This window comes from Conexibacter sp. CPCC 206217 (genome assembly GCF_030646165.1).
GTDB lineage: Bacteria > Actinomycetota > Thermoleophilia > Solirubrobacterales > Solirubrobacteraceae > Conexibacter.
This window is the reverse complement of sequence record NZ_JAUTDO010000014.1, coordinates 1-54,220: the sequence shown is the minus strand read 5'-3', so window position 1 is coordinate 54,220 and position 54,220 is coordinate 1. Positions and strand designations below refer to the sequence as shown.

The window sequence follows — 54,220 nt, the reverse complement described above, 5'->3', positions numbered from 1 at the left end:
CTACCTCGAGCCCCATGGCCGCGCGGAGACGACCGCGCAGGCCGCCGGGCTCGAGGTCGTGCCGCGGCGGCGCGTCGAGCACCGCGGCGCGCTGCTGGAGGAGATGGACCTGTCGGCGATCATCGCGCGCGCCCCGGAGCTGTGCCTGATCGACGAGCTCGCGCACACCAACGCGCCGGGGCTGGAGCACGACAAGCGCTACAGAGACGTCGCCGACGTGCTCCACGCCGGAATCGACGTCTATTCGACCGTCAACGTGCAGCACCTCGAGTCGCTCAACGACCAGGTCGCGGAGCTGACGACGACGCGCGTGCGCGAGACGGTGCCCGACGAGGTGCTCGGCGACGCCGACGAACTGGTCCTGATCGACCTGACGCCGGAGGCGCTGATCGAACGGCTGCGGGCCGGCAAGGTCTATCCGGCGGCGCGCGTCGAGTCGGCGCTGAACAACTTCTTCACGCTGGAGAACCTGTCGGCGCTGCGCGAGGTCGCGCTGCGACAGGTCGCCGAGGAGGTCGAGGCCCGGCGCGTCCTCGGGCCGTCGTCGGCGCCTGCGCGGCGGGTCGACGGGGAGCGCGTCTTCCTCGACGCGGCGCCGGCCGCGATCGGCGAGCGACTGCTGGCGCTGGTCGAGCCGACGCCGTCGTCGCAGCGCGTCGTGCGGCGCGCGTGGCGCTCGGCGCAGCGGCTCGGAACCGACCTCGACCTGCTGTGGCTGCAGCCGCCGCGCGAGCTGAGCGACGGCGAGACGGCGCAGCTCGAGGCGCTGCGCCGTCTCGCGGTCGTGCTCGGCGCGCACCTGCTGATCGAGCAGGGCGACGACCTCGTCGCGACCGTCCGGCGCGTCGCGCGCGAGCGCGGCACGACCTACGTGCTGATCGGTGAGCCGAGCCATCGCAACGCGCTGCAGCGCCTGCTGCGCCCGTCGCTGCCGAGCCGGCTGCTGGCCGCGCTGCCGGGCATCGACGTGCGGATCGTCGCGGATCGGACGAGGCGGGAGGGATGACCGACGTGCTCGTCACCGTCGTCCCGCTGATGCTCGCGGCGGCTGCCGCGTGGGCGATCCGCGGCCACCGCATCCAGCGCGCCGTGCCGGATCTGGGCGGCAGGCGGGTGCTGTTCCCATTCCTCGGCAAGGAGCTGTCGATGCCGGCGCTGGAGGCGGCGCTGCGGCTGGCGAGAGCCGAGCACGCGACGCTCGTGCCGGTCTACCTCGCCGAGGTCCCGCTGCACCTCGCGCTCGACTGCCCGCTGCCGCGCCAGAGCGCCGTCGCGCTGGCGCTGCTGGACGCGGTCGAGCAGCGCGCGCGGCACTACGGGGTGGCGGTCGACACGCGCATCGAGAAGGGGCGCGACTCGCGTCACGCGCTGCGCGAGATGCTCGCGCACGAGCGCTACGACCGGATCGTGCTCGCCGCCGAGACGGCCAGCGGCGGCGACGGCTTCACGCCCGAGGAGACCGCCTGGCTGCTCGCCAACGCGCCCGGGGAGATCGTCGTGCTGCGCCCCGACCGCGCGCACACGCAGACGTTCCGCGAGCGGTTGGCGCGCGGGGGCGGTCGACGGGCGCCGAGCCGGTCAGCGCGCCACCCCTCTGCGGCACCCACCGCAACGCACGCCGCATAGCCGTGTTGATGGCTTGCAACGGAGCGCCCAGATCCACGCGGGTCGGGCGCCTAAGCTGCCTGACGGCCGCCGCCCGACCGTACCGTTGTCATGACCGCCGCCCCCCGACATCTGCTCCTGCTGCTCGTCGCCGCGCTCACGCTGCTGGGCGCCGTCTTCGCGACCGCCGGCGCGAGCGCGCAGGCAAGAGCGAAGAAGCCGCCGAAGCTGAGACTCGTCTTCACGCGCTGCTCCTCGACGCCGTACCCGTGCGCCGAGTCGCACTCGATCGTCGTGCGCGGCGGCAAGATGCTCGTCGGCGCCGGCGGGATGACGACGCGCGCGAGAGTCGAGTTCCCGGTCCGCAGCGCCGCCGGCAAGGCCGGCAAGCGCCGCGTCGGTGGTCGTCTGCGCACGAAGACGCGGCTGCTCGTGAGCGTGCCGAGAGACGCTGTCAGCGGCCTGATCCGCGTCGTCGTGCCCGGACCGCGCTACTCCAACGCGAAGCGCATCACGGTCCGCAAGCCGCCGGCCAAGGTCACCAGACCGGCGCCGACGTCGCCGCCGGCGATCGCGCCGCGCCCCGGCAGAAGCGTCTTCGACGGCAGCGGGATGTGGATCTGGTACCTCAGAAGAGCCGCCGGCGGCAACCCCGAGGCGATCGCCGCGAGAGCGGCCGCGGCGGGCGTGCGGACGATCTTCGTCAAGAGCGCCGACGGCGACGATCCGTGGGCGCAGTTCTCCTCCAGCGCCGTCGCGGCGTTGAAGGCGACGGGGCTGAACGTCTGCGGCTGGCAGTTCGTCTACGGCAGAGACCCGCTCGGCGAGGCGCGCGCGGGCGCGGCCGCGAAGGAGGCCGGCGCCGACTGCTTCGTGATCGACGCCGAGACCGCCTACGAGGGCAAGTACGCGCAGGCGCAGCGCTACACGAGAGCGCTGCGCGCCGCCGTCGGCGACGACTTCCCGATCGCGCTGACGAGCTTCCCCTACGTCCACTACCACCCGGGCTTCCCCTACTCCGTCTTCATGGCGCCGGGCGGTGCGACGTTCAACCTGCCGCAGGTCTACTGGAAGACGATAGGCACGTCGGTCGACACCAGCCTGCAGATCACCTACCAGTACAACACCGTCTACCAGCAGCCGATCTACCCGCTCGGGCAGACCTACGACGGCACCGCCGCCGCCGACGTGCGGCGCTTCCGGCAGCTGTCGGCCGGCTACGGCGCGACCGGCGTCAGCTGGTGGGTGTGGGATTTCGCCTCGACGTCGGACTGGGGCGCGGTCGGCGCGGACATAGACCCGGTCGAGGTGCTCGACGCGCCGCGCTATCCGACGCTGCGTGCGAACGGCTCGAAGACCGGTTCGAAGGGCGACCTCGTCGTGTGGGCGCAGCAGCACCTCGCCGGCGCCGGCGCCTCGATCAGAGTCGACGGCGACTACGGCCCCGGCACCGCGTCCGCCGTGCGCGCCTACCAGACGTCGAAGGGGCTGCCTGCGACGGGCGTGCTCGACGAGGCGACGTGGCCGACGCTGTTGCGCGAGACGCCGACGACGCCGAACTGGGCGGGCGCGGCGGCGAAGGCGGCGCGCGCGGGGCGGAGCGGGGCGCGGGCGGCGTCGGCGTCGGCGTCGGCCGGTGGCCTGCCGGCCGTGAACGGTCCGGCGTCCGCCGGGCTCAGAGCGCTGCGCGACGAGATCCCGGGCGGACCGCGGCGCTAGGAGCGCGGGGCCGGGCTGCGCGGAGCGCGGCCCGTCGCGGTCGCACCGAGCGCCGGGCCGCGCCCCGACGCGCGGCCCGTGCACCGTGAGGCGACCTATCTGGTCGCTTCCTCCAGCTGCTTCTTCGCATCCTCGAGCTGCTGCTTCGCGTCGTCGGGGAGGTCCGAGTCCTGCAGGTTGTCGATCGCGTCGCCGGCGGCGTCGGTCGCGTCTCTCTGGATCTCGTTCGCGCCGTCCTGGAGCTGTCTCTGCATCTCCTCGGCGGTGATCCTGCCGTCTCTGACCTGCTGCGCGAGGTCTCTCGCCTTCTGCTGCAGCGCTCTGCCCTTCTCCTGCAGCGCCTGGCCCTGCTGTCTCAGCGTGTTGACCGTGTCCTCGGCCGAGTCGCCGCCGCAACCTGCAAATGCGATTGCGCCGACCGCGCTGACCGCGAGCAGTGTCGACTTGAAACGCATGGAGTGCCTCCTCCGATTCGGTGTCCGTGCGTGCATCGGCGCACATCAAAGTGGATCTGGACCCCCGCGTCAGTCGTCCGAGGGTCTCGCTTCGGTCTCAGGACCGACGATCCCCCGCATCATCGCCCACGCGACCAGCTCGCGTGTGGTGCTCGCGTCAACGCGCTCGCGCCCCTGCCGCAGCAACCGCCGCACCTGGTGGATCGACACCCCCAGCCGCTCCGCGATCTCCGCATGCCGCAGCCCCGCCGCCGTCAGCGCGACCGCTTCGAGTTGGCGCGGAGTCAGCGGCGACCCGTCGGTCGCGGCCGGTCTCGGCGGCGCGTCCGCGAGGAAGAGGACAGGTTCGATGTCGTCAGACGACATCGAACCTGCGGTGTTCGGTGGGACCGGCTCGTCTCGTGTCGTCGCTCGTCCGGCGCGGGCGACGAGGGCGGCCAGCAGGGGTGGGATCGCGAGCAGACCCGCGGCGGTCAGGACCAGCAGCCGGCGGTCGCTGATCGCGTCGGGATCGGCGAGCAGCGGCATGAGCAGGCCGGCGGTCGCGAGCGCGCTCGCGGCGAGCGCGCGACGCGGGCTGGCGGTCATGCCGAGCGCGGCGAGGAGCAGCAGGATCGGCAGGAACAGCAGGCGGTTGTCGGGACCGAGCGCGGCGAGTGAGAGCCCCGCGATTGCGCCGAGCGCCGGCACGACGATCGGGCGGCGCTGCAGCGTCACGAACGCGACCGCGGGATCGCGCGCGGCGACCGCGAGCGCGATCAGCAGCAGCGCGCAGCAGCCGGCGCCGAACACCGCCGCCGCGCCGCTTGCCCGCAGCAGCACGAGCGTCAGCGCGTAGACGGTCGCCGCCGCGACGCCGAGCAGCCCGGCCTCGAACGCGGCGAAGCGCACGCTGTCGGCGGCGGCCAGGCGCGGCTCGGGGACGGCGCCGCCGACCCGCCGCGGATCCGGTGCGGCGGCATCGGCCGGGCGCGGATCCGCCGCTGTGTCGCCCGCGGCCTCCACGGCATCGCTCGGACCGCGGCCGAACCCGGCCGGCAGCGCGCGCGAGTGGTTGGTGCGCCTCAGGTCGGGCGCCATCCGCTCGCCACCAGTTCGTCGAGCGTGCGCGCCTGCGTCGTGCGTTTCGCGCGCTTGATCTGCGTGCGGACCGTCGCCAGCGACGTCCCGCGCACGTGTGCGATCTGCTTCGGCGTCAACCCGTCGGCGAGCAGGCCGACGACGGCCTCTTCGGCCGGGCTGAGCCGTGGCGAGCGGGTAGGCGCGGGGGCCGGCGCCGTGCGCGCCGCGGCCGCCGGTGTCGGGTGGGCGGTCGCCGCCGCTGATGCCGGTCCCATTGCCGCAGGCGCCGCTGCCGTCGCCGCGCCCATCGCCGCCTGCACCCGCCGCAGTGCCGCCACGCCGACGAGGCCGAGCAGGGCGATTGCGAGCGGGGCGAGCGTCGCGGTCGTCGCTTCGTCCGGCTCGCCGCCGCCGGGCAGCAGGCCGGTCAGCGAGGTGCCGGTCACGACGAAGACCGCGAGCTTGCCGAGTGCGAGCGCGGCGCCGGTCGCGACCGTCACGCGCCAGCCGGCGAGCGCCGCCGCGACGAGCACGATCCACATCGGCTGCGTCGCGAGGTTGCCGGGATAGCCGCCGTCGAACAGCGCCGGCACGAGCGCGACGACGCCGAGCGGCACCAGCAGCCATGCGCGCGCGGCGACGGGCGCGGCCCAGCGGGAGGCGGTCGCCAGCGCCGCCGTCCAGGCGGCGACGAAGCCGATCCCGCAGACGACGCTGACCGGATCCGGCCGCGACAGCAGCGCCGTCATCAGCGCGACGAGCGAGTCGGCGAGACCGATGAGGCAGGCGACGCGCAACGGCAGCAGCTCGCGCGCGCCCATGCCCGTCCGGTGCGCCGCGTCCGCCCGCCCGCCCGCACCCGCCGGCCGCTGACCGCGCCGGTCCTGCTCGCCCTCGTGGTCCTGTCCGTGATCCACGCCTTCGTCGCTCCTTCGCAGCGTCGATCCATCATTAGCAGGCCGCATCGCCACGCGGGCCCGGCGGCGGGCGACCGCGTACCCACTTCTGACCTCTGGTGGGACCCCTTCAGACGCGCGACCCTTCAACCTCGTGAGCGCGCAGCAGGAGACCCGGCGTGTGCCTTCAGCGGCCGCGCGGATGCCGTACGCCGACCGCCGCCCAGGCGGTCGCGGCGGCCTGCGAGCTGGTCGCGACGCCGAGCTTGGCGTGCACGTGCTGGAGGTGCTTCTCGACCGTGCGCGGCGAGATCCCCATCAGCGTGGCGGCCTCCGGGCCGGAGCGGCCGAGCGCGATCCAGCGCAGCGCCTCGGCCTCGCGCGCCGTCAGCCCGAGCCCCTGCAGCGCGGTCGCGCTCATGCCGCCGGTACCCGGTTCCAGCAGCAGGATCGTGGTGCCGTCGCCGTCGGGCCCGGGCAGCACGCGGACGGTCAGCGCCGTCTCGCCGGCGCCCAGCAGCAGCGGCTCCGTCGGCGGCGTCCCGCCGCTGCGCGCACCGCGCCGGGCGAGCGCGTCGATCAGCGGCTGCGGCAGGCGCGAGAACTGCTCGTCGAGGTCGAGGCGGTCGGCCAGCAGCAGCCGCGCGGCGTCGGTCGCGAAGTTCACGCGACCGTGGGAATCGACCACCAGCACTGGGTTCGTGAGCGCGTCGAGGCCCCGCTCCAGGGCCGCCAGCGTCGCCGCCCGCGCGGTCGACAGCTCGATCGTGCGGTACGCCTGGATCAGGTGCGGACGGGCCTGCGAGAGCAGCGTGCACTCGTCGTCGCTGAAGTCCTCCGGCCCGCGGCTGAGCGCGATCCCGACGACGACCGGCGGGCGCGACGGGAGCGTGAACGCGACCTGCGTCGCGACCCCGATCGGCTGGTAGATCTCGCGGTAGAGCGCGGTCCGCTGGAACGTCTCGTGGTCGACGAAGTCCGATATCCGGCGCGGCCGGCCGTCGCGTGTGCGACGCACGTATTCGAGCACCGGATGCTGGTGCGCCAGTCGCGCCCAGCGCACCGGCAGGTCGGCCGGCAGCACGGGCTCGGAGATCCCGATCATCCGCTCCGGGTCGTCGTCGACCTCGTTGTAGGCGGCGTAGTCGTTCGGCACCGCCTCGCGCAGCAGCGGCAGGATCCCGTGGCGGAACTCGTCCAGGTCGGCGAACCCGTAGGCGTCGCCGACGAGGGTCACCAGCCGCTGCTCCATCGCTTCCGTGCGCGCGCTCATCGCCGCCTGAGAGTACCCGCAGCGCCTACGCAGTTTCCACGTAGATCCCGCCCGCAAGGAGGCGTGTAGTGCCCGTGTCCACCCGTCCACCGGCGCCGCCGCACCTTCCCGCTCGCGAAGGCGGGCGGCTGCTGATGCGACGCGCACTCGTGCTCGCGGCCGCGTTCGCCGCGCTTGCGCTCGGTCTGGCTGGCCCGGCGACAGGCGGCGCCGGCGCCGTCACCTTCGGCAGCAGACTCGACCAGACAGCGAACCTCCCGTTCGGCTGCGAGGCGCGCCCGTATCCGGGCTTCGGCGGCGGGATACAGCTGCTGGCGACGAACGTCACGTCGTGCATGTGGTTCGCGGCGCCGCTGACGACGGCCTCGACCTACGTGCCGGGCGGCGACGGCAGAGTGACCGCCGCGCGCGTGCGCTCGGGCGCCAATCCCGCGCCGCTGCGGATCTCGATCATCAGCTCCGGCAGCGGGCTCTGCTGCACGCATCGCAGCAGCGGGCCGATCTTCACGCCGGCGCCGAACGCGGTCACGACCGTGCCGCTGGACCTGCCGGCCAGCACGGGCCTCGATCCCAACCGCCGCGGCGGCCAGTACAACGACATCGTCGTCGTCAGCGCCGTCGGGCCGGGTTCGCTGCCGGTGCACGACTTCGGCACGCACGGCACGTTCGACCTCAGCGCGCCGGCCGCGTCGTTCCTGCACCCGGAGCTGACGAACGGCAACTCCAACACCGACGTCGGCTGGATGGACGGCTACGAGGTGCTGCTGCAGGTCGACTGGGAGGCGACGCCGCCGCCGGCGCCGGTGCTGCCGCAGACCCCGCCGGTGCCGCCGGCAGTGCAGCCGCCTCCTGTTCAGCCGCAGCCGCAGCAGCCGGCAGCGCCGGTGCTGTCGAGACTGGGGCTGAGAGGGCGAACGCTGACGCTGAGCACGAGCGCGCCTGTCACGGTGACGGCGCGGCTGGAGCGCTGCACGACGCAGCGACGCAGACCGCGGCGCACCGTCTGCACCGGCGCCGGGCGCCTCAGAGCGGTCGCGCGCAGAGCGGGCGCGGTGAGATTCGCGCTGCCGGGGAGATTGAGCGGCGGCAGTTACCGGGTAACGGTGACAGCGCCGGGCGCGAACACGCTCGTCAAGAGACTCACGGTGCCGGCGGCGCGGACGAGAGCACGGCGGTAGGTGGCCTCACCGTGAGGGCGGGAGGACAGGGCGGTGCGGAAGTGGACTCCGCACCGCCCCTGGTCCGCCCTTGCAGCAGCTGCTGGTTGCCCGCCTGCTCCAGCTGCTTGTTCGCCATGTCGCGCGCGCGATCTACGCCGTGCCGCGCGCGAGCATGCCGCGCAGCGACAGCTTCGGCCCGATCCGCAGCGCCGCGCGCGAGTAGACCGTCGTCGCCAGCCGCAGCAGCAGCACCGTGCTGAGGAGGTTGATCGCGATCGAGACGAGCAGCTGCCACAGCGGCACGTCGCTCACCAGCCAGCGCGCCGGCATCGCCATCGGCGCGCTCGGCGGAAGGAACGACAATGTCGTCATCAGCCCGCCGTCGGGGTCCTGCAGCGCGACGAACGAGAGGATGTAGGAGCCGACCACGACCATGTTGAGCGCGCCGGTGCTCGACTGCAGGTCCTCCTGGCGCGAGACGAGCGCGCCGGCGACCGCGTAGACGCAGGCGTAGAGCGCGTAGCCGAGCAGGAACCAGAGCGCGACGATCGCGACCCAGCCGACCGTCACGTGCGGCAGGTCGACGGCGTTGAGCAGGCTCGCGCCGAGCAGCCCGACGGCGATCACGAGCAGGAACTGCGCGACCCCGAGCACGCCGAGGCCGACGATCTTGCCGGCCAGCAGCTCGCGCGGCCTGATCGCGCTCAACACGACCTCGATCACGCGCGAGGCCTTCTCTTCGACGATCCCTCCCGCGACCCACAGGCCGTAGGTGAAGATCGCCATGTACAGCAGCAGCACCGCGACGAACGCGATCGTCTGGCGCGCGCCGCGATCCGCGTTGCCGGGTTCGAGCACCCGCACCCGCAGCGGCGGCGGGTCGAGCGCGCTGTTGAGCTGCGCGGGCGGGACGCCGGCTCTGTCGAGCGCGTCGCGCAGCGCCAGCTGACGGCGCGTCGCCTGCACGGCCGCGGCGAGCGTGTCGTCGGGATCGTCCTTGACGAAGATCTGGCTGCCGTCGACGACCGCGGCGTCGACGTCGCCGTCGTCGACCGCGCGTCTGGCGGCGGCCGCGTCGTCGTAGGACGGCGTCTCGATCGTCGCGTCGAGCGCGGGGCCGGCGTCCTGCAGCGCCTGCGCGTACGGCTGCGAGGCCGCGCCGACGAGCGCGACCTTCTTCGTGTCCTCGCCGCCGCCGGTGAAGGCGGCGATCGCGAGCACGATCAGGATCGCGACGATCTGGACGGCGGTGCCGATCTGGAACGCGCGGCTGCGCGCGCGCTCGGTCAGCTCGCGGCGGGCGACGAGCCAGCGGGGGTTGACGCTGCTGCGCCCGCCGTTGCCGACGCTCATGCGGCCGGCCTCGCCGGGCACGGGCCGATGCCGCGGTCGCTCATCGCTGCGACCTCGTCGGTCGCTCGCTCATGCCCGCGCCGCCGCTGGAGCCGGCGCGTCACGCGCGCGTGCGTTGGTCTCACCGGCCGCCGGTGCGTCGGTCACGACCTCGCGGAACAGCTCGCTGAGCGTCGGCAGCACGAAGCTGAAGTGCGCCACCGGCCCGGTGGCGCGGGCGCGGTCGAGCACGTGCTGTGCGTCGGCGTCGTCGGCCAGCGCGACCAGCACGCCGCGCTCGCCGTCGCCGGCGCGCGGAACGACCTCGACACCGGGCAGGCCGGCGAGCCAACCGGCGTTCCCCGCGCGCCCGTCGTCGCCTTCCAGTTCGACGCGGACCATCCGGCGGCGGTGCTCGCGGCGCAGCTCCTCGACCCCGCCGGCCGCGACGATGCGGCCGTCCTTGACGATCGCGACGGTGTCGCAGAGGCGCTCGACCAGCTCGAGCTGGTGGGAGGAGAAGAGCACCGGCGCGCCGCGCTCGACCTCCTCGCGCAGGACCCCGGCGAGCACGTCGACGCCGATCGGGTCGAGGCCGGAGAACGGCTCGTCGAGCACCAGCAGGTCGGGGCCGTGGACGAGCGCGGCGGCGAGCTGGACGCGCTGCTGGTTGCCGAGCGAGAGCGACTCCAGCTCGTCGCGGGCGCGGTCCGCGAGGCCGAGCCGGTCGAGCAGGTCGTCGGTCGCGCGGCGCGCCTGCGTGCCGTCGAGCCCGTGCAGGCGGGCGAGGTAGACGAGCTGGTCGGCGATCCGCATCTTCGGGTAGAGGCCGCGCTCCTCCGGCATGTAGCCGAAGCGGCGGCGGTCGTCGGCGTCGAGCGGCCGGCCGTTCCAGCTGACCGTCCCGCTGTCGGCCCCGAGCACCCCGAGGACGATTCGCATCGTGCTCGTCTTGCCGGCGCCGTTGGGCCCGACGAAGCCGGTCATGCGGCCCGGCTCGACGTCGAGCGAGAGGCCGTCGAGCGCGACCACGGAGCCATAGCGGAGGTGGAGATCGCGGCACTGCAGCACGGCGGCGGAACCTACTGACATCGAGGCTGATGCTGCCCCTTGCAACGGCGCGTAAACGCTCCATGAGCGCGCGCGGACCGTCGCGCGGGGTAGGCTCGCACCATGCTCGTTCGCGACGCCGGCGACGCCTGGCAGATCGTCCTGCAGCCCGACCACGGCGATCTCGCCGGGCAGCTCGTCGCCGCGTGGGGCGGGGAGGGGTTCACGCGGCCGGCCCGCCACGCGTCGGCGGTGCTCGCGGCGACGCGCCACGACGACGGCTGGAGCGTCTGGGACCGGCGCCCGCGGATCGATCCCGACAGCGGTGCGCCGCAGAACTTCCTCGGCGTCGCGGTTGCGCCGCACCTCGCCTTCTACCGCGCCGGCGTCGAGGTCGTCTGCGACGAGGACCCGTACGCGGGGCTGCTCGTCTCGATGCACATGAGCGGCCTCTACCGCCGCCGCTACGGCGTCGTCCCCGCGGGCGAGATGAGACTCGATCCGGACCTGCGCGCGATGGCCGACGTCTTCTGCGACCAGGAGGAGGAGCGCCAGGCCGCGCTCGCGGCGCAACTCGACGTCTCCGAGGAGGAGCGCTGGCACGACTATGCGCTGCTGCAGGTCGCCGACCTCGTCTCGCTCTTCTGCGGCCTCGGCGACCTCGAGAGCGGCACGGCGCGCGGTGCCGCGGAGGACGTCCCGATCGAGGGCGGCGGCAGATTGCGCGTCACGATCGACCCGCTCGGTCCCTGGCGTCTGCGCTTCTCGCCGTACCCGTTCGCCGACAGATCGCTGGCGCTGACGATGGTGCGCCGCCTGGTCCCCAAGCGCACATGGGCGACCGACGCCGAGTTCCGCGAGGACTTCGCGGCGGCGACGCCGCAGACGGTCCGGATCTTCGTGCAGCCGTAGGGGCGGTCGCGGCGGCGGGGCCGCACGTCGCCGGCGGCGGCGAGCACCGAAGGTCTACTGCGGCTCTACAGCAGTAACCCTTCGGTCCTCACCTCTTTGCCCGCCGCTTCCCGCCGGCTTCTGCCGCTTGGGCTCAGGCCGGGTTCGCGTACGCGCGCCGCACGGTCACGGCGGTGCCGTAGGCGGCGACCTCGCTCATCACGTTGCCGATGTCGTTGCAGTCGAAGCGCATCGCGATGACGGCGTTGGCGCCATGCTCGCCGGCGGCTTCCTTCAGCCGCTCGACGGCGTGGTTGCGCGACTCGGTCAGCAGCTTCGTGTAGCCCTTCACCTCGCCGCCGGCGATCGTGCGGAAGGACGCGCCGATGTTGCCGAACGCGTTGCGCGCCCGCACGACGAGGCCGAACACCTCGCCGTACACCTCCACGATCTCGTAGCCGGGCAGGTCGTTCATCGTGGTGATGATGATGTCGTCGTCGCTCATGACGGCGAACGTTGCCAGCGGCCCCGGACGGGCCGCTGGCAGACATCGCTACGCCGTCGCGTGCGCCGCGGCGAGCAGCTCGGAGGCGACGCGGTCGGTCGCGTCTCCCGTGCCGCCGAGCAGCCGTCGCGACAGCTGCGCGCGGCGGAAGAACAGCGGCGCGTCGTGCTCCCAGGTGGCGCCGATCCCGCCGTGGACGGAGATCAGCTCGCGCGCGGCGTAGTCGAGCGCCGCACCCGCGGCCGAGCGTGCGGCGCTGGCCGCAACCGCGAATTCGGCCGGCGCGTCCTGCCGCGCCCAGCCGGCGTAGTAGAGCAGCGAGCGCACGTTCTCCTGCCGCCGCAGCACCTCTGTCAGCGCGTGCTTGACCGCCTGGTAGGAGCCGATCGCGCGGCCGAACGTGTAACGCTCCTTCGCGTACTCGAGCGATCGCGTCAGCGACTCCTCGACCGTGCCGAGCGACTCGGCCGCGATCAGCGCATGCGTCAGGTACCAGGCCGCCGCCAGCTCGTCGGCGCCGACCTGCAGGCGCCGAGCGCGCGCACCGTCGAGCGTGACGTGGCCGAGCGCGCGCGTCGCGTCGTACGCCGTCGTCGGCTCGACGCTGACGCCCCGGGCCGGAGTGCCGTCGGCGTCACCGCCGACCAGCAGCGCGACCGGCGTGTCGCCGTCGAGCGCGACCACGACGAGCACGTCGGCACCCGGCGCGTCCGGCACCCAGGCGACCTCGCCGCTGACGGTCGCGTCATAGCGACCGCCCTCCGCGTCGTCGCCGCTCGCGAGCGGGCCGACGGTCGGCGCGGCCGCGCGGCGCTTGCCGCCGCGCGGCTCGGCCGTCCACGCCGGATCGCGGTCGTCGCCGGGACGCAGCGGCACGAACGCCGCCCGCTGCTCACCGGCGGCGAGCGCCGCGAGCAGCTTCGGATGCTGCCCGTCCACGTTCAGCAGCGCCGTCGCGGGCAGGTGCCCGAGCAGCGCGACGGACGCCAGCACGCGCCCGGCCTCGGCCATCACGAGCATCGCGTCGAGCGCGCCCAACTCCGCGCCGCCATGCTGCTCGTCGATCAGCAGGCCCGTCCAGCCCGCCTGCGACGCCGTCGGCCACAGGTCCGGCAGCGCCTCGCCCTCCAGGGCCGCGCGCGCGGCCTCGACCGTTCTGACACGGCCGAGCGCGTCACGCGCGGCCTCGCGCAGGAAGACCTGCTCGTCCGACAGCTCGAAGTTCATGCCTTCACCTCCTGGCGCTCCTTGGCGCGCAGCTCCGAGAACGGGACGCCCTTGTCCAGCCGTGGTTCGGGTGGCAGCCCGAGCACGCGCTCGCCGATCGTGTTGCGCAGGATCTCCTCGGTGCCGCCGGCCGACTTGAGGCCCGGCAGGAACGAGATCAGGTCCGCCCACTCGCCTTCGGCGAGCGCGTCGGGCCCGAGCACGTCGGCGATCAGGTCGCCGGCCGCGATCGCGGCGTTGACCGCCGTGACCTTGCCGAGCCCGGCCTCCGGGCCGGGGATCTGGCCGCGGCTGAGCGCCGTCAAGAGGCGGTAGCCGTTGAAGCGCAGCGCGAGCAGTTCGCTCGCCAGCTCGCCGAACTCCCGCCGCACCTCGGAGTCCGCCGAGGCAGCCTCGTCGGAGGCGAGCGCCGCGGCGAAGCGGTCGGCGCGGTAGCCGAGGCCCTCGCTGCCGGCGCCGATCGTCAGGCGTTCGAACATCAGCGTCGTCAGCGCGACGCCCCAGCCGCCGTTGACGGCGCCGACCTCGCTGCCGGGCTCCAGCCGCACGTCGTCGAAGAAGACCTCGTTGAACTCGGGCTCGCCGGAGATCTGGCGCAGCGGCACGATCGTGACGCCGGCGGCGTCCATCGGCACGATGAACATCGTCAGGCCCTTGTGCTTGGCGACGTCGGCGTCGGTGCGCGCGAGGATCAGGCCGAAGGCGGAGAACTGCGCGTTCGTCGTCCAGACCTTCTGGCCCGTGATCCGCCAGCCACCGTCGTCGTCGCGCTTGGCGCGGCACTGCACGCCGGCGAGGTCCGAGCCGGCCGCGGGCTCGGAGAAGAGCTGGCACCAGACCTCGTCGCCGTGCAGCATCGGGCCGAGGTAGCGCTGCTTCTGCGCGTCGTTGCCGTGCGCGATGATCGTCGGGCCGAGCATCCCGACGCCGATCACGTCGAGGATCCCGGGCACGCCCTTGCGCGAGATCTCCTGGTTGACGATCACCTGCTCCAGCGGTCCGCGGCCGCCGCCGCCGTGCTCCGCCGGCCAGGTGACGCCGACGTAGCGCGCCTCCGCCAGCCGCCGTTGCCACGCGCGATGCGCGGCAACCGCCTCCGCATCGTCGCCGGTCCCCCGCTCATGCGGCGCGTGCGAGGCGTTCTGGTCGAGCCACGCCCGCACCTCGCTGCGGTATGCGGCCTGCTCTGGCGTGTCGTTGAGATCCACGTCGCTCCTTCCTGGCTGGCTGGCCAAATCTCCTGGCCGAGCACGATACCGGCCGCGAGACTCCAACCCGGCAGTGCCCGATCGCCTCCTCCCGCCCGGGGTGTTCATCTGTCGCCGCTATTTATCGTGGAAAGTGTGTCAATTGTGCGTAGGGGTGTTCGCTAATGCAGCAAAGCCTGCGTCAAGCAAGCGCGCGGCCTGTTTGCCGGGATCCGGGGAGTCGAGCAGGACGACGATCAGTCTCTTGTCGCCGCGGTGGGCGGCGCCGACGAAGCAGCGGCCGGCGGCGTCGGTGAAGCCGGTCTTGACGCCGTCGACGCCGGGGTAGCCGGCCAGCAGCAGCGGGTTGTGGTTGGCGAGCCAGACTCTGCCGCCTCTGATCGGCAGCGGCATCGCCGTCAGCCGCGTGCGCACCACGCGCGCGAGGCGCGGCTTGCTCAGCAGTTCGTGCGCCAGCAGCGCGAGGTCCGGCGCGCACGACCAGTTGCCGCGGTCGACGATGCCGGAGGGGGAGGCGAAGCGGGTGCAGCTGAGGCCGAGTTCACGCGCACGCGCGTTCATCAACCGCACGAATCTCGGCACGCTGCCGGCGATGTGTTGCGCGAGCGCGATCGCGGCGTCGTTGCCGGACGGCAGCAGCAGCCCGTACAGCAGCGTCTCGGCCTGCACGCGACGGCCTCTCGGCAGCATGCCGACGCCGGAGCCGGCGTAGGCGAGCGCCTCGGGCGTGATCGGGACCGGATCGCGCGGGCTCGTGCGCTCCGCGACAAGCAGCGCGGTCATCATCTTCGTGACGCTGGCGATCGGCAGTCGCAGCTCCGGCTCGTCGCGCCACAGCACGCGACCCGTGGCCGCGTCGACGAGCAGGCCGCTGCGCGGCGGCTTGCGCAGTCTCGTCGTGACGACCGTGTCGGGCGAGGGGATCCGCGCCCAGTCGTGCGGCTGCGGCGTCGGCGGAGCGTCTGCGAGCGGGCCGCTGCCGGTGGCGGCGGCTGCGGGCGCCGGTCCCATCGGGCCGCCGCGACCGCCCGCGGCGGTGTCGAGCCGGTCGCTGCGCAGCGCGACGAAGCCGCCCGCGACGACGAGCGCGACCGCGCACGCGAGCGCGGTCCAACCCAGGCGCAAGGAGCGCCCGCGGCGCCGTCTGCCGCGATGGACGGACACGCGAGAGAGGATGGCAGGCCGACCCCGCTGGCGCAGCGCCCGGGCGTCACCGCGAATTGAGGCGCCGGCGAGCAGCCCGACGAGGAGACCGACCGCCGGGCGTCACGCCGAGCTGAGCCCTCTGTCGAGCAGCGCCACGAGCCGCGCGAAGCTCTCGTCGACCTCCTCCGCCATCCCGAAGCCACCGCTCGTCTCGATCGCGACGAAGCCGTGCAACGCGCTGCGCACGCCGCGGATCGCGTGGATCGCGTCCGATCCCTCCAGGCCGTAGCCGGACAGCAGCGCGGCGAAGACCCCGACCGCCGCGCTGCCGGCCGCGACGGCATCGGGGTCGTCGGGATCCGGCGGTTGCTGCAAGGCCAGATATGTGCCGGGATGCGCCAGCGCGTAGGCGCGGTAGGCGTCCGCGGCCGCTCGCAGCGCGTCGCCGCGCGCCTTGCCGACGGCCGCGCCGCCGACGACCTCGGCCAGTTCGGCGGCGCCGCGCGCGCCGAGCCGGCGGCGCAGGTCGTCGAGCCCACCGACGTGGCTGTAGAGCGACGGCGTGCGCACGCCGAGCGCGGCGGCGAGCCGTGCGAGCGTGAGTGCGTCGAGGCCGTCGGCGTCGGCGAGCGCGGCGGCTGCGTCGACGACGGCGGCGGGGGTGAGACCGGCGCGGGCCATCAGCGCGCCGCCTTCGCCAGCGCCTCGTCGATCGCGCGCGCCGGCGCCGGCACCGCGCGGCCGTGGCCGGGCGCCAGCAGCGTCGGCTCCAGCGCGCGCAGCTCGCGCGCGCTCTGCAACGCCCGCTCCCCGTCCCAGGTCCCGAACGCGACGAGCGGGAAGCGCCAGTTGCCGGCGCCAGCGACGGTCGTGCCGCCGATCGTGCTGAAGGCGTCGCCGCAGATCAGCGCGCGGTCGCGGGTGTCCAGCAGCGCGACGTGCCCGGGCGTGTGGCCGGGACTGGCGACGACCTCGAGGCTGCCGACGCGGTCGCCCGGCGCCAGCAGCACGTCGGGCTGCGTGGCGACCTTCGACCAGGTGCCTCTGAGCTTGCGCGTGCTCTCGCCGGGATCGAACGTTCTGTCGCCGGCGAGGATGCGTGCGTCGCGAGCGGGGATCAGCACCTCGACCGCGTCGCCGAGTCGGGCGCGCAGCGCGTCGAGCGAGCCGGTGTGGTCGCCGTGGCCGTGCGTCAGCACGATCCGGCGGATCGGCGCGCCCAGTTCGGCGGCCGCGCCCACCAGGCCGCCGGCGCTGCCCGCCGCCATCGTGTCGACGAGCGTGAAGCCGTCGTCCTCGCGCACGAGGTAGGCGTTCATCAGGCCGAAGCGGGTCAGCTGGGCGATCTGCTCGGTCACTCTCGTGGTGCGCATGGGGAACCTCCAAGTCATCTCCGAATGTTCTTAGGAGATTACCTAATGCTCTTAGGTTGTCAACTCGACGCCGCGAAAGCGGCGCGCCGGCGCGCTATCTGCGCGGCGGCTGACCCATCGCCCCGATCACGCCGATCGCCAATATCGCGACGACCGGGACGGACACGACCCCGAGCGCCGTGACCCCGTTCACGACGAGGTCACGCAGCGTCAGGAACGCGAGCACGGCGATGAACGCCAGCGACGCGCCCAGAATCGCGTTTCTCGTGTTCACGAGAGCGCGCCGCGAGCATGGGCGGGAATCGGCTTCGGTCGCTGCACGAGCAACTTGATCGCAAGCAGGCCGACGCCGAAGCCGCCGAGTTGGGCGAGGAACGCGGCCCCGCCGTCACCGGCGACGTCGCCGAGCGACGTCGCCGCCAGCAGCGCCTGCAGCGCGAACCACACGGCCAGCAGGACCAGCGCCGGCAGTTCGACGAGCCCGGCCAGCAGCGGCAGCGGGACGACGCTGAGGACGCGGGCGCGCGCGTACAGGACGGCGTAGCCGCCGAGCACTGCCGCGACCGCGCCCATCGCCCCGACCGTCGCCGCCGGCGCGACCGCGTCGCCGTCCAGCAGCGCCTGCAGGCCGAACGCGACGCCGCCGCCGAGCAGGCACAGCAGCGCAAAGCGCGGACGCGACATCGAGTCCTCGACGCTGGGGCCGAACCACCACATGAACAGCACGTCGACGAGCAGCACGAGGAAGCCGCCGTCGTGCAGCACGAACCAGGCCGCGACGTTCGCCGCGATCAACGCGATCGTGACGATCGGCAGACGATCGGTCGGGAGGTTGTCCTTGAGCGGGAGCACGTGCGTCGCGGTGCGGCGGTGCGGGCTCCACGACCGCGCGTCGCGTCGCCGCGTGCGCGCCGGAAACCCGCGGAGCCGCAGGCTACTACGCGGCGAGCGGCCCGACGCCGGGCTGCTGCTGCGGGACGTGCTGGTCGGCGTGGTACGAGGAGCGCACGAGCGGGCCGGCGGCGATGTGGTCGAAGCCGAGCTTGTAGGCCGCGTCCTCCAGCGCCTTGAACTCGTCCGGGTGCCAGTAGCGCACGACCGGCAGGTGGCGCTCGGTCGGGCGCAGATACTGGCCGACCGTGAGGACCTGCACGTGGTGCTCGCGCAGGATCTCGAACGTCTCGACCATCTCCTCGAACGTCTCGCCCAGGCCGACCATCAGGCCCGACTTCGTCGTCACCTCGTCGCCGCCCATCAGCTTCGCGTTTCTCAGCACCCGCGCCGAGCGCAGGAACTTCGAGCCGCGACGGGCGACGGGGTAGAGGCGCGGGACGACCTCGCAGTTGTGGTTGAAGACGTCCGGGCGCTCGGCGATCACCTTCGCCAGCGGCATCTCCTGGCCGCGGAAGTCGGGCGTCAGCACCTCGACCTTGCAGTCCGGCGCCTGCATCCGGATCGAGCGGATCGTGCCGACGAAGGCGGAGGCGCCGTAGTCCGGCAGGTCGTCGCGGTCGACCGACGTGATGACCGCGTGGCGCAGCCCCATCTTCGCGACCGAGCGGGCGACGCGGGCCGGCTCGAGCGGGTCGTTCCAGGTCGGCTTGCCGGTCTGCACGTTGCAGAAGCCGCAGCGGCGCGTGCAGGTCTCGCCGAGGATCATGAACGTCGCGGTGCCACGCTCCCAGCACTCGCCGACGTTCGGGCAGGCCGCCTCGACACACACGGTGTTGAGGTTCTCCGCCTTGATCATTCTCGTCAGCTCGCGGTGCTTGGGGCCACCCGGGGCCGGCACCTTGAACCACGACGGCTTGCGCTCGCGGAACGGGCGCACGTCGGGGCCGAGCACCTTCAGCACGTCCATCCCGCCGGGATTCGAGCGGGAGCGGGTCTGATGCTTGCGTTCGTCAGTCGCGCTCACGATCCGCTAAGGCTAGTACACCGCTGCGCGAACGACGTTCCGGGCTCCAGCGCGGCGTTTTCCGGCGCTTCACGACCCGCTTGCGGGTGCCGAGGGAGGGTCAGCCCGCCGCCGGCTCCGGCTCGGGCAGCTCGACCCCGAGCGCGCCGCGGTCGACCTCGACCGCGCGCACGCCGAAGCGCTCCGAGAAGCGTCTGACGACGTGCGCGGAGAAGCGCTCGACCGTCGCGGAGGGCTCGCGCGTGAGCGCCAGCGGCTCGCTCGCGGGCGGGTGCGTGCGGGCCGTCTCGCCGCGCTCGTCGGCGATCGAGGTCATCGTCACGCCGGGCAGGCCACAGGCCGTGACCCACTCCCACGGCCGCATGTCGTTGTCGACGTTGGCGGCGAAGCCGTGCGTCGAGACGTGCTGCGCGACGTGCACGCCGACCGACGCCAGCTTGCGCTCGCCGTCGACCCACACGCCCATGTAGGCGGGGCCGTCGTCCTCGCGCGCGTGCGCGGCGATCCCCTCGTCGGCGAGCGCGTCGACGAGCGTCTGCTCCAGCAGGTGCACGTGCGCTCTCACCTCCTTGACCCGCACGATCGGGTAGCCGACCAGCTGGCCGGGGCCGTGGTAGGTCAGCAGGCCGCCGCGCGGCACCGTCACGATCTCGACGCCCTGCTCGGCGTACCACTCCGGGGCGAACGACAGCTCGCCGTCTCTGGAGCGGCGCCCGCGCGTGTAGACCGGCGGGTGCTCCAGCAGCAGCAGCACGTCGGGCAGCTCGCCGTCCTGGCGCTTGACGCGCAGCGCCTCCTGCAGCTGGAGCGCTTCCTCGTACGCGACGACTCCGAGTCTGACGACCCAGAGCGTCTCCTTCACCGGCTTGTGTCCCATTCAGCTTCGCTCCCAGCGTTCCAGCCGCCGTCGCACCGCGCCGAGGAACTGCGCGGCGAGCACGCCGTCGAGCGCGCGGTGATCCCAGGAGAGTCCGAGGATCGTCTGCGGGCGGATCGCGATCATGTCGTTGCCGTCATCGTCGCTGACAACGATAGGCCGCTTGACGATCGCCTCGAGATCGAGGATCGCGACCTGCGGCTGGTTGATCACCGGCGTCGCCATGATCGAGCCGTGCTGACCGGGGTTGGTGATCGTGAACGTGCCGCCGTGGACCTCGTCCGGCGCGAGCCTGCCGGAGCGCGCGCGCTTGGCCAGATCCATGATCCGCGTCGCGAGCCCCTCGGCCGACAGCTCCTGCGCGTCGCGGATCACGGGGACGATCAGGCCGCCCTCCCTGCCGAGGCTGACGGCGATGCCGAGATGGATGCGGCGGTGCTGCTCGTAGCGCTCGCCGTCGAGCGTCGCGTTCAGCGCGGGGAACTCGTGCAGCGCCTCGATCGTCGCGCGCGCGACGATCGGCAGCGCGGTGATCCCGCTGAGGTCGCCGACGCGCGCCTGCTTGCGCGCGTGCTCGACGCGCCCCATGTCGACCTCCATCCAGGTCGTGCAGGTCGCCGCGGTCTCCAGCGACCGCTTCATGTGCTCGCCGATCTGGCGGCGCATGCGCGAGAGCGTGCCGGAGCCGTTCGCCTCCGGCGCCGGATCCGGCCTGTACGGGCTCTCGATGTGCAGCGGCGGATCCGCGGCGGGCGCCGCCTGCGCGACGAACGCGAGCACGTCCTGCTTGCGGACGCGGCCGTCGCGGCCGGTGCCGGCGACCTGCGTCAGGTCGACGTGGTGCTCCGCAGCGATTCGCGTGACGACGGGCGAGTAGTGGCGGCTGTGCCCGTTGCCGTTGCCGTTCGTCGCCTGGGCCGGCGCAATCGCGGGCGCGGGAGCGGCGGCCGTCGCAGCACCTTCGCCCGCCGCGATCCGCGCCAGCACCGTCCCGACTTCGACCGTCTCGCCGACGGCGACGACGATCTCGCGCAGCACGCCGCTGGCGGGCGCCGGCAGCTCGGTGTCGATCTTGTCGGTCGTGATCTCGCAGATCGTCTGCTCGGCGGCGATCTCCTCGCCGATCGCGACCTTCCACTCGACGACCGTCCCCTCGACGACTGAGACGCCCATCTGCGGCATCTCGACGTCGACCAGGCCAGCGGCGGCGGTGGCGGGCTTAGTACGCGAGGAGGTCACGACACGCCTCCTTGACGCGCTCCACGCCCGGCAGGACGGCCTGCTCCAGCGGCGGGCTGAAGGGGATCGGGACGTCCGGCGTCGCGATCCGCACGACCGGCCCGTCGAGGTCCTCGAAGCCGCGCTCGGCGATCAGCGCCGCGACCTGGGCGCCGGCGGCGCAGGTCGAGTTCGCCTCGTCCAGCACGACGACCTTCGAGCACTTCTTCACGGACGCGAGGATCGCCTCCTCGTCGAGCGGCACGAGCGAGCGCAGGTCCAGCACCTCGACCGCGGCGCCGTCGAGCTGCTCCGGCGCGGTCGCCTCCAGCGCCGTGTGCACCATCGCGCCGTAGGCGATCACGACCAGCTCGTCGCCGGCGCGCGCGACGCGGGCGCTGAAGTCGGTCTCGTACGCGCCCGCCGGCACCTCGCCCTTGACGCGCCGGTAGAGGTTCTTGTGTTCCAGGTAGACGACCGGGTTGGGGTCGCGGATCGACGCGATCAGCATTCCCTTCGCGTCCTCGGGATTGGAAGGGGCGACGACCTTTATGCCTGGAGAGTGCATGAACCACGCCTCCGGGTTCTGCGAGTGGAACGGGCCGCCGGAGAAACCGCCGCCGCTGGGCAGCCGCACCGTGATCGGGACGGCGAGGCCCTGCCGGTAGTGCATCTTGCCCGCGACGTTGACGAGCTGGTCGAAGCCGCATGCGACGAAGTCGGAGAACTGCATCTCGCAGACCGGGCGCATGCCGACGACCGCGGCGCCGACCGCGGTCCCGACGATGCCGGACTCGGCCAGCGGCGTGTCCATCACGCGTCCCTCGCCGAACTCCGCGAGGAAGCCGTCTGTGACCTTGAACGCGCCGCCGAACTCGCCGACGTCCTCGCCCATCACGAAGACGCGCTCGTCCGCGCGCATCTCGTCGCGCAGCCCGTCTGAGATCGCCTGCAGGTACGTCAACTCGGGCATCAGGACTCCCGCGCGAAGCCGCTCCAGGGCGCCCGGCCGTCGCCGAGCGGGACCGCCTCGCCGACGGCGAAGACGCCGTCGGTCGCGGTCGCCGGGTCGGGCATCGGCGCGGTCAGCGCGCGCTCGGTCGCGGCGTCGACCTCGGCCTGCACGGCGTCGCTCAGCGCGGCGACGTCGAACGGCGGCGCCAGCGCCGTCAGCCGTCTTTGCTGCAGCTCGATCGGGTCGCGCTCGCGCCAGCGCTCGAGCAGCTGCGGCGGCACGTATCTCATGTCGTCGTGCGCGGCGTGGCCGTGCATCCGCATCGTGACCGCCTCGATCAGCGTCGGGCCGCCGCCGTCGATCGCGCGGGCGCGCGCCGCGCGCGTGACCTCGAACATCGCCTCGGCGTCGTTGCCGTCGACCCTCACGCCCGGCATCCCGTACGCCCGCGCGCGCTCGATCGGCTCGACGGCGAACTGGCGCGCGAGCGGCGTCGAGTAGGCGTACTGGTTGTTCTCCAGCACGAAGATCACCGGCAGCCGCTGCACGGCCGCCCAGTTGAGCGCCTCGTGGAAGTCGCCGCGCGAGGTCGAGCCGTCGCCGAAGAAGGTCAGCGCCGCGCGCGCCTCGCCGCGCAGCTTGAACGCCATCGCCATGCCGGTCGCGACGAGCATCATGTCGGGCAGCATCGAGACCATCCCGACGACGCCGCGGTCCCTGTCGCCGAAGTGGACGTTGCCGTCGCGCCCGCCCGTGACGCCGGTCGCGCGGCCCATGTACTGGGCGAGGATCCGCTCGGGCTCGGTGCCGCGCACGATGTGGGCGGCGAGGTCGCGATGCAGCGCGCAGATGCGATCGGCCGCCGCCATCGCGAACGTCGCGCCGGCCGAGACGGCCTCCTGGCCGTAGCCGTCGTAGAAGGAGCCGGGGACCTTGCCCTGGCGGTAGAGGCTCATCGCGCGCTGCTCGATGCCGCGCATCATGAGCATCGTGCGGAGCAGTTCGACCCGGTCGTCGCGGGTCAGGTGCGCCGGTACGTCAGGTACGTCGTCCGCCGTCGCTGCCGCCGGTTGCGCAGTCTGCGTCGCCATCCTGCCTCACCCTTTCGATTCGTGAACCGGAGCGGGATCTCCGTCCGGCTCCCTGCGTGCTCTTCCGGGGTCTCCGATCGGGCACGACCACAGGGGACACATCACCTTGGAGGCTACTCCTCCGCCGACCCCCCGACCGGGTGGGTGAGGTCGCGTTCGTCGGAAGGTCACGCATCCGACCTGCGCCATCGCTGTCGCAACGGCTGGGGGCGATCCGCTCGCGCGGGGCCTAGGATCCATCAACGATGAGAAACCTCCTCGCCGGGATCCACGACTTCAAGCGCGAGGGCTTCCGCAGCCAGCGGTCGCTGATGGAGCGCCTCGCGCACGACGGGCAGAGACCGCAGATCGCGCTCGTCAGCTGCTCCGACTCGCGCGTGCTGCCGGAGATGTTCACGCAGGCGGCGCCAGGAGACATCTTCCTCGTGCGCAATGCCGGCAACATCGTGCCGGCGAGCGGCGGCGACGCGCCCGGCGAGGCCGCCTCGCTCGAATTCGCCGTCGAGGTGCTGGGCGTGCGCGACGTCGTCGTCTGCGGCCACACCCACTGCGGTGCCGTCGACGCGATCCTCAGACCGGAGACGATCGAGGGCCTGCCGACGCTGGAGCGGTGGCTGCTCAGCTCCCAGGAGACGGGCAAGATCGTGCGCGAGCGCTACGCGCACCTGCACGGCGACGCGCTGATGCGCGTGGCGGTCGGCGAGCACGTGCTCGTGCAGTTGGAGCACCTGCGCACGCTCCCGTTCATCGCAAGACGCCTGAAGGAGCCCGACTTCGCGATCCACGGCTGGGTCTACGACATCAAGACCGGCGAAGTGCAGGTCTACGACGTGGATCAGGGCATGTTCAGACCACTCGCCGAGACGGTCTCCTAAGCAGGTCGCGCCACTGCGGCGCTGCAGCCGCTCACACGCGCGCCGGGGCGTAGGCTGGGTCGGTGGATTCGACGGAGCGCGTGTGGTCGTCTCGGCTGCGCTGGCGCCTGCGCGGGGCGGCGCTGGCGCCGCTGCTGGCGGTGCTCGTCGTCGTCGACGGGCTGCTGCTGGCGCGGCTGCCGATCTCCGGCGAGGGGCCGGATCTCGTCGGCGGGCTGCTGCTGGCCGCCTTCCTCAATCTGCTCGCCGTCGCCGCGCTGGCGCCGCTGGGCGGGGTCGTGCTGCGCACGGCGCGGCCGGACCTGCCGGGCTTCGTCGCCCGCGACCGCGTCGGGATCGTGCTCGTGCTGCTGCTGACCGCGGGCCTGTTCACCGCCGGCCTGCTGCATCGCGGCGAGCTGCGGCGCAACGCGGCGGCGCAGACGGAGGCGCTGGCGCGCGGTCGCGCCTGGATCGGCGCGCAGCAGGACGCACCGGCCGAGTTTCGCCGTCACGTCGACCTCGCCGACGTCGTCGCGATCGTCGACGGCAGCCTCTACCGCGTCTGCGTCCCGCGCGTGAGCGATCCCGACAGAGCGTTCTGCGCCGTCGTCGACGTCGTCGCGACCTACCCGGCCGGGATCAGATTCGGCGGCGCCGAGTCCAACGCCCACTTCGCGGCGGGCACCCGCTAGCCCCGTCCGATTTCCACCACCGAAGAATTGCTGCTGCTGAGGGGTGGCGATCTGTCGGTCCGCCGGGCGAGCGGCGTGGCGCGGCGCGCGGGTCAGGCGGGCGGCAGCGGCTCCGGCGGCGGCGCGCCGCCGGGCGGCTCGTCCTGCGGCGCCAGCTGCAGCTGCCACCAGCCGACGTCGCGCCAGGCGCCGGCCTTCCAGCCGATCGCTCTGTAGACGCCGACCTGCTCGAAGCCGAACGACTCGTGCAGCCCGACGCTGCCGGGGTTGGGCAGCGTTATGCCGGCGCACGCGACGCGCAGGCCCTGCGCGCGCAGCGCGTCCAGCAGCGCCGCGTACAGCTCGCGGCCGACGCCCTTGCGGTGGTACGCCGCATCGACGTAGACCGACACGTTCGCGGCCCAGCGGTAGGCGACGCGCGTCATGTGCTGAGCCGCGTAGGCGTAGCCGGCGACGCGACCGTCGCGCTCGCAGATCAGGAACGGGTGCACACGGCTCAGCTGCGCGATCCGCTCGCCCATCTGCCCGGCGTCGGGCGCTATCTCCTCGAACGAGGCGGCGCCGTCGCTGACGGACGGCGCGTAGATCGCGGCGCAGGCGGCGCCGTCGCGGGCGGGGTCGGCGGGGCGGATCATCGCCAGCACTTTGCCATACGACCCGTTCCTCCGACGCGCGAGCGGCTGACGCGCGCCCGCTCGCGCAGATCGTCCCGCACCGCTGGCGATGATGGCGCCCGCGCGGTCGCGCGCTGTTCCGCCCGTCCATGGACAGGATTAGGGTCCGAGGACGACCATCCGCGGCAGGAGGATCAGCATGAGCGAACGGGACAGCTACGAGCACGGTGTGCCGTGCTGGGTCGACCATGCGTCCGAGAGTCCAGCGAGCGCCGCGGTCTTCTACAGCGAACTGCTCGGCTGGACGACCGAGGAGACGATGCCCCCGGAGGCGACCGCCAGCTACCTGATCGCCCGCCTGCGCGAGCGCGACGTCGCCGCGATCAGCTCACAGGGCCTGGAGGGCGCGCCGCCGGCCTGGAACACCTACGTCGCGGTCGACGACGCCGACGCGGCCGCCGAGCGCGCGAGCGCCGCCGGCGGCAACGTGCTGGCGCCGCCGTTCGACGTCTTCGACGCGGGGCGGATGGCCGTCGTGCAGGATCCCGGCGGCGCGGTCTTCTCGGTCTGGCAGGCGAACAGACACCGCGGCGCCGGGATCGTGAACGAGCCGGGCGCGCTCGCCTGGAACGAGCTGACGACCCGCGCCGTCGACACGTCGCTGCCGTTCTACGCGGCCGTCTTCGGCTGGCGCAGCGCTGCGCTGGAGATGCCCGCCGGGCGCTACTTCACATGGCATCTCGCGGGCGACGGCGAGCCCGATCCGCAGAGCGCGATCGGCGGCCTGATGCCGATGGACGGCGACCTCTGGCCGAGCGACCTGCCGGCGCACTGGATGACCTACTTCGCGGTCTCCGACCTCGACGCGAGCACGCAGCTGGCGACGACGCTCGGCGGGCTCGTCGCGGTCGCGCCGTTCGACACGCCCGCCGGCCGGATCGCGGTTCTCAACGATCCTGTCGGAGCGGCGGTCTCGCTGATCCAACTGCCGGCGCCGGCCCAGCCGTAGCGGTCTGCGCGTCCGTCGGGGCGGTGTCGGTCTCACCGCCGAGGACCGCCCCGACGGCCGCGCAGAGCACGAGCACGAAGCCGGTCCCGACCAGCCACGAGACGAGCGCGATCGCGATCCCGATCGAGCCGTAGCGGTCGGCCGAGGAGGCGATCGCCTCGGGCATGTAGACGATCGAGCCGACCGACAGCGCGGTCATCCCGACCGACGTCAGCAGCGCGGTCGGGATCAGTCTGTGCCACTCGATGCGTCTGGCCAGCAGCACCCACGGCGTGAACAGCCACAGCGCGGCGCCCGTCGAGAGGATTATCACCAGCGACGCGACCGGCCCGGTCTCGTCCAGCAGCCACTGGCGCACCGACCCGACCAAGGTCGCCCAGACGACGACTCCGGCCAGCCACCTGAGGCCCGCGACGGTGCCGAGCCAGCCGCGCGCGTCCAGCCGCCAGGCCAGCTCGTAGAGCCGTTGCAGCGCGCGCGTGAACGACAACGCCGACCCGAACAGCAGCAGGACGCCGAAGACCGAGATCGCGCCGCGCGAGGTCTCCGGCTCGGCGAACACCTGGTTGACGAGGTCGGCGGTCGAGCCGGACAGCTTGAAGCGCTCGATCAGCGTCTCGCCGATGCCGTCGGCACCGGGCATGTAGGCGTTGACGATCACCAGCAGGGGCACCAGCGCGGTGAACGCGAGCGAGCCGAGCGCGACGGCGCGGTCGACGAACTGGATCCGGATCACGCGATCGGCGCAGGCGCGCAGCAGCTCGACCGCGCGCGCCGGCACGGTGCGGCCCGCGATCGGTCTGCTGAGCCAGGCGAACGGGTCCCTGGGACTCGTGCTCATGCCCAGTCTGAGGGAACGTCCGCGCCGCCCTCCTGCGCGACGCGGGCACCGAAGCGCACGAACGCGGGGTGCGGCGAGATGCGGCCGGCGACGAGGCTCTCGCCGAGCCCGAAGCCGGTCGCCTGCTCGATCAGCGCCGGCGGCACGAACGAGAAGACGCTGGCCGCATGGGCCGCGTCCGCAGCCGAGTTCAGTCGCATCAGCACGAGGTTGTCACATTGCGAGACGACGTTCGGGTGGACCTTCTGGGGCCGCTGGGTGGAGACCAGCAGGTAGATCCCGAACTTGCGCCCCTCCGCCGCGATTCGCACGGCGGCGTCGGTCGCCAGCGCGGTCAGCGGGTTCTCCGGCGCGGCTGGGCAGACGTTGTGCGCCTCGTCGATCACGACGAGCACCGGTCTGCGCTGCTGGCGGCGCGCCCACAGCCCTTCCAGCAGCGCGCCGCTGACGAGCGCCTGCTCGGCCGGCTCCGGCAGCGAGCCGAGGTCGACGACGAGGCAGCGCCAGTCGTCGCGGTCGAGCGCGTCCAGCAGCGAGCCGGGCCGCTCGCGCGCCCACACGGCGAAGCGGTCGACGCCGAGGTTGCGGGCGCGGGTCGCCAGCCGTCTGCCTTCGCCCGCGAGCGCGCGCCCGAGCGCCTCGACGTCGCCGGGGCGCTCGCGCAGCAATTGCGCGAGGTCGGAGTACTCCTCGCGGTCGTCGATCGGGTCCAGTCGCAGCAGCGCCGCGTGGGCGGCCGGGCTCAGCTCGGGGAAGCGCAGGCGCAGCGGCTCGTCGAGCGGGTGGGTGGGGACCGTCGCCGCATGCACCGCGATCCGCGCCGCCGCGCTCGCCCACGTCTGCGCGACGCCCGGGTCCGCGCGCGGATGTGCCTCGCGCAGCCGCACGAAGTCGGAGTTGGGGTCGAGCACGATCACGCGCAGCTCGGTGTTGATCAGCAGCTGCTCCAGCACGACGCCGAGCGAGTACGTCTTGCCGGAGCCGGACTGGCCGCAGAAGAACGTGTGGCGGTCGAAGCCGCGCGCGTCGATCGCGTACGGGACCCCGTCGGCGCGTGCCAGCTCGCCGATCGGCAGCGGCGCGCGGGCGCCGCGCGCGGCCAGCCAGGCGGCGACCCTGCGCGGGTCGGCCGGGCTTGCGAGGTAGTCGTGGAAGGCGGTCGGATCGTCGTCGACGAGCCGCCCCTCGCCACGCGCGCAGCGCACGATCAGCCGCGTCGAGATGCTCGGGACGTCGTCCTGTGCGCTCGGCAGCGCGAGGTTCGCGGCCTCCTCGCGCACCAGCTCCAGCGACTCCAGCTGCCCGAGCCGCTCGTGCCCGGCGTCGTCGCGCAGCGTCACGTAGCCGCCCGGCCGCAGCTGCAGGTCGTGCAGCGACGCCTGCAGCGAGAATCTGCGCCCGTCGAGCGAGCTGGCGAGCGGCAGCAGCGCCCGCTCGACCTGCTCGCGCAGCGCGCGGTACGCGGACATCCGCTGCGGCAGCGCATCCATCGCGCTCACGCGGCGTCCTCCTGCTCCCGCACGATCTGCTCCCGCAGCAGCCACACGCCCGCCAGCAGCAGCACGCCGAACACGACGATCGGCAGCGGGCGCCGCAGGACCGTCAGCGGGCCCCAGGCGAGCAGCACGAGGTAGATCAGCGCGGCGCCGCCGAGCGCACCGCTCAAGGGGACCGCCAGCGCGGGAGCTGTCTTCGCTCGCAGCCAGCTGGCGCGCGGGCCGGGGCCGGCGAGCCAGGCGCCGAACCCGCCGACGGCGCCGACGACGATCGTAACCACCGCCAGCTCCGCCAGCAGCGAGGTCACGATCCGCCAGATCGCCTGCGCCGTCGGGACGTACGGTCCGTCGGCGGCGACCGCGTCGACCAGCACGTGGCCGCCGATCCGCCGCGCGACGAGCACGATCAGGCCGGCTGTGAAGAGCGCCACGGCGGTGCCGAGCACGGCGCGCCGCCGCGCTCTCGGCGCCCACCAGATCGCCGCCGCGTACAGCAGCAGCGCCAGCACGCCCGGCAGCCACGCGAGCGTGCCGAGCACGTCGCCGAGCTTGCGCAGCGTGTCGAGCTGCTTCGGTCTCACCAGCACGATCCGCCCCGCCGGCTGCGGCAGCCGCTCCAGCCGGTCGCCGCTGAAACCGGCCTGCTGCGCGACCTGGACCGCGAGCGGGCGCAGGTCCAGCACGACGCCGGTGCCGTTGACGACGGTGCCGTCGCCGTCGACCAGTCTCACGAACTGCCGGTGCGTGATGCGGTTGGCGTCGACCCACAGCTGCTGCACCTTCGGCGTGTCGAGCAGCCGCTGGGTCGCCCGCTGCGCGGCCTCGCGCACGAGCGCCCCGGCCTGCGGCGCCAGCGGCTGCAGCCGCGGCGGCAGCACCTCCTGCAGCAGGTCGGTCGCGCGCGAGCCGTCGGCGACCTGCGCCGCGATCGCGTCGGCGACCGGATTGCGGATCGAGTCCTCGCGCAGCAGCGCGGCGCTGGTGCTGGTCCAGTCGTCGGTGTTCAGCAGCTGACGGTCGGCCCATGCGCCCAGCAGCGCGAGCACGGTCAGGACGCCTGCGAGCCCGATCAGGATGCGGCTGCGAAGCGGCATGGGCGCAACGCTATCTGGAGTGGTGGGCGTCGTGGTGGGCACGGTTGAACCCCGGTAGGTTCGCGGTGGATAATTTGCGCATCGCCAATTTCACGAACGGAGAGTGCCATGTTTGTGCCCCGGCGGCGACCGCTGATGCGGGCCGCGATGATGGGCGGTGCCGGCTACATGGCCGGCAAGCGCGCCGCGAGATCGAGCTACCGCGAGTCCGACCAGGAGCAGCGGTTGGAGCAGCTGGAGCAGCAGCAGGCCGCTCCTGCGGCGCCGGCGCCCGTCGCCGCGCCCGCGCCCGCAGCGGCGCCCGCGGGCGGGGACCTCGTCACGAAGCTGAACGAGTTGAAGGGGCTGCTCGACGCCGGCGCGCTCACTCAGGCCGAGTTCGACGCGGCCAAGGCGAAAGTGCTCCAGGGCGCCTGAGAGGATCACGAGAGATGACTTTGGGACCGATGCAGCTCGTCGTCTTCGGCTTCGACGGCGGCGAGCCGAGAGGCGAGCTGCTGGCGGAGCTGCAGCGGCTCGCCGAGCAGGACATCGTGCGGCTCGTCGACGTGCTGGCCGTGCGCAAGGCGCATGACGGCACCGTGCAGCTGCTGGAGGTGCAGGCTGCGGCCGACGGCGACGCGGAGCTGGGCAAGCTGCTGAGCGCGCTGACCGGCCTGCAGGCCGAGGCGGACGCCGGCCTGCCCAGCCACGCGGAGCAGATCGAGGCCGACGACGAGGACATCTGGTTCGTCGCCGACGCGATCCCGCCCGGAACGGCGGCCGCGATCGCGCTGCTGGAGCACCGCTGGGCGATCCCGCTGCGGGAGAAGCTGCAGGGCCTCGGCGGTCAGATGCTGGCCGAGTCGTGGGTCCACCCGCTCGACCTCGAGGCGATCGGGCTGAACGCCTGAACAAGTCGGAGGGGGGAGCGGAGCGATCGCGCGCGACGGTGGTGTGCGGGTCGCGGTCGTGCGCCTGGTCCGGCGAATTCCGGGCGCGCGACCGTTGCCCCGCTCAATCTGATCTCGCCTCGCCGACCGCCGGCAGCACCTCGCGCACGATCGTCAGCAGCCCGCGCGTCATCAGCACGCGGACCTGCTCGCGCGTCGCGCGTCTGCCAGACAGCCAGTCGGCGACCGCGACCTGCGCGAAGCCGGTGTAGGCACGCAGCACGAAGCGCACGTGCGGCGGCACGTCGGTCGCGCCGAAGTGGTTGACGAGCATGCGGTCGACGATTCTGTCGCGCATGTCGTCGACGACCGCGGCGACGGCGGGGTCGCGGTCGATCGAGGTCAGCGACGCGATCGCGTAGGCGATCTCCTGGTTGGCCTCCATGAAGTCGAGCCAGGCGACGACGTTGCGCGCGACGACCTCCTCGATCGGCAGTCTCAGGTCGGTCCGCGGGACGATGCTGCCGAGCTCGCCGAACTGCTGCAGGACGGCGAGGAACAGTTCGCGCTTGCCGCCGAAGTAGTGCGTCACGAGCGCGCGCGAGACGCCCGCCTCCTCTGCGATCGCCGTGATCGAGACGGACGCGAACGGGCGCGTCGTGAAGAGACGTCTGGCGGCGGCGACGATCTCGCCGCGACGGGCGTCGGGATCGAGGCGGCTCCAGCGGGGAGGGTCCGTTCTCACCAGTCCCACCCTACCCCGTGCATGCGCGCCAGTTCCCCGCACGGAAAGCTCCACACTTGTGGAGTTCGAGAGTCGGCTTATTGACCTGGCGACAACGAGTCCGTAGCGTCCGCCGGGCAGGAGCGCGAACGGCGCTTCCCCCTCCCGAAAGGACCACAGATGGCGACGCTGACAGTGTGGAAGATCAACGACCCCGCCGGTGCCGAGCAGTCGATCGAGAAGCTCGAGCAGCTGCAGAAGCAGGGCCTGATCAAGATCCATGACGCCGCGATCGTCAGCTGGGAGGAGGGCAAGAAGAAGCCGAAGACCCGCCAGCTGAACAACCTCGCCGGCGCGGGCGCGATGGGCGGCGCCTTCTGGGGCCTGCTGTTCGGCCTGATCTTCTTCATCCCGCTGCTCGGCCTCGCCGTCGGCGCCGCCGCGGGCGCGATCGCCGGCTCGCTGACGGACGTCGGCATCGACGACAGATTCATCGCGCAGGCGCGCGACAGAATCACGCCGGGCACGTCGGCGCTGTTCCTGCTGACGTCGGACGCCGTGCTCGACAAGGTCGAGGCCGAGTTCGACCTCTCCAACGCCGAGCTGCTCTACACGAATCTCTCCAACGAGGACGAGGCCAGACTCCGCGAGACCTTCGCCGAAGAGGCGTAAGCCGCTTCACGGAATCGCACCATGGATGACGAGCTGGTCGGCCTGGCGCTCGTCGTCGTGCTGGCCGTCGGCGCGCAGCTGCTGGCTGCGCGCCTCGTCATCCCCGCGATCGTCCCGCTGCTGGTCGTCGGCGTGCTCGCCGGCGACGTACTGAACCTCGTCGACCCCGAGGCGCTGCTGGGGCCGGCCTTCACCGACGCGATCTCGATCGCCGTCGGGATCATCCTCTTCGAGGGCGCGCTCGGGCTGCGGCGCGAGGAGCTGGCCGGCCCGGTCCGCTCCGTCGTCGCGCGGCTCGTCTCGATCGGCGCGCTGGTCACCTGGGTCGGCGCCGCGCTGCTCGTCGACGTGCTGCTCGACGTGCCGCACGCGATCGCCATCCTGATCGGTGCGATCGTGATCGTCTCCGGCCCGACCGTCGTGCTGCCGATGCTCGACTTCATCCGGCCGATCGGCTCGGTCCGCTCGGTCCTCAAGTGGGAGGGGATCGTCGTCGACCCGGTCGGCGCGATCTTCGCCGTCGTCGCGTTCGACGCGCTCGACTTCTCCGGCGGCGGCATCTCGCTGCGCGTGGGCGACTTCGCGTTGACGCTGGTCGTCGGGCTCGGCTGCGGCGCGGCCGGAGCGCTGCTGCTGATGCCGCTGCTGCAGGCGCGCTGGCTGGCCGACCGCCAGAAGGTCGCCGCGACGTTGATGGCGGTCGTCGCCGCGTTCGCCGCCGCCGACGTGCTGCGCGAGGACGCCGGCCTCGTCGCGGCAATCGCGATGGGCGTCGCGCTGGCGAACCAGAAGCGCGTCGAGATCGAGCGGATCGTCGAGTTCAAGGAGACGCTCGGCGCGATCCTGCTCGGGCTGCTGTTCATCATGCTGTCGGCGACCGTCGACCTGACCGACGTGATCGACCTCGGCTGGCCGGCGCTCGTCGTCGTCACCGGGCTGGTGATCGTCGTGCGGCCGCTCGGCGTGCTGCTGTCGACGGCCGGCACCGGGCTGCCGTGGCGCGAGCGCGCGTTCGTCGCGACGCTCGCCCCGCGCGGGATCGTCGCCGCCTCGACGGCGTCGGTCTTCGGGCTGGAGCTGGCGCAGCAGGGCGCGCCGGGCGCCGACAAGGTCGTGCCGATCGTCTTCACCGTGATCGCCGGCACGGTCGGCGTCTACGCCGTGCTGGCGCCGCTCGTCGCGCGCTCGCTCGGGCTGACGCACGGCGAGCCGGCCGGGGTGCTCGTCGTCGGCGCGGCGCCGTGGGCGCGCGCGCTCGCGCGGGCGCTGGGCGAGGCGGGCGCCGACGTGCGCATGTGGAGCCCGGACGCCGGCGAGGCCGCCGCCGCGCGCGCCGAGGGCCTCGTCGTCTGCGGCGACCCGCTGCTGGGCGACGGCGCCGTCGACGACGACCCGCTCGACGAGGCGATCGGGCTCGTGCTCGTGACGACGCCCGACGACGCGCTCAACGAACTGCTGACCGCGCGCTTGGCCGGCGAGCTGGGCGCCGCGCGCGTGTTCGCGCTGCCCGCCGCCGACGGCCGCCCGGAGATAGTCGCCCGCAACCGCACGCTCGAACCCGCGCTGTTCGGCGACGGCGCCAGCGCGCAGGAGCTGGCGCAGCGGTTCGAGGCGGGCGCGCGGGTGCGCGTGGTCGAGACGGACACGCCTCCCGCGGGCGCGGCGCGCGTGGAGATCGCCGCGGCGGACGCCGCCGTCCTCCCACTCCTCGTCGTGCGCGAGAGCAGACGCAACGGCGCGCTCGCCGTGCACCCGTTCGCCGCCGGCGACCTGCCGGCGCGCCATCCCGGCGACGTCGTGCTGGCGCTTGCGTGAACCGCTCAGTCGACTCTGCGGCGGCGCAGGTTGCCGACGAGCATCGCGATCACCGTGACGAGGTAGATCTGCCCGACCAGCATCGCGATGACCGCGAGCGCGCGGCCGAAGGAGGTCGCCGGCGTGAGGTCGCCGTAGCCGGTCGTCGTCATCGTCGTGAAGGCGAAGTAGACGTGCTGGCTCTGCGAGCCGTCGGTTCCCTGCGCGAAGAACGCGTTGCCGCCGATGTGCCCGCCGACCGTCACCAGCTCGGAGATCAGCAGCCCGAACAGCAGGTAGACCGCGAGCGCACCCGAGACCGCTCTGATCGTCACGCCCTGCGTGCGCAGCATCCGCGCCAGCCCGATCACCAGTTCCGACAGCGTGCCGCCGATCAGCACGACGCCGAGCGCCGACCCGATCCACGGTGACACGGCGTCGAACACGACCGCGATCGCGACCGCGAGCGCGACGACCCCTGCCGTCGCGGCGGTCGAGCCGCGCAGCACCGCATCGCCGCGCGCGGTCATCACGATCACGAGCAGCATCGACGTCGTCAGCAGCAATCCGATCGCGCGGCTCAAAGGTCGATCGGGCGTGACGATGAAGAAGACGACGGAGATCAGCGCGAGCACCAATACGACGCCGTAACGATATGCAGCTTCCGGGTGTGGTCTGATGCGCATGACGGCGCACAGCATCGCGGTCCGGGCGGCGGCATGTCGAATCCAGCGACGACAAGAGGAGCACCATGGGGAAGCTGAGGATCACCGAGGAGAATCGCCGCTGGTGGATCCTGATCACGATGACGGGCTCTCTGTCGATGATCCTGATCGACCAGACCGTCGTCTCCGTCGCGCTGCCGACGATGCAGCGCGACCTCGGGCTGTCGACGACCGGCGTGCAATGGGTCGTCAACGCCTACCTGCTCGCGATCGCGGTCTTCGTCGCACTCGGCGGACGGGCCGGCGACATCCTCGGCAACGTCAGAGTCTTCCGCGTCGGCGCGTTGACGTTCGTGCTCGCCTCCGCCGCCTGCGGCTTCGCGCAGTCGGAGACGTGGATCATCGTCGCGCGCGCGATCCAGGGGATCGGCGCCGCGATGATGACGCCCGCCAGCGGCGCGATCGTGATCAACTCGTTCGGTCCCAGAGAGCGCGGCCGCGCGATGGGCGTCTACGCCGGCGTCTCGATGATCTTCCTCGCGCTCGGGCCGCTGATCGGCGGCCTGCTGGTGCAGGGCGTGACGTGGCGGGCGGTCTTCTTCGTCAACCTCCCGGTGGGGCTCGTGATGCTCGTGCTGGCGCAGACGACACTGCGTCCGGACAGACCGCAGGGCGGCAGCGTCGACTGGGTCGCCGCGCCGCTGATCGTCTTCGGGATCGGCTCGCTCGTGCTCGCGCTGATGCAGTCGCGCACGTGGGGGTGGGGCTCGCCGCAGACCGTCGGCCTGCTGATCGCGGCGGCGTTGCTGATCCCGGCGACGATTCTCTGGGAGCTGCGCCAGACGGCGCCGCTGGTGCAGCTGCGGCTGTTCGCCAATCACAACTTCACGGCGGACAACACGGTTCTCGCGGCGGTCCAGTTCGGCCTCACCGGCGTTTCCGTCTTCGGCGCGATCTGGGTCCAGGACGTGCTCGGCTTCGGCCCGATAGAGGCCGGCCTGTCGCTGCTGCCGCTGACGCTCCCGCTGTTGGTGATCGCGCCCCGCTCCGGCGCGCTCTACGACAGAATCGGCCCGCGCCTGCCGGTCGCGACCGGCGCCGGGCTGGTCGCGATCGCGCTGATCTGGAACGCGGCCGCGATGAGCAAGCTGTCGTATCCCTGGATCGTCCCCGGCTACCTGCTGATGGGGATCGGCCTCGCGCTCGTGATGGGTCCGGCCAACACCGACGCGATGAACGCCGCGCCGGCCGCGCTGCGCGGTCAGGCCTCCGGCGTGATCCAGACGATGCGCCAGGTCGGCGCGACGCTCGGGATCGCGCTGATGGGCACGGTCGTCGCCAACGTCCAGCTGTCGCAGGTCCAGGACGTGATCGCGCAGCAGAGAGTCCCCGCCGCGGACGTCTCGCAGCTGGAGGCGGCGCTCAACTCCAGCGGCGGCGCGGCCGGCAGCGGCGGCCCGTCCGCCGCCGACATCCCGCCCGCGCTCGCGCACGACCTGCGCGAGGCGGCCACGACCGCGACCTCGAGCGCCTACTACGTCGCCGCCGGCGTGCTGCTGCTCGCGACCGTGCTGGCCGCCCTGATGCTGCGCCGCCAGAGAGCGGCCGACGCTGACGGAGACGACGCGAGCGCGTACGCGGCGGTGGGGTGAGGGTCCTGAACGCAAAGAGGACCGAAGGATCGCTGCTGCTCTACCGCAGCGATCCTTCGGTCCTCGGTCGCCGCGGCGCTAGAACGCCAGGGAGAAGGGCGTTTCGAGCAGCTCGCGAACGCGGGCGAGGAACTGGGCCGCCTCGGCGCCGTTGAGGATGCGGTGGTCGGCGGCGATCGTGATGCTCATGCGCTTGCCGGGGACGACCTGGCCGCCTCTGACGACGGGGACGTCGCGCAGCGCGCCGACCGACAGGATGCCGGCCTGGCCCGGGACGATCACGGCCGTGAACTCGGTCGTGCCGAACATGCCGAGGTTGGAGACCGTGAAGGTCGCGCCCGACAGCTCCGGCGGCGTGATCTTGCCGGCCCGCACGCGCGTGGCGAGGGCGCGCGCGTCACGCGAGATCTCGCCGAGCGCCTTCTTGTCGGCGTCGAACACCGTCGGGACGATCAGCGCGTCGTCGGTCGCGACCGCGACGCCGACGTTGACGCGGCTGTACAGCTCCCACTTGCCGTCTCTGTAGCCGCCGTTGGCCTTCGGGAACTCGCGCAGCGCGAGCGCCGCGGCCTTCACGACCATGTCGTTGAACGACGGTGCGCGCAGGTTCTCCGTCGCGGCGGCCTTCATCTGCTCGCGCAGCGAGACGGCGGCCTCCATGTCGACCTCGGTCGTCACGGTGTAGTCCGGGATCGTCGCCTTCGACTCGGCCATGCGGCGCGCGATCACGGTCTGCGTGCGCGTCAGCTCGACGATCGTGACCTCGCCCTTGCCGCTGCCGGAGTCGCCGGAGACGACCGGGCCCGGGATCTCCTTCGCGGGCTTGGCGGGGGCGGCGGGCGCAGCCTCTGCGGCCGGCGCCGGCTCGGCCGCGGCCGCGGCGGCCGCCGGAGCGGACTTCGCCGTGCCGGCGGCGTCTTCGACGTCGGACTTGACGATCCGGCCGCCGGGGCCGGTGCCGGACACGGCAGCGAGGTCGACGCCCAGTTCCTGCGCCAGTCGGCGCGCGACGGGCGAGGCCTTCACGCGGCCGTTGCCGTCGCCGTTGCTGGCGCCGGAGTCGTCGCTGGGAGCGGGCGCGGCGACGGTCTCGGTCGCCGTCTCGGCAGGCGCGGCGGGCGCATCCGTCGCAGCGGCGGCCGCGGCAGCGGCGGCCTTCGGCGCCTCTCTCTTGGCCGGCGCCGGCTCGCTGCCGTCGCCGATGCGCGCGATCGGATCGCCGATCGGCAGCGTCGCGCCTTCCTCGGCGATGATCTCCAACGTGCCCGCGGCGTCCGCCTCGTAGGTCATGTTGGCCTTGTCGGTCTCGATCTCGACGATCTCCTCGCCACGCTGCACCTCGTCGCCGGAGGCCTTCAACCACTTGATGATCGTGCCCTCCTCCATCGAGTCCGACAAGCGGGGCATCACGACATCCGGCACGGCGGGTTCCTTTCGATACGACCTACGCTTCTCCTGTGCCGATCTGATATCGGCCGTGCTCGCCACGATAGCGGAGCAGACGCTCTCGGCCATGCCCGCCGTCGCGGCGATCTCCTCAGCTCGGGGGGTGGGAGCTACCGCCCCCCGCGTTCCTGCGCAGCGCGCCAGGCGGCGATGAAGTCGTCCGCTTCCAGCCGTCCCATGTCCTCGCGCAGCGCCCGTGCCAGACGCGACGCGGCGCGTGGCTCCAGCTCCCAGAACAGGACCGCCTCGCCGCTGTCGATCTCGACGACCTCGATCCGGTCGGTGCGGTCCGGCGCGGCGAGGAAGGCCGGCCCGCGGCCTTCCCGCGCGACGATCAGCTCGTAGGCGCGATTGGCCTTCATGCGTCCGCCGATCTGAGCGCCTCCGCGATCGCCGCCGCCCGTGCGATCTCGGTCTCGAGCACGTCCGCGAGCACGCCGACGCCGGCGTCGCCGTGGAAGACCTGGCCCTCCCACGTCAGCGCCGGCACGCGCTTGACCCCCGCAGCGACGGCCGCGACCGTCGCGAGGTCGAGCGCGGAGCCGAGCGCCGGGCGCTCCAGCGCCTTGGCGACCGCGTTGGGGTGCAGTTCGCAGGCGGCGCCGGCGATCAGCAGCGTCTCGTCGTCGGCCAGTTCGCGGCCGCCCGCGTACGCCTGCCTGAAGGCCGCCAGCGAGAAGGCGACGACGCGGCCGAGCTGCTTCGCGTAGGTCGCGACGATCAGCGCGCGGCGCGTCTCGCCGGGCCAGTGCGCCGGCCAGCGCAGCGGCTGCAGGCCGCGTCTGGCGGCGAGCGCCTCCAGCGCGACGCGGCGACCGGGCCGCTCGGAGACCCTGCCCTCGGGCAGTCCGTCGGCGGAGATCGGGATCCACTCCGGCACGATCGGCAGCGACGCGATCACGCGCTCCGCGGCGATATAGGACTCGGGGTCGCCGAGGTCGTAGAAGAACTGCGGCCGCGCCCCCTCTGCAGGGGACACGGCCGCGGGATGGTGCGTGACCGGAAGTGAAGGCTCCGGCACCAAGATGCTGCTCCTACCCGTGGATCAGCCAGCCGTCGGCGTCGCGCGCGGCTTCCATGACGCCCTCGGAGAGCGTCGGGTGACCGTGGACGATGCGCGCGACCTCGGGGTAGCCGCCCTCGAGCGACTTCGCGTTGACGAGCTCCTGGATCAGCTCGGTCGCCTTCGCGCCGATGATGTGGCCGCCGAGCAGCTCGCCGTATCTCTTGTCGCCGATGATCTTCATGACGCCCGCGCGGTCACCGTAGACGGTGCCGGCGCCGACTGCGCCGTACGGCACTCTGCCGACGACGACGTCGTAGCCCGCCTCGCGCGCCTGCGCCTCGGTCAGGCCGAAGCTCGCGACGTTCGGGGTGCAGAACGTCGCGCGCGGGATGTCGATGTACTCGATCGGGTGCGTTCTGATGCCGGCGATGTCCTCGGCGGCGATGATGCCCTCGTCGGACGCCTTGTGCGCGAGCGCGGGGCCCGGCACGATGTCGCCGATCGCCCAGACGCCTCTGACCGACGTGCGCAGCGCGCCGTCGACCTCGATCAGGCCTCTGTCGGTCAGCCTGATGCCGGCCTCGTCGAGCCCGAGCGCGTCGGCATCCGGACCGCGGCCCGCGGCGATGACGAGCCACTCGGCCTCGCCGGCCTCGCCGTTGAACGTGAATCTGACGCTGCTGTCGCCGGTCTCGACGTTCTCCACGAACGTTCTCGTGTGGATCTTCATGCCCTGCTTCTTGAGGCCGCGCTCGGCGAGCTTGGAGATCTCGGCGTCCTCGGTCGGCAGCACGCGGTCGAGGCCCTCGAACAGCGTCACCTCGGTGCCGAGGCGGGCGTACGCGGAGGCGATCTCGGAGCCGGACGCGCCGGCGCCGACGACGACGAGCGTCTTCGGCAGGGACTCCAGCGCCCACGCCTCCTCGGTGCCGATCACGCGGCCGCCGAAGGTCGTGCCGGGGATCGGCCGCTTGATCGACCCGGTCGCCACGATGACGCCCTTGGAGGCCTCGTAGGTCGTGTCGCCGACGACGACCTTGCCATCGGCGGTGACCTTCCCGGTCCCCTCGATGACGTCGATTCTGTTCTTCTTGAAGAGACCGCTGACGCCGCCGGTCATCGTTCTCACGACTCTCTTGCGGCGCTCCTGGACCTTGTCGAAGTCGACGGTGCGGCCGGCCGGGACGTCGATGCCGAACTCCGCGGCCTCGTCGACCTCGGACAGGATGTCAGCCGAGCGCAGGACGACCTTCGCAGGGATGCAGGCGTAGTTGAGGCATCGGCCGCCGATCTGGTCCTTCTCGACGACGGCGGTCCGCAACCCGAGCTGCGCCGCGCGGATCGCCGCGACGTAGCCGCCGGGACCGGACCCAATGACGATGCAGTCATAAGTGTCGGGCATGGTGATTCGAGACTATACGAACGTCCTTTGAAGACGCCGTGCGCCTAGCAGAAGCGCCCGCGGCGGGTCGCGTCAGCGGCGCTGACGGGCCGGGCGGCGCTCACGCAGCGGGGCGTCGCTCGGGCATCTGGATCCGCGCCATCGCGCGGATCAGCTTCCAGAAGAGCCAGCCGCCGAGCCCGATCAGCGCGACGCACAGCAGCGCCGCCCACCAGTTCGAGGCGACCGCCAGCGACAGCGACGCGATCACGATCTGGAACGCCAGCAGCGCCTCGAAGCCGAGCACCGCCCAGTAGCGGACGGTCCACATCCCCCAGGCGGCGAGCAGGAGGATCGCGCTCAGCAGCAGCGCGCCGCCGAGCGACCCCTCGCCGCCGACGCGCGCGCCGGAGAAGTAGCCGATCAGCACGAGCGCGGCCAGCACCACCGAGACGATCGCCGCGACCGTGACCGCCCCGGGCCGCTCGCCCTCCGCCAGCGGCACGAGCGCCGCGCGCGCCTCGGCGTTGCGCCGCTCGGTGCGGCTGGGTCGTCTCTCGCCGGCGACCGGGGCGTCCTGGAGCGCGCCGTCGGCGGTCGCGGGCGGCGCGGCCGCGGGCGAGCCGGCGCGAGCGCGCCGCGGCTTCGCGTCCTCGACCAGCGCGGGCGTGTCGGCGAGCCCGCCGGTCGCGGCGCCCGCGCTGCCGCTGCCGCGCTTGCGTCTACGCTGCTGCGCCACCGGGGACCTCCGCGGGCTCCATCCCTGCACGTAGCGCGCGCGCCGTCGCCTCCGGGTCGCCGGCTTGCGTCAGCGCGCGCACGACGACGGCGCGGCGTGCGCCGGCGGCGACCGCGGCGGGCAGGTTCGTCGCGTCGAGGCCGCCGATCGCGAACCAGGGGATCCGGCGCGGCTCGCCGGCGGCGTGCTCGATCAGCTCCAGCCCGACGGCCGGGCGGCCGGGCTTGGTCGGCGTCGCGTGCACGGGGCCGACGGCGAAGTAGTCGACGTCGTCCTGCGCGGCCGCGTCGACCTGCGCGGGCGTGTGCGTCGAGAGCCCGACGATGCGCTCGTCGCCGACCGCGACGCGCGCCTGCGGCACGCCCATGTCGTCCTGCCCGACGTGGACGCCGTCGGCGCCGGTCGCTTCGACCAGGTCCGGCCGGTCGTTGAGCACGAACAGCGCGTCGTGCGTGCTGGCGGCGGAGCGGAAGACCTCCGCCGCGCGCAGGATCGTCTCCTCGTCGCCGTGCTTGTCGCGCAGCTGGATCAGGTCGACGCCGCCGCGCAGGGCGGCGTCGAGGAAGGCGGCGAGGTCGTGTCCGTCGCCCTGCGAATCGCAGACGAGGTAGAGGCGCGCAGCGGCCAGGCGCGCGCGCCGTTCGGTGCCGGAGGAGAGGGGCATCAGCCCCTCATCTTCGCAGCGACTCGGCCGGCCGTGCTCCACCGCGGCGCGCTCTCACTCCCACGCGCCGCGGGGGACCACGGCAAGCCGCGCCCGGATCAGGCCTGCGCGGCCTGCTCCTGCTCCGCTTCCTTCAAGGCCTTCTGCAGCTCCTTCGCCTCCGCCTTCAGCTCCTTGGAGACGATCTTGTCGGCGCGCTTGACGGCGGCGCGGACGGCCTCCTCGACGGTCGCCTCGCCGACGACGAAGAGGGCGGCCTGGCCCTCGTCGAGCGTCTCGCCCAGCTCCTTCAGCTCCTTGCGCGGCAGCCCGCGCCAGAAGTGGCCGACGAGGCCGCCGAAGGCGCCCCCGGCGAGCGCGGTGCCGATCAGCGACGGCGGCCACAGGATCCCCAGCAGCGCGCCGGCCGCCAGGCCGGTCCAGGCGCCGTGCTGCGTCGGCTTCTCGTGCCGGCGCACGTGCACGTGGTGCTCGCCGTCGCGGTGGATCACCGCCGCGTCGTAGGTCCCGACGAGCCCGGCGGCGTGCAGCTCGCGCACGGCCTCGTAGTCGGCCTGCGCGTCGGCCTCGCGCTCGTACGCGCCGACCAGCACAAACGTCTCGCTCATCTCTCGCTCCAGCAATCGAATTGCATGCGAACAGGTATGTCGGCAGATCGGGGCGAAAGCTGTAGCGCGGACGCCTCAGCCGCAGTGCAGCGACTCGGTCGGCGAGACCGGGATCCGCTGCGTCCGCGTGAGGCCGAGCGTCTCGACCACCAGCACCAGCTCGCGCAGCTCGGCGCGATGGGCACCGGGCGTTCTGCAGGTGCCGGGCGCGAGCCGGACGCGGCCGGTCAGCGAACCCTCCGCCGTCGCCGGCATGCCGGCAGGCGGGAACGGCACGTACATGTCCTCGAACCGGAACGTGCGCCCGCTGTAGTTGTCGAGCTGCACCACGACCGGTGCGCCAGAGGCGACCGGTGTCATCGACAGGACCCGCGTGTCCGCGAAGCTCTCGTTCGAGATCGCGAACGGGACCTCGAACGACGAGCCGTCACCGAAGCTCCAGTGCGGGCCGCCGCCCGGCTGGCGGTCGCCGACCTGGACGTTGAGCGGGTGCAGCGGCCGGTAGGCGATCGTTGCGAGCGTCGGCAGCAGGGCCGCGGTGCCGAGCGCGACCAGAAGAGGCCGCGACGGGCGCCACGCCCCGCGCTGTGGCACGATCGCGAGCTGCCGCACGACCACGAGCAGCACGACGAACGCCCAGAACCCCTGCTGCTGCGACTGCGGCTCGCTGCTGACCGGCGGGGACAGCAGGAACAGCGGGAACGTCACGAGCACGACCGGCGCCAGCCGCAGCTTCCAATCGCTGCGCCACTCGACCATCAACCGCAGGAAGAGCGCGAACAGGACCGCGACGAGCAGCGCCGGGGAAGCGCCGGCGGCGATCGCCCACACGCCGCTCGGCGCCCACGGCCAATCGCGGTTCACCGCCAGCGACATGTCGACGTGCAACGGCGACGTGGCGACCACCACGAGCAGCAAGCCGGCGAGCGTCAGCAGATACGCCAGCAGCAGGTTGCCGATCGTCCACCACCAGCCCGGTCGCTGCGGCTGCCCCTCGTGCGCCGCGGTCGCGGGCACGCCCCCCATCGCGTGATCCATCCGCGAATCGTGACGGAGCGCGAGCTGGCGCGCAACCGCGCTTGCCCGTCCGGGCGCTACCATCGTCGGCACGGGAGCCCATCAGCGGGCTGAGAGGGCGGTGAGCACGCACCGCCGACCGTCACGACCTGATCCGGATAATGCCGGCGCAGGGAAGGAGGCTCGTGCCCCATCGATCGCACCCAACTTTCGACGTCGCCGTCGTCGGCGGCGGCATCATCGGCCTCGCCGTCGCCTGGCGCGCGCAGCAGCGCGGGCTGAGCACGCTCCTGCTGGAGCGCGACGCGCAGGTCGCCCAGCGCGCCACGCACGCGGCCGCGGGAATGCTCGCGCCGGTCAGCGAGGCGCACGTCGCCGAGCGCGAGCTGCTCGCGCTCGGGCTTGCGAGCGCCGCGCGCTATCCGGACTTCGTCGCCGAGCTGGAGCAGGCGACGCCGCTGCCTGCCGGCTTCCTGCGCTGCGGCACGCTCGCCGTCGCGCGCGACCGCGACGAGGCTGAGGCGCTCGACCGCGAGCGCGTCGCACGCGCCGAGATGGGCCTCGCGCTGGAGCGCCTGCTGCCGAGCGAGGCGCGTCGCCGCGAGCCCGGCCTCGCGCCGACGCTGCGGCTCGCGCTCGAAGCCCCCGACGACCACGCGGTCGACCCGCGCACGCTCGCCGCGGCGCTCGCCGACGCGTTTCAGCGCGCGGGCGGGGTGCTGCGCACGGGGGCGGCGGTCGCAAACCTGACGAGCAGCGCCGACAAGGTCACCGGGGTCGAGCTGGAAGATCGAGACCAGCTCCTCGCCGAGCACGTCGTCGTCGCGGCCGGCGCGTGGACGCCGCGGCTCGGCGGCATCCCCGACGCGGCGCGCGTTCCCGTGCGGCCGGTCAAGGGGCAGATCCTGCGGCTGCGCGATCCCGCCGGACCGGGCCTGATCACGCGCGTGCTGCGGATGGACCCCGGCTACCTCGTGCCGCGCGGCGACGGCCGCTACGTGCTCGGCGCGACGATGGAGGACCGCGGCTTCGAGACCGACGTCACGGCCGGCGGCGTGTTCGAGCTGCTGCGCGACGCGACCGAGCTGGTGCCCGGCATCTCGGAGCTGGTGCTGGAGGAGCTGGAGGCGGGTCTGCGGCCCGGCACGCCCGACAACGCGCCGGCGCTCGGCCGCGGCGCGCTCGACGGCCTGCACTGGGCCGCCGGGCACTTTCGCAACGGGATCCTGCTCGCGCCCGTCACCGCCGACCTGCTGCTGGCGTCGCTGACCGGTGAGCCGCTCGGCGAGCTGGCCGCGCCGTTCGCGCCCGACCGCTTCACCGAGACCGACACGACGAAGGAGATCGCCGCATGACCATCCGCCTCAACGGCGAGCCGAAGGAGCTGGCGGAGGGCGCCACGGTCGTCGCCGCGGTCGCGCTGCTCGGCGTCGCGCCGGACGCGCGCGGCGTCGCGGTCGCCGTCGACCAGGAGGTCGTCCCGCGCGGTGCGTGGGAGCGCACGGTGCTGGCCGACGGCGCGCGCGTCGAAATCGTTATGGCGATCCAGGGAGGATGATCATGAGCATCGTCGAGAGAGCCCCGACATTCGCACCCGCGTCCGCGCTCGACGCGGCCGCCGCCGCCGACCCGCTGAGAATCGCCGACCGCACGTTCAGCTCGCGGCTGCTGCTCGGCACCGGCGGCTTCCAGTCGCTGGAGGCGATGGCCGACGCGATCCGCGTCAGCGGCAGCGAGCTGGTGACGGTCGCGCTGCGGCGCGTCGACCCGGCCGCGCGCGGCTCGATCATGGACGTGATCCACGACGCCGGCGTCGACGTGCTGCCGAACACGGCCGGTTGCTACACCGCCCGCGACGCCGTCATGACCGCGCAGCTCGCGCGCGAGGCGTTCGAGACGCACTGGGTCAAGCTCGAGGTGATCGGCGACGACCGCACGCTGCTGCCCGACGCGCCGGAGCTGCTGACGGCCGCCGAGCAGCTCGTCGACGACGGCTTCGTCGTGCTGCCGTACACGACCGACGACCCGATCCTCGCGCGCCGGCTGGAGGACGTCGGCTGCGCGGCGATCATGCCGCTCGGCTCGCCGATCGGCTCCGGGATGGGGATCAACAACCCGTACAACATCGCGATCATCCGCGAGCGGACGCAGCTGCCGGTCGTGCTCGACGCCGGCGTCGGGACCGCCTCCGACGCCGCGCTCGCGATGGAGCTGGGCTGCGACGCGGTGCTGTGCGCGAGCGCGATCTCCCGCGCGCACGACCCGCGCGCGATGGCGGTCGCGATCCGCGGCGCGGTCGCGGCAGGGCGGCTGGCGCGCGCCGCCGGGCGGATCCCGCGGCGGCTGCACGCCGAGGCGTCGACCCCCGACGCGGGGATGCCCGAGTTCGGACTCAGCGCGCCGGCGGCCGATGCCTGACGGGGACGCCGTCGACCGTCGTCCCGCGGACCGTCTGCTGGATGGCTGGGAGGCGGCCTGGTCGGGTCGCGACGCGCAGGCGTTCGCGCCGCTCTGCGACGCCGACGTCCACTACGAGGACCCGCTCACGAAGGGCCCGCTGATCGGCGTCGAGGAGCTGGGCGCACTCGCCCGCAGACTGTGGAGCGGCTTCCCCGACGTGCGCTTGGAGCGTGCCGGCGAGCGGCTCACCGACGGCCGCTACCTGGCCGCGCCGGCGAAGCTCGCCGGCACCCACCGCGAGTCGGTCGACGGGCTGCCCGCGACCGGCCGCTTCGTCGTGATCCACTGCGTCTTCTACTGCGAGCTGCGCGCCGGCAGACTGCTGCGCGTGCGCGCGTTCTACGACCTCTACGAGGCCGCGACGCAGCTCGGCGTGCTGCCCAGACACGGCACGCTCGGCGAGAAGGCGCTGCTGACGCTGCGCGGCTTCGGCCTGCGGGCGCGCGGCTGACGCGCCGCGCCGCGCTCGGGATCGAACGGCTGGTGCGCTGAGCGTTAGGGATCGATCCGCTGGCGCAGCGCCGCTACCCTCGCCGCACCACCTCGCTCGTCGCCTCCAGGAGACCCTCTCGTGCCGCGCCACGGAATCGCCGCCGCCGTCATCGCAGCCGTCGTCTGCTGCTCGATCGGACCTGCCGCCGCCTCGGCCGATCCGCCGTACGACCCGCCGGACCCCGTGCTCGAAGGCCCGCCGCTGCAGCTGCCCGTGCCGCTCTCGCCCGCGATCGGGTCGCTCCCGCTCGGCGCGCCGTTCGGCGAGACGCTGCTGCCGCACGTGGTCGGCGGGGACACGCCGCAGCTCGTCGTGCGCCGCCTCGCGCCGCAGTCCGGCAGCGTGGTCGGGGAGGACGTCACCGTCTCGGACGCGTCGAGCGTCCCAGCGGGCGAGGACGCCGGCGTGGCGTTCGCCTATCGCCAGCGGCAGGCGCCGATCATGACGCCAGCCGCCGTCGCCGCCTCGGCGGACGCGATCGCCGCGACATCGGCCGTCGGCGCTGCGTCCGCGGACGCGACCGCGGAGGAGGCGAACGAGTGGCTCGTCGTCTGGGTCGCGCGCGACGCCGACGGCGAGCGCGTCGTCGGTCGCCGGATCGCGCAGGACGGCGCGCCGCTGGCGCCGCCCGTGACGCTGTCGGAGACGACCCACGAACGGATCGACGAGGTCGCGGTCGTGCACGAGGGATACGGCCGCACCGCGCTCGTCACCTGGCGCGGCGTGCGCGCCGGCGACGCCGGGCGCGCGCAGGTCGTCGTGCAGGGCTGGGATCCGGACCAGGGTCGCATCGCGCCGGAGGCCCTGCAGCTGTCGGACCCGGCCGGCGACGCCGTCGGGTCGCTCGCGATCGAAGGGATGCCGTGGTTCGGCTACCTGGTCGTGTGGCGCGGCAGCGACCCGCCGCTGCTCGGCAGCGACGAGCAGGAGGTGCTGGCGCGGACGCTCGCGCCCGGCGGTGCGCCGACGCGAAACGTGCTGCGCTTGAGCCAGGTCGGGACCGACGGCGACCTTGCCGCACGGCCGCTCGCCGCGACCGTCGGCGACGAGGCCTTCTGGCCGCAGCAGCCGTGGGTATGGGGCGTTGCCTGGACCGAGGCGCCGGGCGATCGCGTCCGCGTGCGCCTGGTCGCCGGTGACGGTTGGCCCTCGTCGCCGCAGACCGTCGGGCCGGTGGCCGCGGGCGAGACGATCGGCAGACTTGCGCTGACGACGTTCCTGAGCGGCAGACAGGGCCTCGCGTACGACGTCGGCGCGGCCGGCGGTCCGCGCCGCGTCGAGCTGCAGCAGCTCACTTCCGACGGCGCGCAGGAGGGATCGCCGCTCACCGTCTCGCAGACGGGCGAGCAGGCGAGCGGGCCAGCCTTCGTCCGGCTCGGCTACACGTGCAGACGGCTGCTCGTCTGGCACGGGGCGGAGCTGGCGGCGGCGCGGCATGTCGACGAGTCGGGCTGCCCGCTGCCCTACCGCTACCCGTTCGGGGAGCCGCCCGTCGTCCCGCCGAGCACGCCGCCGACGCCGCCGCGAGCGCCGCGAGTGCCGAGAAGGATCGCCCCGAGCCCGCGCTTCGCGCTGCGCGACGTGCGGCTGACGCCGCACCGCTTCGCGCTCGGTCAGCGGGCGAACCTGCGGCTGCGCGTGACCGCGCCCGCCGCGATCGCGGTCACGCTGCAGCCGCGTGTCGCGGGCGGCTGGCGCCACCTGCGGCCCGCGCGCGCGACCGTCCGGCGTGTGCACGTGCGCAGAGCCGGCCGCGTCGCGATCGCGATCGGCGGCCGTGATGGCAGCGGCCGGCCGCTGCGCCCGGGCCGCTACCGGCTGCTGGTGCGCGCGTCGTCGGTCGGCGGCCGCGGCGCGAAGCCGAAGCAGGTTGTCGCGCGGGTCCCGTTCACGCTGCTGCCCGGAGAGCGGCGCGGCGCCGGGCGCTGACGGTCACGCCTCGCTCCGCGACGGATCGCTGACCGGTCACGCCCCGCCCAGATCCGTCGCGCGCGGGGGCTCGCCGAGCGTCGCCAGCACCGGCGCATGGTCTGACAGCGCACCGCGTTCCAGCAGCTCGCGCGGGGCCGCGCGCGTGAAGCCGCCCGTCACGTAGACGTGGTCGACGCCGTGGCTCGCGCCGCGCGCGAAGCCGGGCAGCTCGGGATCGCGCACGTTGAGGTCGCCGCCCAGCACGAGCGGTGCGCCGCTCGCCCAGCGCAGCGCCGCGGCGGCCGCGTTCGCGATGTCGCGACGGGCGTTGGCGTCGTGGTGCACGGTCGCGTGCAGGTTCGCGAACCAGCGGCCGTGCTCGTCGCGGACTGCGTGCACGACGCGCCGCTCGGGCCACAGGCAGAGGCGCCGTCGCGCGTGCGCGGTGATCCGCGCGCCGCGCACGAGGATCGCGTTGGCGCCGCCGCCGCCGGACTTGATCAGCTCCGGCCGGCGCTGGGCGATCGCGCGTCGCAGTGGCAGCAGCTGGGTGCGCGACGTCAGCGCGGTCGCCTGCTGGGCCTCGCAGACGGTCGCCAGCAACGGTCCCCACCATGGCGGGACCTCCTGCAGGAGTGCCACATCCCACGACCAGGTGCAAAGTTGATCTGCAAAAAGGTCGAACAGATTGCGATCATGCGGTGGGACGGAGCGTCCGTGGAAGAGGTTCCAGGTCACGACGCGCACGGCCATCGAGTGACCGTACACTGGCGCGCGTGCCGCGCCACTTCCTCACCGGAACGGAACTGAGCAGAGACGAGCTGCTCGCGCTCGTCGATCGCGCGATCGAGCTGAAGGCCGAGCCGCTCTCCTCGCGCGCGCTCGCCGGCAAGAGCGTCGGGCTGATCTTCCAGAAGCCGTCCACGCGCACGCGGCTGTCGTTCGAGGCGGGTGTGTTCGAACTGGGCGGTCATCCGGTCATCCTGCGCCCGGACGAGATGCAGCTGAGCCGCGGCGAACCGGTCCGCGACACCGCCTACGTGCTGTCGCGCCACGTCGCCGCGTTCGGCATCCGCACGCATGCGGACGCGCTTGTGGAGGAGCTGGCCGCGCACGCGAGCGTGCCGGTCTTCAACATGCTCACCGCCGACCATCACCCGTGCCAGGCGCTGGCCGATCTGATGACGCTGAAGGAGGCGTTCGGCGCGCTCGACGGCGTCGTGCTCGCCTACGTCGGCGACGGCAACAACGTCGCCCGCTCGCTCGCGTTGCTGGGCTCGCTCGCGGGCGTGAAGGTGCGCGTCGCCTCGCCGAAGGGCTACCAGCTGGAGCCGACCGCCGACGCCGAGCTGTTCGAAGATCCGTCCAGCGCGGTCGCCGGTGCGCACGCGGTCTATACGGACGTGTGGGTCAGCATGGGCGACGAGGAGACCGCCGCCGCGCGCCGCGCCGCGCTTGCGTCCTACCGCGTCGACGACGCGCTGCTGGACCTCGCCGCGCCCGGTGCGATCGCGCTTCACGATCTGCCCGCGCACCCTGGTGACGAGATCACCGCGGAAGTGCTCTACGGTGCGCGTCAGCGCATCTGGGACCAAGCCGAGAACCGTCGTCACGCACAAAAAGCCCTGCTCGAACTGCTGTTGCGGTAGCTGGTCGACGTGCCGCTGCGGTAGCCTCGCGCCGACCGCCCGTTACATCCTGCTTCTGAGGAGCCGTCATGCCGCAGCCGAAGTCCCCCGCATCGTCCGCCGCTACGAGAAGAGCGACGACGAGCAGACCGGCGGCCGCGAGAGCGACGTCAAGAGCAGCGACGGCCAGCAGAAGACCGGCCGCCGCGAGAGCCGCGACGAGAAGAGCGTCTGCCGCGACGGCCGCCGCGAGAAGAGCACCGGCCGCGAGAAGAGCAGCCGCCGCGATCAGAGCAGCGACAAGTAGAGCGACGACTGCCAGAAGATCGGTCGCGAGTAGACCCGCGGCGGCGAGAAGAACGCCGGCCGCTGCCAGAGCCGTGGCGAGAAGAGCTGCCGCGAGCAGAGCGCCTGCCGCGAGAAGAGCGGCCGCGGCCAGAAGAGCGCCGGCTGCCAGAGCGGCGAGAAGAGCGACCGCCGCGAGAAGAGCACCGGCCGCGAGAGCGGCGAGAAGAGCGGCCGCGGCCAGAAGAGCACCGGCCGCCAGAGCCGCGAGAAGCGCGACTGCCGCGAGCGGCGCCGCAGCGAGAAGAGCGACCGCGAGCAGACCGGCGGCGAGCGCCGCCTCCGCGAGAAGAGCGTCGGCGGCGAGAGCGACGAGAGCCGCGGCGAGAAGAGCGCCGGCCGCCGCGAGAGCCAGCGCCAGAAGAGTGCCCGCGGCGAGAAGAGCTGCGGCCAGAAGACCGGCGGCCAGGAGAGCGGCCGCGAGCAGACCTGCGGCCAGAAGAGCCGCCGCGAGCAGACCTGCGGCGAGAAGAGCGACCGCTGCCAGAACCCCGCCGGCCGGCCCGTCGGCCGCCGCTGCGACGGCTGGCGTCGACGAGGCAGCTGCGAGCGTGAGAGCGGCGAAGGGCGACAGCGACCCGCTCGCGCAGCTCGTCGGCACGTTGCGCGAGCAGTTGTCGGATCGCGTCTTCGAGCCGCTCAACCTCGTGCTGCTCGCCGCGGACAAGATCCAGGGCACGCTCGACGAGGCGGTCGAGAGGGGCCGTGTCACCAGAGGAGACGCGAACGACCTCGTCTCGGAGCTGGTGCGCCGCGGTCGCGAGCAGACCGACGACGTGCTCGGCAACCTCGACGAGCTGCTCGGCAAGGGAATCGATCAGCTCGACGCGCTCTCGCGCAAGCTCGAGGAGAAGAGCGCGAAGGCCCGCCGCGCCGAGGCCGTCGACAAGCTCGCCGCGACCGCCGATAAGGCCCGCAGAGCCGTCGGCAGACTCGGCTGACGACCACGACATCCCGGCGCCCGCCCCGCGGTCGCCGAGCAGTGCTTCAACGACGGCGGCCGAGCGATCGGCCGCCGTTCGCGTTCGTCAGTCCGTCCGGCGGCCTTCGTAGCGCGGCAGGCCGTCGTCCGGGATCGGCTCCCACGGGAGCGCGGAGCCGACCCACTGGCGCCACTGCGGGCGGATGCCGGGGTCGCCGTCGAGCGCGCCCAACCGGACGCCGACGAGCGCGTCGCCGTCGACGCCGCCGGAGAACAGGTGCGAGCCGCACGCGCCGCAGAACGACTTCGCCCACCCGTCCTCGGGCCGCCACGTCCGCACATGCTCCGCACCCTGCACGATCGCGAACGCCGACGACGCCACCGTCCCGCCGATCGACGACCCCGTCCCGGTGCGGCGCTGACAGCGCCGGCAGTGGCAGTAGCCGGCCGACTCGAACGGAGCCGTGACCGCGAACCGCACCGCTCCGCAGTTGCACCCACCCGTCATCGCCATGTCGTCATCACCGCCAACCTCACTCATCGACCCCAACCTAGCGCCCCTCGCACCCGCGGCGCGCGCGACGCTTCACAACCCCAGATCGGCGACCAGCACGGCGAGGTCGAGCTGTTCGCCGGTCAGCGTGTGCAGCAGCTCCTCGGCGCTGAGGCGCTGGCCGTCGGCCCAGAGGCCGCGCAGCAGCTCGCCGGCGGCGGGCGTGGCGAACCAGTCGGGGCCGAAGCGCTGCTCCAGCCAGCGGCGCAGGTGCGTCTCCAACGCCCACGCGCGCAGGTAGGCGGCGACGTAGAAGCCCGGGTCGAGGTCCGCCAGGTAGGTCGCCGACGGCCACGCGACGCCGACCGCGCTCGACAGCGAGCGGGAGTAGACGTCGGCAAGCGCCGCGTCGTCGGGCGGCGCCTCGCCATGCGCGACCGACTCGTACGCGAGCTTGCCGCAGTAGCGGCGCAGGTAGACGAGCCGCGCGGCGCGGGCGTGGACGGCGAGCGGGTCGTCGTCGCGCTCCGCCGCGGTGGAGGCCACGGCCCCGCGTGAGCCAGAGCCTGCCGCACCCGCGCCCGCCGCGGCCCCGCGCCCGCCGCTCCCCACCCCGAGCCGCCGCCGCAGCCAGCGCGGGTCCTCGGTGAGGTGGTCGAAGAGGAACGCGAACGCTTCGGTCACCGCGTTGTCGCCGAGCTGACGGAACTCGAACGGGAGCGCCGGCTCGACGTGGGCGTAGTGCTGCGCGTGGCCGCCCTCGTGCAGCAGTGCGACGTAGTCGTCGCGACCGCCGACCGGCGCCACGACCAGCCGCACGTCCTGCGGCGCGCGGACCGGGACGCAGAAGGCGCGCGGCGACTTGCGCGGCCGCGCCTCGACGTCGAGCGCGATCCGCCCGCCCGCCGTCGGCTCCAGCCCCAGCCCCGCGAGCGTCGCGCCGTACGCCTCCAGCGGCCGCTCTGCCGGAAAGGCGTCGTCGTCGACCCGCGCGCGGAAGAACCACGGCAGGTCGGCGCGCGCGAAGTCGCCGAGACCGACGCCGACCACGCGCGCCAGGGCCGGCTCGACCACGCCCGCGTACGCGGCGTCGGTCGCCGCGAGGAACTGCGCGGTCCCGTCCGACAGCGCCTCCAGGTCGTAGCCCTTCAGCTCGCTGCAGAGCGCGCGGTAGCTCGACCAGCCCAGCTCGCGCACGACGTCGCGCGTGCGCGCGAGCGCCTCACGGTGCAGCGGGTTCAGCTGCGTCTCGGTCGCCTCCAGCCGCACGGCCTCGATCTCCGCCCGGCGCTCGCGCGACGGCTCATTCGCCTGCACGGTGCTCGACTCGCGGAAGCCGAGCATCGTTCCGCCGACGTCGAGCCGCAGCGACGCCTCGCGCTGCGCGATCGCCTCCGCCGCCGGTGCGGTCGCGAGGCCGACGCAGCCCTCGACGGCGAAGTCGAGCAGCATCCGCAGTCGCCGCGCCTCGTCGTCGCGCACGCCCGCCGCGTCGTCGGCGGCGGCGGTCAGCACGCGCAGCGCGTCGACGGCGGCGGGAGCGAACAGCGCCGCGTGACGCGCGTAGATCGCGTCGACCTCGAACCCGTCGCGCAGCCCCGCGTAGTGCGCGTGGTACTCGTCGCCCAGCTCGGCGACGAACGTCTCTGCCTGCACTCGATATGCACCAAGGTCCACGACCCTGCCATCCTAAGCCTCTTCATGAGCACGCCCGACACGACACCACGCAAGAAGCGGCCCGACCGCTTCATCGAGCTGGAGCTGACGATCGACAGCCTCGCCTTCGGCGGCAACGGCGTCGCACGGCACGACGGCTACGTGCTGTTCGTGCAGGGCGCGATCCCCGGCGACAAGGTGCGCGCGAAGGTCACCAAGACCAAGCGCGACTACGGCGAGGCGATAACGCTCGAGGTGCTGCAGCCGAGCCCCGACCGGATCGCGCCGGTCGCGCAGCATCCGGGCGCGCCGTGGCAGATCCTCCCGTACGAGAAGCAGCTGGAGATCAAGACCCAGCAGGTCGACGACGCGCTGCGCCGCATCGGCAAGCTGGCCGGCTTCGAGCTGGAGCCGATCGTGCCGGCGCTGGAGACGTGGCGCTACCGCAACAAGCTCGAATACTCGTTCGGGACCGAGGGCACGGCCGAGAGAGGCGAGCTGATCTTCGGCTTCCACGCGCCCGGCGAGTGGGACAGAATCGTCCAGATCGACGACTGCCTGCTCGCGTCCGAGCGTGGCAACGCGGTCCGCGACCAGGTCCTCAGATTCTGCCGCGAGCAGGGGCTGACGGCGTATGACCGCCGCACCCGCCGCGGCTTCCTGCGCAACTGCGTCGTGCGCGAGGGGCGCCGCACCGGCCAGTTCCAGGTCCGCCTCGTGACGATGCCGGGCGACGATCTCGACCAGGACGCGTTCGCGAAGGCGATCGACTGCGACGGCCTGCTGTGGACGCAGTACGACGGCCTCGGCGAGACGACCACCAGCGGCGACACGACGCTGATCGCCGGCAGAGAGTACTTGGAGGAGGAGCTGAGCGGGATGACGTACCGCGTCTCCCCGCACGCCTTCTTCCAGGTCAACACGGAGATGTCGGAGAAGCTCTACGGGATCGCGACCGACTACGCCGCGCTGGCCGGCTTCGAGCGCCTCTACGACCTCTACTGCGGCATCGGCACCGTCGGCCTGACGATGTCGCCGCGCGCGGGCGAGCTGTGGGGCCTGGAGATCGTCGAGGACGCGATCGCCGACGCGATCAACAACGCGAGGCTGAACGAGATCGACAACGCGCACTTCTTCGCCGGCGACGTCCGCACGGCGCTGAGACTGCTGGTCGACAAGGCCGGCTCGCCCGACGTCGTCGTCGTCGACCCGCCGCGCGCGGGCCTGTCGCAGAAGGTCGTCAGACGGATCATCGACGCGTCGCCCAAGCGGCTCGTCTACATCTCCTGCAACCCGACGACGCTGGCGCCGAACGCGGCCCAGTTCGTCGAGGCCGGCTACGTGCTGCGCAAGGTGCGCCCGGTCGACATGTTCCCGCAGACGCCGCACATCGAGTGCGTGGCGCTGCTCGAGCGCGCGTAGCCGAGCCCGCGCGCGGGCCGCGCCGCTCGCAGCCGACCGCGCGGGCGCGCGCCGCGCGGCACGCGGCTGGGGCGCCGCCGCGCCCA

General features: G+C 73.1%; 57 protein-coding genes and 1 riboswitch (1 of these 58 cut by a window edge). Of the genes, 21 read left to right on the top strand and 36 right to left on the bottom strand.

Translation table 11 applies throughout. The features are described from left to right. From Q7L65_RS25765 to Q7L65_RS25755, 3 genes are all read left to right on the top strand, one after another. Positions 1 to 1,006: the 3' portion of a histidine kinase gene (locus tag Q7L65_RS25765; RefSeq protein WP_304726046.1), read on the top strand. 113 nt of this gene lie to the left of the window's left edge; 1,006 of the gene's 1,119 nt are visible here — the last part of the coding sequence; its start codon lies off the left edge, out of view; its stop codon occupies positions 1,004 to 1,006. Continuing rightward, on the top strand, positions 1,003 to 1,626 hold the full coding sequence (locus Q7L65_RS25760) for a universal stress protein (protein WP_304726045.1): 624 nt from the start codon (positions 1,003 to 1,005) through the stop codon (positions 1,624 to 1,626). Before Q7L65_RS25765 ends, Q7L65_RS25760 begins: the two co-directional genes overlap by 4 nt. A 90-nt stretch (positions 1,627 to 1,716) precedes the next feature. Beyond that, complete coding sequence (locus Q7L65_RS25755; protein WP_304726043.1) at positions 1,717 to 3,324, top strand: peptidoglycan-binding protein; 1,608 nt, start codon at positions 1,717 to 1,719, stop codon at positions 3,322 to 3,324. Positions 3,325 to 3,419: 95 nt separating this feature from the next. Here Q7L65_RS25755 and Q7L65_RS25750 read toward each other — a convergent pair whose 3' ends face one another. The 4 genes from Q7L65_RS25750 to Q7L65_RS25735 all read right to left on the bottom strand — a co-directional run bounded on the left by Q7L65_RS25750 (position 3,420) and on the right by Q7L65_RS25735 (position 7,010). Continuing rightward, positions 3,420 to 3,779, bottom strand: coding sequence for a hypothetical protein (locus tag Q7L65_RS25750; protein ID WP_304726040.1), 360 nt, complete (start codon positions 3,777 to 3,779; stop codon positions 3,420 to 3,422). A gap of 69 nt (positions 3,780 to 3,848) precedes the next feature. Then, positions 3,849 to 4,859 carry a helix-turn-helix transcriptional regulator gene (locus Q7L65_RS25745; RefSeq protein ID WP_304726038.1) on the bottom strand — a complete coding sequence of 337 codons (1,011 nt, stop codon included), beginning with the start codon at positions 4,857 to 4,859 and terminating at the stop codon, positions 3,849 to 3,851. Next, complete coding sequence (locus Q7L65_RS25740) at positions 4,844 to 5,758, bottom strand: helix-turn-helix transcriptional regulator (protein ID WP_304726036.1); 915 nt, start codon at positions 5,756 to 5,758, stop codon at positions 4,844 to 4,846. The genes Q7L65_RS25745 and Q7L65_RS25740 overlap by 16 nt, the downstream gene beginning before the upstream one ends. 166 nt (positions 5,759 to 5,924) lie before the next feature. Continuing rightward, positions 5,925 to 7,010 carry a response regulator transcription factor gene (locus Q7L65_RS25735; protein ID WP_304726034.1) on the bottom strand — a complete coding sequence of 362 codons (1,086 nt, stop codon included), beginning with the start codon at positions 7,008 to 7,010 and terminating at the stop codon, positions 5,925 to 5,927. Between the two features lie 134 nt (positions 7,011 to 7,144). On the opposite strand from Q7L65_RS25735, the gene Q7L65_RS25730 reads away from it, so the two are divergent. Next, complete coding sequence (locus Q7L65_RS25730; protein ID WP_304726032.1) at positions 7,145 to 8,188, top strand: hypothetical protein; 1,044 nt, start codon at positions 7,145 to 7,147, stop codon at positions 8,186 to 8,188. 132 nt (positions 8,189 to 8,320) lie between these two features. On the opposite strand, the gene Q7L65_RS25725 is transcribed toward Q7L65_RS25730, so the two are convergent. Together Q7L65_RS25725 and Q7L65_RS25720 are read right to left on the bottom strand one after the other, a co-directional pair. After that, positions 8,321 to 9,523 carry an ABC transporter permease gene (locus Q7L65_RS25725; RefSeq protein WP_304726031.1) on the bottom strand — a complete coding sequence of 401 codons (1,203 nt, stop codon included), beginning with the start codon at positions 9,521 to 9,523 and terminating at the stop codon, positions 8,321 to 8,323. A 69-nt stretch (positions 9,524 to 9,592) separates the two neighbouring features. Next, a complete protein-coding gene (locus Q7L65_RS25720) occupies positions 9,593 to 10,594 on the bottom strand; it encodes an ABC transporter ATP-binding protein (RefSeq protein WP_304726030.1) in 1,002 nt (333 codons plus the stop codon). A gap of 81 nt (positions 10,595 to 10,675) precedes the next feature. On the opposite strand from Q7L65_RS25720, the gene Q7L65_RS25715 reads away from it, so the two are divergent. Beyond that, complete coding sequence (locus Q7L65_RS25715; protein WP_304726028.1) at positions 10,676 to 11,464, top strand: DUF3891 family protein; 789 nt, start codon at positions 10,676 to 10,678, stop codon at positions 11,462 to 11,464. Positions 11,465 to 11,597: 133 nt separating this feature from the next. On the opposite strand, the gene Q7L65_RS25710 is transcribed toward Q7L65_RS25715, so the two are convergent. The 13 genes from Q7L65_RS25710 to Q7L65_RS25650 form a co-directional block, all read right to left on the bottom strand. Further along, entirely contained in the window at positions 11,598 to 11,948 is a 351-nt protein-coding gene (locus Q7L65_RS25710) for a YbjQ family protein (RefSeq protein WP_304726026.1), read from the bottom strand. Positions 11,949 to 11,996: 48 nt separating this feature from the next. Beyond that, complete coding sequence (locus Q7L65_RS25705) at positions 11,997 to 13,175, bottom strand: acyl-CoA dehydrogenase family protein (protein WP_304726025.1); 1,179 nt, start codon at positions 13,173 to 13,175, stop codon at positions 11,997 to 11,999. Continuing rightward, the gene (locus Q7L65_RS25700) at positions 13,172 to 14,383 is read right to left on the bottom strand and encodes an acyl-CoA dehydrogenase family protein (RefSeq protein ID WP_304726024.1); all 1,212 of its coding nucleotides are present in this window, start codon (positions 14,381 to 14,383) and stop codon (positions 13,172 to 13,174) included. Before Q7L65_RS25700 ends, Q7L65_RS25705 begins: the two co-directional genes overlap by 4 nt. A gap of 138 nt (positions 14,384 to 14,521) precedes the next feature. After that, positions 14,522 to 15,547 (bottom strand): D-alanyl-D-alanine carboxypeptidase family protein, encoded by a 1,026-nt coding sequence (locus Q7L65_RS25695; RefSeq protein ID WP_304726022.1) that lies wholly within the window; start codon positions 15,545 to 15,547, stop codon positions 14,522 to 14,524. A gap of 102 nt (positions 15,548 to 15,649) precedes the next feature. Further along, positions 15,650 to 16,210, bottom strand: a complete 561-nt coding sequence (locus Q7L65_RS25690; protein ID WP_304726020.1) for a TetR-like C-terminal domain-containing protein — start codon at positions 16,208 to 16,210, stop codon at positions 15,650 to 15,652. Beyond that, entirely contained in the window at positions 16,210 to 16,902 is a 693-nt protein-coding gene (locus Q7L65_RS25685; RefSeq protein ID WP_304726017.1) for an MBL fold metallo-hydrolase, read from the bottom strand. Before Q7L65_RS25685 ends, Q7L65_RS25690 begins: the two co-directional genes overlap by 1 nt. A 94-nt stretch (positions 16,903 to 16,996) precedes the next feature. Beyond that, positions 16,997 to 17,176 (bottom strand): hypothetical protein, encoded by a 180-nt coding sequence (locus Q7L65_RS25680; RefSeq protein WP_304726012.1) that lies wholly within the window; start codon positions 17,174 to 17,176, stop codon positions 16,997 to 16,999. Then, the gene (locus Q7L65_RS25675) at positions 17,173 to 17,754 is read right to left on the bottom strand and encodes a rhomboid family intramembrane serine protease (RefSeq protein ID WP_304726011.1); all 582 of its coding nucleotides are present in this window, start codon (positions 17,752 to 17,754) and stop codon (positions 17,173 to 17,175) included. The genes Q7L65_RS25680 and Q7L65_RS25675 overlap by 4 nt, the downstream gene beginning before the upstream one ends. Positions 17,755 to 17,839: 85 nt before the next feature. Then, positions 17,840 to 18,820, bottom strand: a complete 981-nt coding sequence (gene lipA, locus Q7L65_RS25670; RefSeq protein WP_304726009.1) for a lipoyl synthase — start codon at positions 18,818 to 18,820, stop codon at positions 17,840 to 17,842. A 100-nt stretch (positions 18,821 to 18,920) separates the two neighbouring features. Continuing rightward, entirely contained in the window at positions 18,921 to 19,697 is a 777-nt protein-coding gene (lipB, locus tag Q7L65_RS25665) for a lipoyl(octanoyl) transferase LipB (protein WP_304726007.1), read from the bottom strand. Further along, positions 19,698 to 20,936, bottom strand: a complete 1,239-nt coding sequence (locus tag Q7L65_RS25660; RefSeq protein ID WP_304726006.1) for a dihydrolipoamide acetyltransferase family protein — start codon at positions 20,934 to 20,936, stop codon at positions 19,698 to 19,700. It lies immediately after the preceding gene. Beyond that, positions 20,917 to 21,888 carry an alpha-ketoacid dehydrogenase subunit beta gene (locus tag Q7L65_RS25655; RefSeq protein WP_304726003.1) on the bottom strand — a complete coding sequence of 324 codons (972 nt, stop codon included), beginning with the start codon at positions 21,886 to 21,888 and terminating at the stop codon, positions 20,917 to 20,919. Before Q7L65_RS25655 ends, Q7L65_RS25660 begins: the two co-directional genes overlap by 20 nt. Continuing rightward, positions 21,888 to 22,850: a thiamine pyrophosphate-dependent dehydrogenase E1 component subunit alpha gene (locus Q7L65_RS25650; RefSeq protein ID WP_304726000.1), complete on the bottom strand. Its 963-nt coding sequence runs from the start codon at positions 22,848 to 22,850 to the stop codon at positions 21,888 to 21,890. Before Q7L65_RS25650 ends, Q7L65_RS25655 begins: the two co-directional genes overlap by 1 nt. Positions 22,851 to 23,206: 356 nt before the next feature. Here Q7L65_RS25650 and Q7L65_RS25645 point away from each other — a divergent pair, with 356 nt between their 5' ends. Beyond that, a complete protein-coding gene (locus Q7L65_RS25645; RefSeq protein ID WP_304725998.1) occupies positions 23,207 to 23,836 on the top strand; it encodes a carbonic anhydrase in 630 nt (209 codons plus the stop codon). A 62-nt stretch (positions 23,837 to 23,898) separates the two neighbouring features. Next, positions 23,899 to 24,510: a hypothetical protein gene (locus tag Q7L65_RS25640; RefSeq protein ID WP_304725997.1), complete on the top strand. Its 612-nt coding sequence runs from the start codon at positions 23,899 to 23,901 to the stop codon at positions 24,508 to 24,510. Positions 24,511 to 24,602: 92 nt separating this feature from the next. Here Q7L65_RS25640 and Q7L65_RS25635 read toward each other — a convergent pair whose 3' ends face one another. After that, positions 24,603 to 25,145 carry a GNAT family N-acetyltransferase gene (locus Q7L65_RS25635; protein WP_304725995.1) on the bottom strand — a complete coding sequence of 181 codons (543 nt, stop codon included), beginning with the start codon at positions 25,143 to 25,145 and terminating at the stop codon, positions 24,603 to 24,605. 178 nt (positions 25,146 to 25,323) lie between these two features. Between Q7L65_RS25635 and Q7L65_RS25630 the strand changes: the two genes are divergently transcribed. Beyond that, positions 25,324 to 26,133, top strand: coding sequence for a VOC family protein (locus tag Q7L65_RS25630; protein WP_304725994.1), 810 nt, complete (start codon positions 25,324 to 25,326; stop codon positions 26,131 to 26,133). Here Q7L65_RS25630 and Q7L65_RS25625 read toward each other — a convergent pair. The 3 genes from Q7L65_RS25625 to Q7L65_RS25615 are packed head-to-tail and all read right to left on the bottom strand — an operon-like array spanning position 26,072 to position 29,564. Then, positions 26,072 to 26,974, bottom strand: a complete 903-nt coding sequence (locus Q7L65_RS25625) for a YhjD/YihY/BrkB family envelope integrity protein (protein WP_304725991.1) — start codon at positions 26,972 to 26,974, stop codon at positions 26,072 to 26,074. The genes Q7L65_RS25630 and Q7L65_RS25625 overlap by 62 nt on opposite strands. Continuing rightward, positions 26,971 to 28,464, bottom strand: a complete 1,494-nt coding sequence (locus Q7L65_RS25620) for an ATP-binding protein (protein WP_304726163.1) — start codon at positions 28,462 to 28,464, stop codon at positions 26,971 to 26,973. Before Q7L65_RS25620 ends, Q7L65_RS25625 begins: the two co-directional genes overlap by 4 nt. 5 nt (positions 28,465 to 28,469) lie before the next feature. After that, positions 28,470 to 29,564: a hypothetical protein gene (locus Q7L65_RS25615; RefSeq protein WP_304725989.1), complete on the bottom strand. Its 1,095-nt coding sequence runs from the start codon at positions 29,562 to 29,564 to the stop codon at positions 28,470 to 28,472. Between the two features lie 135 nt (positions 29,565 to 29,699). Between Q7L65_RS25615 and Q7L65_RS25610 the strand changes: the two genes are divergently transcribed. Beyond that, positions 29,700 to 29,981, top strand: coding sequence for an SHOCT domain-containing protein (locus Q7L65_RS25610; protein WP_304725987.1), 282 nt, complete (start codon positions 29,700 to 29,702; stop codon positions 29,979 to 29,981). A gap of 14 nt (positions 29,982 to 29,995) precedes the next feature. Continuing rightward, on the top strand, positions 29,996 to 30,457 hold the full coding sequence (locus Q7L65_RS25605) for a DUF6325 family protein (protein WP_304725985.1): 462 nt from the start codon (positions 29,996 to 29,998) through the stop codon (positions 30,455 to 30,457). Between the two features lie 103 nt (positions 30,458 to 30,560). On the opposite strand, the gene Q7L65_RS25600 is transcribed toward Q7L65_RS25605, so the two are convergent. Then, positions 30,561 to 31,181: a TetR/AcrR family transcriptional regulator gene (locus Q7L65_RS25600; RefSeq protein WP_304725984.1), complete on the bottom strand. Its 621-nt coding sequence runs from the start codon at positions 31,179 to 31,181 to the stop codon at positions 30,561 to 30,563. A gap of 159 nt (positions 31,182 to 31,340) precedes the next feature. Between Q7L65_RS25600 and Q7L65_RS25595 the strand changes: the two genes are divergently transcribed. After that, positions 31,341 to 31,832, top strand: coding sequence for a DUF1269 domain-containing protein (locus tag Q7L65_RS25595; RefSeq protein ID WP_304725983.1), 492 nt, complete (start codon positions 31,341 to 31,343; stop codon positions 31,830 to 31,832). Between the two features lie 21 nt (positions 31,833 to 31,853). After that, on the top strand, positions 31,854 to 33,647 hold the full coding sequence (locus Q7L65_RS25590) for a sodium:proton antiporter (protein WP_304725981.1): 1,794 nt from the start codon (positions 31,854 to 31,856) through the stop codon (positions 33,645 to 33,647). A 5-nt stretch (positions 33,648 to 33,652) separates the two neighbouring features. Here the strand turns inward: Q7L65_RS25590 and Q7L65_RS25585 are convergent, their stop codons facing one another. Next, positions 33,653 to 34,312: a potassium channel family protein gene (locus tag Q7L65_RS25585; protein WP_304725977.1), complete on the bottom strand. Its 660-nt coding sequence runs from the start codon at positions 34,310 to 34,312 to the stop codon at positions 33,653 to 33,655. 65 nt (positions 34,313 to 34,377) lie between these two features. On the opposite strand from Q7L65_RS25585, the gene Q7L65_RS25580 reads away from it, so the two are divergent. After that, positions 34,378 to 35,943 carry a DHA2 family efflux MFS transporter permease subunit gene (locus Q7L65_RS25580; protein WP_304725974.1) on the top strand — a complete coding sequence of 522 codons (1,566 nt, stop codon included), beginning with the start codon at positions 34,378 to 34,380 and terminating at the stop codon, positions 35,941 to 35,943. A gap of 78 nt (positions 35,944 to 36,021) precedes the next feature. Here the strand turns inward: Q7L65_RS25580 and Q7L65_RS25575 are convergent, their stop codons facing one another. The 8 genes from Q7L65_RS25575 to Q7L65_RS25540 all read right to left on the bottom strand — a co-directional run bounded on the left by Q7L65_RS25575 (position 36,022) and on the right by Q7L65_RS25540 (position 42,825). Continuing rightward, a complete protein-coding gene (locus Q7L65_RS25575) occupies positions 36,022 to 37,350 on the bottom strand; it encodes a dihydrolipoamide acetyltransferase family protein (RefSeq protein ID WP_304725972.1) in 1,329 nt (442 codons plus the stop codon). 149 nt (positions 37,351 to 37,499) lie between these two features. Next, complete coding sequence (locus Q7L65_RS25570) at positions 37,500 to 37,751, bottom strand: hypothetical protein (RefSeq protein WP_304725970.1); 252 nt, start codon at positions 37,749 to 37,751, stop codon at positions 37,500 to 37,502. Continuing rightward, positions 37,748 to 38,368 (bottom strand): DsbA family protein, encoded by a 621-nt coding sequence (locus Q7L65_RS25565; RefSeq protein ID WP_304725968.1) that lies wholly within the window; start codon positions 38,366 to 38,368, stop codon positions 37,748 to 37,750. Before Q7L65_RS25565 ends, Q7L65_RS25570 begins: the two co-directional genes overlap by 4 nt. A 55-nt stretch (positions 38,369 to 38,423) precedes the next feature. Then, positions 38,424 to 39,797 (bottom strand): dihydrolipoyl dehydrogenase, encoded by a 1,374-nt coding sequence (gene lpdA / locus Q7L65_RS25560; RefSeq protein ID WP_304725964.1) that lies wholly within the window; start codon positions 39,795 to 39,797, stop codon positions 38,424 to 38,426. A gap of 100 nt (positions 39,798 to 39,897) precedes the next feature. Continuing rightward, positions 39,898 to 40,515, bottom strand: coding sequence for a hypothetical protein (locus tag Q7L65_RS25555; protein ID WP_304725962.1), 618 nt, complete (start codon positions 40,513 to 40,515; stop codon positions 39,898 to 39,900). Then, positions 40,499 to 41,179: a thiamine phosphate synthase gene (gene thiE, locus Q7L65_RS25550; protein ID WP_304725960.1), complete on the bottom strand. Its 681-nt coding sequence runs from the start codon at positions 41,177 to 41,179 to the stop codon at positions 40,499 to 40,501. The genes Q7L65_RS25555 and thiE overlap by 17 nt, the downstream gene beginning before the upstream one ends. A gap of 98 nt (positions 41,180 to 41,277) precedes the next feature. Then, positions 41,278 to 41,787 carry a DUF1269 domain-containing protein gene (locus Q7L65_RS25545; protein WP_304725958.1) on the bottom strand — a complete coding sequence of 170 codons (510 nt, stop codon included), beginning with the start codon at positions 41,785 to 41,787 and terminating at the stop codon, positions 41,278 to 41,280. Positions 41,788 to 41,862: 75 nt separating this feature from the next. Further along, the gene (locus tag Q7L65_RS25540) at positions 41,863 to 42,825 is read right to left on the bottom strand and encodes a hypothetical protein (RefSeq protein ID WP_304725955.1); all 963 of its coding nucleotides are present in this window, start codon (positions 42,823 to 42,825) and stop codon (positions 41,863 to 41,865) included. A 60-nt stretch (positions 42,826 to 42,885) separates the two neighbouring features. Continuing rightward, positions 42,886 to 42,998, top strand: a riboswitch (TPP riboswitch). Here Q7L65_RS25540 and thiO point away from each other — a divergent pair. The 5 genes from thiO (at position 42,990) to Q7L65_RS25515 (ending at position 47,686) form a co-directional block, all read left to right on the top strand. After that, a complete protein-coding gene (thiO, locus tag Q7L65_RS25535) occupies positions 42,990 to 44,159 on the top strand; it encodes a glycine oxidase ThiO (RefSeq protein ID WP_304725952.1) in 1,170 nt (389 codons plus the stop codon). (Overlaps the previous riboswitch by 9 nt.) After that, on the top strand, positions 44,156 to 44,362 hold the full coding sequence (thiS, locus tag Q7L65_RS25530) for a sulfur carrier protein ThiS (protein ID WP_304725949.1): 207 nt from the start codon (positions 44,156 to 44,158) through the stop codon (positions 44,360 to 44,362). The genes thiO and thiS overlap by 4 nt, the downstream gene beginning before the upstream one ends. A gap of 2 nt (positions 44,363 to 44,364) precedes the next feature. Further along, complete coding sequence (locus tag Q7L65_RS25525; protein WP_304725947.1) at positions 44,365 to 45,222, top strand: thiazole synthase; 858 nt, start codon at positions 44,365 to 44,367, stop codon at positions 45,220 to 45,222. Further along, on the top strand, positions 45,215 to 45,715 hold the full coding sequence (locus Q7L65_RS25520; RefSeq protein ID WP_304725943.1) for an ester cyclase: 501 nt from the start codon (positions 45,215 to 45,217) through the stop codon (positions 45,713 to 45,715). The genes Q7L65_RS25525 and Q7L65_RS25520 overlap by 8 nt, the downstream gene beginning before the upstream one ends. A 120-nt stretch (positions 45,716 to 45,835) precedes the next feature. Then, positions 45,836 to 47,686 carry a hypothetical protein gene (locus tag Q7L65_RS25515; protein ID WP_304725942.1) on the top strand — a complete coding sequence of 617 codons (1,851 nt, stop codon included), beginning with the start codon at positions 45,836 to 45,838 and terminating at the stop codon, positions 47,684 to 47,686. Positions 47,687 to 47,722: 36 nt separating this feature from the next. Here the strand turns inward: Q7L65_RS25515 and Q7L65_RS25510 are convergent, their stop codons facing one another. Next, positions 47,723 to 48,421, bottom strand: coding sequence for an endonuclease/exonuclease/phosphatase family protein (locus tag Q7L65_RS25510; RefSeq protein ID WP_304725940.1), 699 nt, complete (start codon positions 48,419 to 48,421; stop codon positions 47,723 to 47,725). A gap of 23 nt (positions 48,422 to 48,444) precedes the next feature. Here Q7L65_RS25510 and argF point away from each other — a divergent pair, with 23 nt between their 5' ends. Both argF and Q7L65_RS25500 read left to right on the top strand, forming a co-directional pair. Further along, on the top strand, positions 48,445 to 49,317 hold the full coding sequence (gene argF, locus Q7L65_RS25505; protein WP_304725938.1) for an ornithine carbamoyltransferase: 873 nt from the start codon (positions 48,445 to 48,447) through the stop codon (positions 49,315 to 49,317). A gap of 68 nt (positions 49,318 to 49,385) precedes the next feature. Next, positions 49,386 to 50,582, top strand: a complete 1,197-nt coding sequence (locus Q7L65_RS25500; protein WP_304725936.1) for a hypothetical protein — start codon at positions 49,386 to 49,388, stop codon at positions 50,580 to 50,582. Positions 50,583 to 50,669: 87 nt separating this feature from the next. Here the strand turns inward: Q7L65_RS25500 and Q7L65_RS25495 are convergent, their stop codons facing one another. Together Q7L65_RS25495 and Q7L65_RS25490 are read right to left on the bottom strand one after the other, a co-directional pair. Next, complete coding sequence (locus Q7L65_RS25495) at positions 50,670 to 51,104, bottom strand: GFA family protein (RefSeq protein ID WP_304725934.1); 435 nt, start codon at positions 51,102 to 51,104, stop codon at positions 50,670 to 50,672. A 45-nt stretch (positions 51,105 to 51,149) separates the two neighbouring features. Beyond that, complete coding sequence (locus tag Q7L65_RS25490) at positions 51,150 to 52,733, bottom strand: hypothetical protein (protein ID WP_304725931.1); 1,584 nt, start codon at positions 52,731 to 52,733, stop codon at positions 51,150 to 51,152. Positions 52,734 to 52,757: 24 nt separating this feature from the next. On the opposite strand from Q7L65_RS25490, the gene rlmD reads away from it, so the two are divergent. Continuing rightward, a complete protein-coding gene (gene rlmD, locus Q7L65_RS25485; protein ID WP_304725928.1) occupies positions 52,758 to 54,134 on the top strand; it encodes a 23S rRNA (uracil(1939)-C(5))-methyltransferase RlmD in 1,377 nt (458 codons plus the stop codon). Positions 54,135 to 54,220 lie beyond the last annotated feature (86 nt).

Excerpts from the sequence above, each read along its gene's own strand:
- Q7L65_RS25510 (WP_304725940.1), bottom strand. The coding sequence starts at position 48,421 with ATGGCCGTGCGCGTCGTGACCTGGAACCTCTTCCACGGACGCTCCGTC.
- Q7L65_RS25710 (WP_304726026.1), bottom strand. The coding sequence starts at position 11,948 with ATGAGCGACGACGACATCATCATCACCACGATGAACGACCTGCCCGGC.
- Q7L65_RS25500 (WP_304725936.1), top strand. The coding sequence starts at position 49,386 with ATGCCGCAGCCGAAGTCCCCCGCATCGTCCGCCGCTACGAGAAGAGCG.
- Q7L65_RS25630 (WP_304725994.1), top strand. The coding sequence starts at position 25,324 with ATGAGCGAACGGGACAGCTACGAGCACGGTGTGCCGTGCTGGGTCGAC.
- Q7L65_RS25720 (WP_304726030.1), bottom strand. The coding sequence starts at position 10,594 with ATGTCAGTAGGTTCCGCCGCCGTGCTGCAGTGCCGCGATCTCCACCTC.
- Q7L65_RS25725 (WP_304726031.1), bottom strand. The coding sequence starts at position 9,523 with ATGAGCGTCGGCAACGGCGGGCGCAGCAGCGTCAACCCCCGCTGGCTC.
- Q7L65_RS25735 (WP_304726034.1), bottom strand. The coding sequence starts at position 7,010 with ATGAGCGCGCGCACGGAAGCGATGGAGCAGCGGCTGGTGACCCTCGTC.
- Q7L65_RS25760 (WP_304726045.1), top strand. The coding sequence starts at position 1,003 with ATGACCGACGTGCTCGTCACCGTCGTCCCGCTGATGCTCGCGGCGGCT.
- Q7L65_RS25755 (WP_304726043.1), top strand. The coding sequence starts at position 1,717 with ATGACCGCCGCCCCCCGACATCTGCTCCTGCTGCTCGTCGCCGCGCTC.
- Q7L65_RS25620 (WP_304726163.1), bottom strand. The coding sequence starts at position 28,464 with ATGGATGCGCTGCCGCAGCGGATGTCCGCGTACCGCGCGCTGCGCGAG.
- Q7L65_RS25575 (WP_304725972.1), bottom strand. The coding sequence starts at position 37,350 with ATGCCCCGCTTGTCGGACTCGATGGAGGAGGGCACGATCATCAAGTGG.
- Q7L65_RS25525 (WP_304725947.1), top strand. The coding sequence starts at position 44,365 with ATGAGCATCGTCGAGAGAGCCCCGACATTCGCACCCGCGTCCGCGCTC.
- Q7L65_RS25570 (WP_304725970.1), bottom strand. The coding sequence starts at position 37,751 with ATGAAGGCCAATCGCGCCTACGAGCTGATCGTCGCGCGGGAAGGCCGC.
- Q7L65_RS25635 (WP_304725995.1), bottom strand. The coding sequence starts at position 25,145 with ATGATCCGCCCCGCCGACCCCGCCCGCGACGGCGCCGCCTGCGCCGCG.
- Q7L65_RS25590 (WP_304725981.1), top strand. The coding sequence starts at position 31,854 with ATGGATGACGAGCTGGTCGGCCTGGCGCTCGTCGTCGTGCTGGCCGTC.
- Q7L65_RS25495 (WP_304725934.1), bottom strand. The coding sequence starts at position 51,104 with ATGAGTGAGGTTGGCGGTGATGACGACATGGCGATGACGGGTGGGTGC.
- Q7L65_RS25615 (WP_304725989.1), bottom strand. The coding sequence starts at position 29,564 with ATGCCGCTTCGCAGCCGCATCCTGATCGGGCTCGCAGGCGTCCTGACC.
- thiE (WP_304725960.1), bottom strand. The coding sequence starts at position 41,179 with ATGCCCCTCTCCTCCGGCACCGAACGGCGCGCGCGCCTGGCCGCTGCG.
- Q7L65_RS25685 (WP_304726017.1), bottom strand. The coding sequence starts at position 16,902 with ATGCGCACCACGAGAGTGACCGAGCAGATCGCCCAGCTGACCCGCTTC.
- Q7L65_RS25705 (WP_304726025.1), bottom strand. The coding sequence starts at position 13,175 with ATGAACTTCGAGCTGTCGGACGAGCAGGTCTTCCTGCGCGAGGCCGCG.
- lpdA (WP_304725964.1), bottom strand. The coding sequence starts at position 39,797 with ATGCCCGACACTTATGACTGCATCGTCATTGGGTCCGGTCCCGGCGGC.
- Q7L65_RS25645 (WP_304725998.1), top strand. The coding sequence starts at position 23,207 with ATGAGAAACCTCCTCGCCGGGATCCACGACTTCAAGCGCGAGGGCTTC.
- lipB (WP_304726007.1), bottom strand. The coding sequence starts at position 19,697 with ATGGGACACAAGCCGGTGAAGGAGACGCTCTGGGTCGTCAGACTCGGA.
- Q7L65_RS25610 (WP_304725987.1), top strand. The coding sequence starts at position 29,700 with ATGCGGGCCGCGATGATGGGCGGTGCCGGCTACATGGCCGGCAAGCGC.
- Q7L65_RS25520 (WP_304725943.1), top strand. The coding sequence starts at position 45,215 with ATGCCTGACGGGGACGCCGTCGACCGTCGTCCCGCGGACCGTCTGCTG.
- thiS (WP_304725949.1), top strand. The coding sequence starts at position 44,156 with ATGACCATCCGCCTCAACGGCGAGCCGAAGGAGCTGGCGGAGGGCGCC.
- Q7L65_RS25715 (WP_304726028.1), top strand. The coding sequence starts at position 10,676 with ATGCTCGTTCGCGACGCCGGCGACGCCTGGCAGATCGTCCTGCAGCCC.
- Q7L65_RS25540 (WP_304725955.1), bottom strand. The coding sequence starts at position 42,825 with ATGGATCACGCGATGGGGGGCGTGCCCGCGACCGCGGCGCACGAGGGG.
- Q7L65_RS25605 (WP_304725985.1), top strand. The coding sequence starts at position 29,996 with ATGACTTTGGGACCGATGCAGCTCGTCGTCTTCGGCTTCGACGGCGGC.
- Q7L65_RS25655 (WP_304726003.1), bottom strand. The coding sequence starts at position 21,888 with ATGCCCGAGTTGACGTACCTGCAGGCGATCTCAGACGGGCTGCGCGAC.
- Q7L65_RS25690 (WP_304726020.1), bottom strand. The coding sequence starts at position 16,210 with ATGGCCCGCGCCGGTCTCACCCCCGCCGCCGTCGTCGACGCAGCCGCC.
- Q7L65_RS25745 (WP_304726038.1), bottom strand. The coding sequence starts at position 4,859 with ATGGCGCCCGACCTGAGGCGCACCAACCACTCGCGCGCGCTGCCGGCC.
- Q7L65_RS25750 (WP_304726040.1), bottom strand. The coding sequence starts at position 3,779 with ATGCGTTTCAAGTCGACACTGCTCGCGGTCAGCGCGGTCGGCGCAATC.
- rlmD (WP_304725928.1), top strand. The coding sequence starts at position 52,758 with ATGAGCACGCCCGACACGACACCACGCAAGAAGCGGCCCGACCGCTTC.
- Q7L65_RS25730 (WP_304726032.1), top strand. The coding sequence starts at position 7,145 with ATGCGACGCGCACTCGTGCTCGCGGCCGCGTTCGCCGCGCTTGCGCTC.
- Q7L65_RS25545 (WP_304725958.1), bottom strand. The coding sequence starts at position 41,787 with ATGAGCGAGACGTTTGTGCTGGTCGGCGCGTACGAGCGCGAGGCCGAC.
- Q7L65_RS25595 (WP_304725983.1), top strand. The coding sequence starts at position 31,341 with ATGGCGACGCTGACAGTGTGGAAGATCAACGACCCCGCCGGTGCCGAG.
- Q7L65_RS25650 (WP_304726000.1), bottom strand. The coding sequence starts at position 22,850 with ATGCGCGGCATCGAGCAGCGCGCGATGAGCCTCTACCGCCAGGGCAAG.
- Q7L65_RS25580 (WP_304725974.1), top strand. The coding sequence starts at position 34,378 with ATGGGGAAGCTGAGGATCACCGAGGAGAATCGCCGCTGGTGGATCCTG.
- Q7L65_RS25625 (WP_304725991.1), bottom strand. The coding sequence starts at position 26,974 with ATGAGCACGAGTCCCAGGGACCCGTTCGCCTGGCTCAGCAGACCGATC.
- Q7L65_RS25585 (WP_304725977.1), bottom strand. The coding sequence starts at position 34,312 with ATGCGCATCAGACCACACCCGGAAGCTGCATATCGTTACGGCGTCGTA.